The organism is Acetobacter lovaniensis (assembly GCF_014207635.1).
GTDB classification, from domain to species: domain Bacteria; phylum Pseudomonadota; class Alphaproteobacteria; order Acetobacterales; family Acetobacteraceae; genus Acetobacter; species Acetobacter lovaniensis.
The window spans coordinates 1-57,671 of sequence record NZ_JACHIE010000002.1; the positions used below are offsets into that span (position 1 = coordinate 1).

Consider the following 57,671-nt stretch of genomic DNA (forward strand, 5'->3'; position numbering starts at 1 on the left):
GTACGTAGTCGTGGCGCTCCCATGACGTATCTGTCCCATAAGGCTTCCTTCCACTCACGTGAAAATAATACCCCATCAAATCCCGGGACTAAACAGCTAGGAACTTTTTATTCAAAAATCTGTTAGAAAAAATTTTATTGATATAAAAACAAAATTAATATGTATATGTTATTTTAGTATTGGGAAAATAATTTTAAAAATATCCATAAAATATAACAGTATTTCCTTATTCCAAAAAACCGGAAACAAAACAGTACACCTGACAAGCCTGACTACCGACCGGAACCTGCTCCCACGTCATCAACAATCAGGCATTTGACCCCAAGCCCCCTGAAGCAGGCAGACCGCCATATCGCCGGAATACGGTCATGGCCCATCAGGGTATCAGGCGTCCCTGCCTAAAATCGGAGTGAGGGGAGTATCTGGCCATGGCTGTCCGGTACTCTTCACAAGCCTGATGCACACGGCCTCATAGATGAGCATGACAAACTGCGCCGTGCAGATTGGCCACCTATGCCGCTACGGGACAGACCACTGGGGGTATAGGCCACTCAGGCCCGTGGCGGTATCTTGTGGAACAGTTTTTTAACTTCGCGCCATGCCTGCAACCCCAGCCCGTGGGGTGACAGGTTGGTGTATTTAACATCAATCAGCGTCACGTTTCCTGCGGCGGCAAGTGTATGCATGCCCTCAGTATAGGGGGCGTAACCTGCGGGCCTGCGAATGGCCGGACCGGCATGGGTTCTCACCTTTTGCGTGGTCAGTTCATCAAAAACAAGAGGGCGAATGGCCCCGCCATAGGTATGGGTACAGTCCTGTACGGGCAGGATAACCTTGCCATCCAATACGCAAGGAGTGCCACCGGGGCGGGTACTGGCGTTGTCCAGCCTTACTGGGTTGGAGGGGTGGCGCTGCCATGGACCAAGCAGGTCTGGAGCATAGGCAAGGTGGAGTTCGCCCACCGGGGCTGCCGGGCGGCGGGCGGGTGTGTAAAACAGCCACCACAGCCCGTCATGGAAAAAGGGAGTTGCATCCACGGCAATATCCTCACCAAGAGGAATAACAGCCGCCTCCTCCCACTGGTCGGGAAAGCTGATGGCCCGATACAGCGTGAGCCTGCCCGAGTGGTGGGCCTCTGGCAGCATCCATGTCTGCCCGTCAGCTTCAAAAACATAGGGATAGGAGAGGTGCCACGGTGTCTGGAGCGCCTTGCGCTGCTCCTTGAGGTTAAAGGCCGCATCATAGATAAAGACATCTATGGAGCCTACGCGCACGCGGTGGTCGTAATCTTCTACAAACACATACAGCCTGCCATCACGCCACAGGCCAAACGGATCTGCGCGAAAGCAGAAGCTGCGCATGGGAGGGGTCCAGACAACGGGCAGACCCTCAAGTGTGCCACGTTCAAGAATGGCAGAGAGGGGGCTGTCTACAATACCAACGCGCCAGATGTCTTTTCGCAGTCCCATGGTGACGTATTCCTTTCTTGTCGGGTCGGTTTCTGGAGCCATCCCGAAAAGGACAGCATGCTCTGCCTAGCTCGGCGGAAGCTGGCCTGCGGGCCGGGACCGGGCGACCTTGTCGTTGAGCTGGCGCAGGACGGGAAGCGCACAGGCCACAAACATCATCAGTGAAGCCAGAAGGGTTTCCAGTGATGCGCCCTTGATGCCGCCAAACGCCATGAACACAAAAAGAAGCGGAAAATAAAGGCACATCACAATCATACGCCACCGCAGGAGAATGGAAACCCTGTCGATCATGACAAGGAACGGTTCCAGCGGGATCAGGCAGATGTCCAGCAGGGAGCCACCAACAAGCAGCAGGAGTATGGTTTGCTGGCCGGGCCAGACATCATGCAGCATATAAGAAAACAGACGGTTGCCGACCGTTGCCGTCAGCACAAGCGAAAGTGCTGAAAATGCAATGATGAGACCAAATATCTTGAGGATAACAGTGCGTATGCCCTGCCAGTCCTGCGCATCCCGCAGGCGGATGAATTCCGGGTAGAGTGTTGGAATCATCAACTGCGCGGGTTTGGCCAGTCCGTTGCTGATCTGCCGCGCCACCTTGTACACTGCGGCCTCGCTCGCCCCCAGCCTGCCGCCAATCAGCAGCGTGGCGCCTTGTGAGAAAAAGGATTCCAGAACCTGATTCACACTTGTCCTGACCGTGTAAGACCATATGCCCGCAATGCCAGTTCTGCCCAGAATGATATGGGAGAAGGACGGAAAGCCACCGGTCTGTTTCTTGACCAGATACACCCCGGCACAGCTACAGGACACAAACATGGTCAACTGGGTCAGGGACCAGACAAGCAGGAAGTAGCCAATGCCAAAATGGAAGACAAAGCCGATACCCGTGCCACCTGTGCGCACACATGTTGTTAAAAATTCATAGACAGGAACAAGCTTAAAGCGGTTGCACAAACGCAGCATACCGGTTGACCAGCCTGTATTCATGAAAAAAATGGTCAGCATGCACAAGGCGGCGTCAATCTGGACCTGCGGGCTCCACCCCATAAAGGAACCACCCAGCAGGGCTACACCGCCCAGCCCCACAACCATACCGACCAGCCCGCTGATAAAATCCGCACGGATGCAGAAGACGAGCACATCATAAAATCGGTCAAACCGCTTCTGTTCAAAATCGCTGGTGCCGTAATGCAGAAGAGACTGCCACGATTGCAGGTGCGTGATATCACACACCATGGCGGCAAAAGTGATAACAAGCAGCATGACGCCAAAATCCTGCAAGCCCAGTGTCTGGGCTGCCCAAGCGACATAGACAAAACTGCATACGGCATTGATCACACGGCTGCCGATCAGGATTCCTGTGTTCCCCAGAATACGAACAAAAACAGAATGGTGGCTGTGGTCCATGCGATCTCACATATCAAAGGCTCGAATTGCGGCTTTTACACCAATTGGCGGCATGGGGAAAACAAGGCTCAGACCTGAGTACCCCCTGCCCGCACAGAAAGCATTACGTTATAAAAATACCTGAAAAACATATGTTTTTATTTATAGTTTATTTGAAAAAAATTTAAACGAACAACAAACTTACCACACAAAGGTAACTTCCTTTTTATATATTAAGAATATACCTTTATCCATCCAAGAAGATGCGTATTTTGCAGGAAATGTTAAAAATAAATTTAATTTAATCGGGCAATGTTGCGCTTGGCCTGTGTAGAATATAGATGAAATTGAGTTCTCTTGTTTCTATACAAAACCTTCATAAATCCTATTTTTTGGAGACAAGGCGGGAATTTTAGGAACTCTCCCTCAATAAAGATATCGGTAATGGAACGTTTTGCAAGCCGGAAGCTTTTTAAAATAGGTGTTGTTCTTAGGGACTTCAGGCTTGGCGGAAGCGAGCGTGTCGCCATTGGTCTTGCCAACTACTGGTCAGGCCTTGGCTTTCCGGTAACCGTGTTTGCCGGGCGCAGTGAAGGCGAAATGCGCGATCTGCTTTGCCCGGAAATTATCGTGCATTCAGCATCAATCCCGACAACTGTTCCTGATAAACATCTGGGCGAAAAAACAGCCCGTGCTGCAAAGCGGCATTTCCGGACCAACCCCGTGCAGGCGTGTTATGTGCCGGGCAATGGCCATTGGCCCATTACCCGGCGGCTGGCACAACTGCCTGAGCGGATCAGGCCGACGCTTGTCTCTCAGGTCAGTTCCCCCATTTTCCGGCAGATGCGTACCCCGCTATCGCAGTGGCTGTATAATTTGCGCATGCGGTTTTTGCTGCGTGCCAGCGATCATGTCGTAGCTGTCAGCCATGAACTGGCCAGAGACACCCGCACCGTCCTGAAAGGCAGGGAGGTCAAGGTCATTCCTCTGCCCGTTGTGTGGGAGGAGCATGATCTTGTGCCTGTACCAGACAATGCGGCACTGAACATTCTGGCCGCAGGCAGGCTGGTGCCGGTCAAGGGATTTGATGTGCTGATCAAGGCCATTGCCCTTGTAAAAAAACAGTGCCCCACGGTACGCCTGACCATCTGTGGCGAAGGCCCCGAACGCCCAAGGCTGGAAAATCTGATCAGCACTCTGGATTTGCACGACAACGTGGTGCTGGCGGGTTATGTCTCATCCATCCGACCGTGGCTGGATATGTGCCGCATGTTTGTCCTGTCCTCCTACGCCGAAAGCTATGGAGCGGTTCTGGTGGAAGCTCTGGCTGCGGGACGGCAGATTGTCAGCACCCGCTGCACCCCTGCGTTACAGGACCTGATGCAGGTGCCATGGATCGGGGAGGCCGTATCCGTGGGGCAGCCCTATGCCTTGGCAAACGCCATTATACGCCTGCAGGCCCAGCCCCCCCCGCCATGTGAAAAACTGGCCGAAACCGTACGCACCTTCCATCTGGCCCATGGAGGGCAGCATTACCTTTCCCTGCTGTTATCCGGGTCTGAAGAACAGAACGGATAGGCCCTGCTGATGCAGCGCCACGCGTATGCGTATTCTCCCGGCGTGCCGGTTCTGACTATGTGACCTTCTGGTGAACTTCTGCTCCGTGCAGAAAGGGGATTGGTCTAAACTGCTCACCAATGATAATAAAATGCAGCTATAATTATTGCATGCTCCCTTAACCCTGTGCCGGGTGCTTGCTGTTCGGGCGTATAAGGGCGGCATGACATGCGCGTAGGCTTTCTCATTCAGCACATCAATGGTCTGGGCGGTACGGAACGGACCGCCTGTGCTGTTATGAATGGTCTGGCCGAGCATGCAAGCGTATGCCTGATCGAACTCTGGTCACAAGGTCCTGCCGCGTATGGGCTGGACCCCAGAGTACAAACCGTCTCTCTTTTTACCAGACATGTGCCCATGCTCAGCCACTGGGCAAGTCTGGTCTGGCAGTGTTACAGACAGATCGGTGCGTTGGGGCTGGATGTTCTGGTCGTGGTGGAAAGCACGCATGCCCTGTACGGTGTTGCCGCCTGCCGTCTGGCCGGTATTCGCTGCGTTGTCTGGGAGCATTTTAACTGCAACGTGGACATGGGCAAGCGCAAGCGCCGCTGGGGGCGCTGGATAGCATCGCGCTGGGCGGATGATATTGTAACCCTGACCAGCAGGGACATAGCCCTATGGCATCAAAAACTGGCTCCAAAAGCCAGACTGGTCTGTATTCCCAATATGGTGCCTGCCCTGCCGCCTGTGCATTATGACCCGGATTCACGCCTTGTTGTCGCCATTGGTCGGCTGACGCACCAGAAGGGGTTTGACAGACTTCTGGCTGTCTGGGAAAAAATCATACAGGACAGGCGCGCCACAGGCTGGACCTTGCAGATCATAGGCTCTGGCCCGGAACAGGACCAGTTACGGCGCAGGGCTGAATCCCTTACGCGGGTGGACTTCATGCCTGCGCAGAATGATGTCAGCGCTGTTTATGCACGCACTGGTATTCTGGTTTCCACGTCACGGTATGAAGGCCTGCCCATGGTCATGCTGGAAGCACAGGCGGCGGGCATACCGATTGTCGCCTTTGACTGCGAAACAGGACCTTCTGAAATTATTGTATCAGGAGAGACGGGTTTGCTTGTCACACAGGATGATACGCAGGGGTTTGCCAGCGCTGTTCTTGATCTGATGGATGACCGGGCCATGCGTGTCAGTTTTTCCGAGGCAGCCAGAGTGCGCTCCAGCCAGTTCTCACCTGAGAAAATTATAGAAAAATGGAGAAATCTTCTAAAAGTTTGAAAATATATCATGGATAAAGACATGGAGTGTGCGGAACTGTCAAGCATTGGTGTGATCATTCACGATTTCAAGTTCGGTGGTTCGGAAAGAATAGCCATCAGACTTGCAAATTACTGGGCCAGAAACGGGTTTTCGGTAACGGTGTTCTGCGCCTCCGTTCAGGGGGAAATGCACCATCTCCTTTCCGCTGACGTCAGGGTGGTCTGCACTTCCACTGCTCTGGCACGTCATTATGGCAGCATGTACCAGCTTGCACGCAAGGCACGGCAGTATTTTGCCGAACATCCCGTGGATTTTTGCTATATTCCGGGTAATTATCACTGGCCTGTCACGCATGAACTGGCCCGTCTGCCATTACCTTTACGGCCTGTTCTTGTCTCCCAGATCAGTTCCCTTATTTACAAACCTGGTCGTTCGCAGTTCAAGCAGATGCTGTTTAACATGCGTATGCGCTATCTGCTGAACAGGAGCGACCTTGTGGTAGCCATGGACAGCCTGAGCGCACGCCAGAGCAATGCCATTCTGCGCAGGACAGACACTCTGGTCATACCCCTGCCCGCATTGGGTGAAACAAGTGCTCCTCCCACGCCCCCGCCTGCAACACTGTCTGTTGTCGCCGCAGGCCGCCTGACTGAACAGAAGGGCTTTGATGATCTTGTCAGGGCTTTTGCACAGGTGCGGCACACGCTGCCACAGGCCAGACTGACCATTTGCGGGGAGGGCGAGGAAAGACCGGTTCTGGAACAGCTTATCCGCCGGTATGGACTGGAGGACTGTGTCAGGCTGGTCGGGTATGTGCAGAACATACGCCCGTATCTGGATAAAAACGCCATTTTTGTCCTTTCTTCCCGCCGGGAAGGATATGGTGCGGTGCTGCTGGAAGCGCTGGAAGCCGGGCGTTATGTGGTGACAACGGATTGCACACCAGCCGTACATGATATTTTTGACGATGGCGTTTGTGGCAGGGTTGTGCCGCCCAACAACCCGAAGGCTCTGGCCAAAGGTCTGGTTGAGGCTTTGCGTAGCCGACAGGATATTACCCGCCTGACCGGGGAGCGTGTGGCCCGTTTTCGGATCAACGTTGGTGCGCAGAAATATATTGCAGCCGTAGAAAACAAAATGCGCGCAGATCGGGTATAAACAGCACAGCCATGAAGCCGGTTAGCCAGTCTTGGCCATGAGGTCCGCTCCACGTCTTTAGCGGCTGGAGGCGACACTGCTGTTGCCGCGAGCCAGTATGGCGCTCCCCGTCAGGTCAAACCCTGCTTTAAACCGCTCCTGGTTTAAGAAAGACAGAAAGCCCTGTGCGGTAAAAAATTGACCTCAGTAAACAACCGAAGTGTTTTCCGCCAGAATCTCGTGAACATGCGACCCTGATCCTTCCGCGAGAAAAAAAGACCCCGCTCGCCCGTCAGCCAGTGGTGATGATGGCGCCCTCAAGGCTGGGTAGCGCCCTGCCCGCCTTCAATAACAGGCATTTTATTCTCTGGGTTCAGAAGCAAATTTTATAAAATCTGCAAGATATTTAATATCGTCATCAGTTTCCCGATGACCAAGAAATATCTGTTTCGCAATCCCTTTTTTGCCCAGCTTCACGGGATGAAGTTCAAAACGGGCGGCATACTCCTCCACAAGCCAGCGTGGAAGTGCCGCAACACCTCTTTCATGCGCCACCATCACCAGCATGATGTCCGTTGTCTCGATCTGCTTCTGTTGCCGGGGAGCAATCCCTGCTGGTTGCAGAAACTGCGTGTAAATATCAAGCCGTTCGGACGGAACGGGATAGGTAATCAATGTTTCGTCTGCAAGCTGCTCCGGCAGGACAAATTTTGCATGCCGTAAAGGATGTTCCGGACCAACAGCCAGCACAAGTTCATAATCAAAGACCGGCGTGAATATCAGGCCGGGTTTGTAAAGCGGATCAGGTGTCACCAGAATATCAATTTCATTACTGAACAGCGCACCAATCCCGCCGAACTGAAACTTCTGCCTCACATCCACATCGACCTTTGGCCATCTCTCCAGATAGGGTGAGACCACCTTCAGAAGCCACTGATAGCAGGGATGACACTCCATACCGATACGGAGTGTGCCCCGCCCACCATTTGCAAACTGCTCAATGCGGCCTTCCGCCAGCTCAAACTGCGGAAGCAGCCGGTTCGCCAGTGACAACAGCCATTCTCCTGCCTGCGTGAGCACAAGAGAACGCCCCTCCCGCCGCCATATCTTGACACCAAGCTGCTGTTCAATCTTGCGGATGGAATGGCTGAGAGCTGGCTGGGTCAGGTGCAGACGCATCCCTGCGGCCGTCAACGAGCCTTCCCGTGCGACTTCCCGAATAATTGTCAGATGACTACGTTCCAGAATATTCATGCCTTGCCCAATAAATGCACAAATTTCATATACTGATAGAAATATATCATTTCAGTTCATTTTTACAAACCTTTATCCTAAGGACTTAACAATTCGTTCGGACAGTTTTCCATGGTTTCAACCGACAATTACGACCTTCGTCATATTGCATTCAAACACGGGCGAGAGTTTGAAAAATGCATCAATGGCCTGCCCTCGCGCAGGTTCGACACCCCGATGCCTGTCATGTCCTTTGAGTTTGTCCCACCCGGAACCCGCATGATGGCGCAGCGGTTATGGCGCTGCATCCGGTATCTGGCACCACTCTCACCCCGCTTTGTCTCGGTGACTTATGGAGCTGGCGGAACCACACGGACCGGCACTGTCTCCACCGTATTGCGTCTGAAGCGGGAGACTGACCTTGTCCCCGCCGCCCACCTGACCTGTACCGGAGCAACCCGCAGGGATGTGGATGACCTCGCCCGTCGCTACTGGGCTGCTGGTGTCAGGCATATCGTGGCCCTGCGTGGTGATCCCCCCACAGGCTCTGCTGATGATCCCCCGCAGTCGGGCGGTTATGCCTATGCCAGCGATCTTGTCGCGGGCCTGCGCCGCATTGCGGATTTTGAAATCTCCGTCGCCGCCTACCCTGAAACACATCCTGCCGCCCTGAGTCCGCAAGCTGATCTGGATAATCTCAAACGCAAGCTCGATGCCGGAGCAACACGCGCCATAACCCAGTATTTCTTTGATGCTGAGACCTACCTGCGTTTTTTTGACCGGTGTCTGGCGGCCGGAATAACAGCACCGATCATTCCCGGCATTATGCCAGTCTCGGACTACGGGCAGATTGCCCGCTTCTCGGCATTATGTGGCGTAACGGTGCCAGACTGGCTGACCCATCTTTTTGAAGGCACCGTAGAGAACCCAGAGCTCCGTCGTATCATCGCCAGCATTGTGGCGGTGGAGCAAATCCGCACTTTACAGGCTTATGGTATCAATGAATTTCATATCTCCACGTTGAATCGTTCTGACCTTACCTACGCGATTGCCCATATTCTTGGGGCTCGCCCCACGGAGCAACACGCAGCGGATAACCGGTTACAATGTTCAGAAACGGCTGAAATCACCGATGGGCAAAACGCCCCGACAGATTGTGACACCACCGGACAGACACAGGAAGATGCCCCTCCCTTCATGCTGCGCACCCAGTTCGGGTGAGCGTCCCGCATGACCAGAGGGGAAGTCCTTCTTCTGGTTTGTGGATTTTCCCTCAGACAATCACAGGGTCAGGGTCGGCTGGAAGCCGGTGTGGCGGAACCGCGGACACCCACAAAAATTCTGGCGTCATGGAAGGCAGGAACAGTGCCATGCCCTCCTGATGATATCTCGCCCAGACGCCTGTCAGACCGCAAGTTCTTTTCGAACGATTTCCGCGCCTGCGGCCAGAGCATTCAACTTGCCACGCGCCACATCGCGCGGCAAAGGAGCCATACCGCAGTTCGTGCAAGGATAAAGCTTGTCGGCATCGACAAACTGAAGCGCTTTCCGCAGGGTATCCGCGACTTTCTCTGGTGTCTCAATGGTTCTGGTCGCCACATCAATGGCCCCCACCATCACTTTTTTTCCACGAATGAGTTCGATCAGATCCATCGGAACGCGAGAGTTCTGACATTCCAGCGAGATCAGATCAATTTTGGATTTCTGTAATCTGGGGAATATCTCTTCGTACTGACGCCACTCTTCCCCAAGAGCATTTTTCCAGTCGATATTGGCTTTGATCCCGTAACCATAGCAGATATGAACTGCGGTTTCGCATTTCAGTCCCTCAATGGCTTTTTCTAGCGTGGCAATGCCCCAGTCATTCACCTCATCAAAAAAAACATTGAAGGCAGGCTCATCGAACTGGATGATGTCCACACCAGCCGCTTCCAGTTCTCTTGCTTCCTGATTGAGGATTCTGGCGAATTCCCATGCCAGTTTCTCGCGGCTTTTATAGTGAGCGTCATAGAGGGTATCGATCATGGTCATGGGGCCGGGGAGCGCCCACTTGATGGGCTTCTTTGTCAGCGTGCGTAAAAATTTCGCGTCTTCGACAAAAACCGGCTTTTCGCGTGCTACCGCCCCTATGACAGACGGAACACTTGCATCGTAGCGGTTACGAATTTTTACCGTCTGACGGTTCTCGAAATCAACACCACTGAGATGTTCAATAAATGTCGTGACAAAATGCTGACGGGTCTGTTCTCCATCACTGACAATATCAATGCCAGCACGATCCTGATCATCCAGCGTCAGACGCAGCGCGTCCTGTTTGCCTTCGAGCAGTTCTTCGCCCTGCAATTTCCAGGGCGACCAGAGTGTCTCGGGCTGTGCGAGCCATGAGGGTTTGGGCAGGCTGCCAGCCGTTGCGGTGGGGAGCAGTGTATTCATGTAAGACGACCTTGTAGTTCTGATGGATCAGGAGACGTAACTGGCAGACCACTGCTCAAGAATATCGTGATATGGTCTGATAAAATTCTCTTCCGTATATTTTCCCTGCGCGGTGGCCAACTGGGTACGTTCCACCCGATCGTAGACAATCCGGGTGTTTGAATAGTCCTGATACTTCAGACTGGGCCGAAAACAGTCAGCCGCCGCAGCATTGGCGTTGTAAATTTCGGGACGGTAGATCTTCTGAAATGACTCCATCACGCTGATGGTGCTGATAAGCTCAAGAGCGGAGTAATCAGACAGCAGATCGCCAAAAAAATAGAATGCCAGCGGTGCAACACTGTTGGCAGGCATGAAATAACGAACCTTCATGCCCATTTTTTCAAAATACTGATCGGTCAGGGAAAAGTCATGCTGCTGGTATTCAACGCCCAGAACAGGATGCTGATTTTCTGTCCGATGATAGGTCCGGTTGGTTGAAACACTGAGGCATATGACAGGCAGTTTTCTGAAACTCTTCCTGTAGGCCGGGGAGTACACCACGCTCTTGAAGAGATTCCCGTGTACATCACCGTAATTATGCGGAACGCAGAATTCGGACTTATCTTTATTATAGTCTGGCAGTAACACGCTGAAGTCATAATCCCGCACGTAAGAGGAAAAACTGTTCCCTGCGAGACCTTCAATACGCTTGCTGTCGTTTTTATCGACGATTGTAGAATACAGAACTTCGATCAGGGGAAAGCTGTCATTCTTGCCCGCAAAGGCGAGATCCATTTCCACTGAAACAATTTCAAGCTCGACAGAATAGCGATCCCCCATGGGATTGTCCCAACGCGCCAGATCATTGAAACGATTGTCAATCATACGCATGACATTCCGCAGGTTTTCCTGACGGCTGTCCCCTCTTGCCAGATTGGCAAAATTGGTCGTAAGGCGCGTCCTGTCAGATGGGTGATAATTTTCATCGAAGCGAAGCCGATGGATATTGAATGTAAAATCCTGAACCATTGTGGACCTGCATTTCTATTCTTATGAAAACCAGAATTTTATTTATGGGATTCAGAAAATCCCCGGCTTTCATTTCTGATTTCCCGGTTGATGATACTCATCATGTCCGCCGTCAAACACTGTGTCTGCTTTATGCCTGAGCCTAATGGTGAATAAAAATGATTTGATTTCATCAAAACATAAATCCCACTCATGGATCGAGATAAGCAGGACCACACCCGAACGGGATAAAGCGAGTGAGGCGGCCCCATTCGTTCGGACAGATTTGCGGGTTGAATAAGCTATTGCCCGGTGTTGCTATGCCGCCAATTTCTCGTTGTTGCTGACCGACACCGTTGCCGGGGTTAACCCCGGCAACGGTGTCGGAGCAAACCCATGATACGCCTCATCGGGCGTGCGTCCAGCGAGAGCCGAATGCGGGCGCCGCGAATTATAATGACCAATCCATTTTGCAAGGCCGGCACGAAGTTCCGAGCCGGTCTCGAAAGCGTGGAGATACACGCATTCATATTTCAATGACCGCCAGAGCCGTTCGATGAAGACATTGTCCATCCAGCGGCCGCGCCCGTCCATGCTAATGCGGATCTGCCGCTCCTGCAGCACTTCGGTGAAGCGCGGCGTGGTGAATTGGCTGCCTTGATCCGTGTTGAAAATCTCCGGCGTCCCGTAGCGGGCCAACGCCTCCTTGAGGGCCTCGACGCAAAAGTCCGCATCCATGGTATTGGACAGGCGCCAGGCCAGAACCTTGCGCGTCGTCCAGTCCATGATCGCCGTCAGATACAGAAAACCCCGGCGCATCGGAATGTAGGTGATATCCGAACACCAGACCTGGTTGGGCCGGTCGATCGTCAGGTCCCGCAGGAGATAGGGATATGTGCGATGCTCCGGGTGGGGCACCGTCGTCCTGGGCTTCTGATAAATCGCAACCAGCCCCATCCGGGCCATCAGCCGTCCGATCCGTTTGCGGCCTACCTCATGGCCCAGACGGCGAAGGTGCCGCGCCATCTGCCGGGAGCCATAATACGGCGTTTCCATGAACTGCTCGTCGATCAGCCGCATCAGCATCAGGTTGAACGCGTTTTCGGGTGCAGGCTGATAATATACCCCCGATCGGTTGAGCCTCAGCAAGGTGCATTGCCTGACGATTGGCAGGCGGGGACGTTGCGGGTCGATCATTTGCCGCCTCTGGTCACGCCCAAGCGAACAGAGGCATCCCGCAAAAAATCCCGTTCCACCAGAAGTTGGCCGATCTTCGCGTGAAGCTTCTCGACCTCGGCCGCGCTCGTCGCTGGCTCCGCAACGGCCTTCCCCGAAAAGGTCGCCGCCATGCCCTCGATCGCCTGACGCTTCCACTGGGCAATCATCGTCTGATGCACACCGTGCTTCGACGCCAGTTCCGATAATGTCTGCTCGCTGCGGATCGCCTCAAGAGCAACCCGCGACTTGAACTCACCCGAATATCGTTTCCTCGTAACCTTGCCCATCAGTCCCTGTCCCTATCCAGCCCGGGGATAGCTTATCACCCTGTCCGATTTTCCGGGGCCAGCTCTGAGAGACCGATCCATGGGGTGCTTGTTTGTCAGTGCGCCAGTCAGGCGCAGATACACGGTCTGCGCGCGAAAAACCGGTCTTTGCGTTCTGCCGTCTCATGAGTCTCCAGCTTGCATGCTGGATACGTTCGACGGCATGACACTAGAACTGGAACTGACAGGATTTTATCGCATCGAAATGCAGTCTTCAGGACAGGATCAGACTGCTGCGGTTTTACCGTTCCGGGCCACAATCTGCTCAACACGGGCCAGAATGTCCCGGCCGATCCGGTCAAACTGCTGCGCGCCAAAACGGGCCAGTACTGTCGCGCGCGCATGTTGGCCCATATCCGCCAGATGCTGAGGCTGTTTGAGCAGGTCTTCCAGCGCACTGGCAAGGGCCGCACTATCCTGCGGTGGCACGATGCGGCCGATCTGCGGGGTAATGGAAGACGGGATTTCTCCCGCGTTGGAAGCAACAACCGGCAGGGATGCCAGCATGGCCTCATGCGCGGCCAGGCAGAACCCTTCCCACAGGGAAGGTTGGACATAAAGATGCAGTCGGGACAGAAAAACCGATGGGTCTTTAATATGGCCAAGGATCTGTATGGGCAGCCTGCCTTGAGCAATCAGTGCCTCAAGATGGGGGCGCTCTTCCCCCTCGCCGCCGATCAGCACTTCAAAAGGGGGAAGACCAGAACGGGTTTGCAGCAGGGCAACGGCCGCGCACAGCGTGTCATACCCTTTGACCGGGTGCAGTCGGCCCAGCGTGCCAATGCGGACAGGTGTGCCGGGTTGCCAGGGTGCGGCGGTAGGAACATTGGGGTCCGCCCTGAAGATAGGCCATTCCACAAGCCTGTCCGGGGTAACGCCCAGTGTGCGGCGTGTCTGCTCTGCCACGCAGGAGGAATCGGCGACCCACAGGGCGCTTCTGTTTTTAAAGCGGCGCAGCAGGGCAGCGTTCAGGGGTTTGAGACGTGCAGAATGCTGCCAGCTTACAACGGGAATGTGCTGCCATTGACCAACCAGTTGCCCCAGCAGCGTGGCCCGGCTGAGCGATGTCCAGATAACATCGGGTTTATAGGCGCGCATCTGCCTGTGCAGCCAGAGCAGGGCTGCAAGGTGATCCTTGCGGGAGCCGGGGCGGATATGGAGTGTAAGCCCGGCGTTTTCCAGCGGTTCAATAGCCAGACCGTTGCGCCGAGTCAGGGCAAAAACCTCAACATGATGCCCGGCGTCCCGCATGACCTTTGTAATGGCCGGAACGGGAAGCGCCGCACCACCGCTTTCCACGGAGTTTATAATATACGCGATTTTCATCGGCACGATTTTTGCACGGATCAGACCAATAAGCGAGGGAGAAGCACGCCAGACGCACTCGTGGAAGCGGGAAAAGGCTCAGACCTTTTTTTGCAGAAAACGCATAATGGCGTCCGCAGCCCCCGGAGATGTCGGGCTTTTGTCCTGATGTTCGAATGTTTCAGCAACATAGGCGCGCTGCCTGCCCTCAAACTCATCCTCACGGGTAAAGGCAAGAGAAAGTGCCTTGCCCAGTTCATCGGGGGAGTCGATCACCTGCCCCAGTGTCCAGAACCGGTAGTCCTTGTTGTTCTGCCAGTGCGCGTGATGGGCATTGAGGAAAATGCACGGTCTGGGCCGGATCAGGAACTCGGCAACCTGACTGCTGACATCCCCCAGATAAAGGTCAGCCGCCATGGTGTAGGTCATGTCTATGCTGCGGGAGCTACCGGTATCGATCAGGATATTGGGATATTGGGCAAAGCGCCTGACCAGCGCTTCGGCCTGTTTCTTGTGGCCATTGAACAGGCGGTAATGCGGTGCGCAGATCAGGTTGTAATGATCCTGATTGGCAAAGTAGTTCAGGATTGTCTCGCCAAACTGGTACCACGATGTCAGACCGCGTGAAAAATGCGGATTGTACAATACAATGGGTTTGTCGTTATCAAACAGACGAGCCTGCTGCTTGTGCAGACGCTCCACAATATCGAACTTGGCATAGGTGCCCATGTGGTATTCGCCGGGGGTGATAAGGCCCCGTTCAAGCAGCCTCTGTTCCACTTTTTTGCCTGAAAGAAGCACAAAGTCGAACTGCTTGATATCCTCGGCAAATCCAATGGCCCGGTCCCCCGCGCCATGGCGTGTCCAGATATACAGAGGTTTGGTCACACCCATGCGCTTGAGGTAGAGCGATGTCCGCTCCGGCACCACAATGGCCTGAAACTGATTGAAGTAATGGCGGCTGAAAAACAGGGAGGCCAGCCGCTCAAGCGGGCCGGGGCCATTACGCTCGACCAGCCTGCTCAGCCATGCAGGAATGGGGAGCAGGTCGTAGGTGACTTTTGCCGCCGGGTAGAGTCGGCCTAGCGAGCGGGCATAATCAAGATGGCTCTGGGTAGGGCAAGCCACATGCACGTCCGCATTGGGGTGGCGGGTTGCCATTTCAAAGGCGATGGGGAGCGAGTGGAGCGTCTGGTGCGGCTGGGCAATCAGCAGGAAAACCACTTTCAGCGTTTTAAGAGCGCTTTGTGGCGGTGTCTGTGGTGCCGACACACCATGAGGACCACGCCCCAGACTCTGAAGGTGTTTCTGCTGGTCTGTCATATCGAAAAAAAATGGCTGCACAGGCACATAGGTCAAGCTACGGCTCTTTCCTCTTGGGAAGCGGGCACCATAACCCGGCTACCACAAACACACCTCAATTCCATTCAGCGTTTGGCAAGGACATCTATAGTGCCCGCTGACTTGCACCAGATAGCGCACAGCGTCAAGACGCTAACACCCGCAGTAAGGGTCTGAACTAACACATAAACTCTCACTTAATATGGATGTTTGACACATATCTTGACCACCATACCCGCAGGAGGCGGAAGAACAGTGACGACTGACCCAATGAGGTGGAGGTAACGCAACCAGAACAGACGCTGCCAGAGGCTGGTTATTCAGCACGGGGAACCCGTTCATGTTCGTGCGGATCAACGCTTGCGTATTCGCGCTAGCGCACCTATAACGCATCCCCACGGAGAGGTGCCAGAGCGGTCGAATGGGGCGGTCTCGAAAACCGTTGAGCTAGCAATAGTTCCGAGGGTTCGAATCCCTCCCTCTCCGCCAAAGATTCCAATAATTTGGTCGGATGCTCCTGATCCATCCATGGTCATTAAATCCGCTTTTTTGCTACAATTTGCGACAAACGCTAAAATCCTACGCAGATGGGAGCAGGGTCTGTTCGCCATGGATATCGCAAAAATGGCGAAGAATCCGAAGACGAAAGAGCCGGAATTTACTATCGCGGCCCGGCTCAATATGAAGTCAAAATCCAGCGTAAAGGCGTGGCTATAAACCACACATTCGATACCTTTGCCGACGCTCTCCAGTTCAAACCGACGACTGTCAGTAAAATCGACGGTGACACATTCATCGACAAGACCCGGGAGAAGCAGACGACGCTACGCGCCTTGAAATGCAAGGACGTCCACGAGACTCATATCTACATCCCCCGATCCACAAACAGCTCTGCCCGCGATGTGCCTCGTGCCAGTGCCGCTTCGGCTTGCATCCACGCTACGCGAAGCACCACCTCACCGACTGGATGGCTGGGTTTTTGGCGATCCTGATGCAGATAGTGGCGGATTCACGACATGGTATGTCCAGTCTCATTATCATGCGCCAACAAAGCGTGTCGGCCTGACTGGAGAATTGACCTTCCATACTCTACGCCATGTCGGATGCACCAGCCTTACTCCGTTGCAACGCAATTGCTTCGAACTGGCAAAGACCACCAGACACAATGCATGTTGATGCGGCATAACAACCCCAGCACTGTTGAGCGTGTCGCACAGATCAGTGCGCAGAAAAGGGCATTGGCGGCGGGGTGATGGGAGCAACGCCATCGCGCATCCCGGCGGAACTGGGGCATACCCTCACCCTCTGCCAAGCCCCCTCCAATCTTTCGGAACCGTTAAAAGACGCTCATCAAACCCCTGTTTCGACTCAAAAAGGGTGGTTTTTGAACATCTGGCTGGCATATCCAGAAGCACCGAAAATTGCGGATCGAAAACGGGGTTTATGACGATGCAGCGCTATGGCTACACACGAGTATCTACAAATGAGCAGACAAACGATCCGCAGGTCATCGCATTGAAGCGTGAAGGTCTCTCCGATGATATGATCGTCAGAGACATAATTTCAGGTGGGGTTCCCGCGCTATCTCGTCCAGGAATGTCCTCTTTACTTCAATTACTACAACCCGGAGACAGCCTGATTGCCGCCAAACTGGATCGTCTGGGACGGGACACCCTGGATGTGATTGGTCTGATCCGGACACTCAATAAACGTAGTATCAATCTTAGGATTCTGAATATTGGCGTCGAAACAAATACACCGAATGGCCAGCTATTCCTGACAATTCTGGCTGGTTTTGCCGAGTTTGAGAGGGAGATCATCAGGGAGAGAACGGTCGCTGGTCTGGAGGCCGCGCGGGCAGCAGGGAAACGGCTTGGCAGGCGGCCGAAACTGACAGATCGTCAGAGAAATCATGTTTTGACAATGTCGGCGGCGGGGCAGAACAACGGTCAAATCGCTGATATCTTAGGCGTTTCCGTTTCGACAATCCAGCGCATAACGGCCCAAAACACTCTTCAAAAATCCGCTTTTTGAACACTTAATGTCGCGGAAACAAGATGAGAGCTTGACCGGAATCCGAAAACCACGGATTCTGCTCATTGCAATCAGTGTAGCGCGGCGTGAGAAGGATTTCATATTTCCGGAACACGCTGCACTCTTTTAAGAGAGGCAGCAAATGAACGCATTTGATTTGAAGAAATGTCGCTTTATCGCGTTATCCATGATTACGCACAAAAGCTTACGCTTACCTGTTACGTAAGCATAAAAGTAAGATATATTACAATGAACATTTTTTTTCCATTTACCACCATGGCTCGTAGATTCATAAAGCCGCTAGGAAGCCGTGGGGTAGCTGCGATTGAGTTTGCTATTGTTGGCCCTATCGCCCTATTTTTGCTTCTTAATGTATTTTTGTGCGCTGTCTTGTATTTCTATCAAATGGGGTTGACGTCTGCAGCAAATTACACTGCGCGTCAGGTTATTACTGGGCAAGCAGCCTGCCTGCAAAGTCAAACCTCTTCTGGAGCCTCTCAGCCAGTATGTAATCAATCTTCATCTGGTCAGGGGAGTAGCCCCCTCAGCATCCGACAAGATATTTGTGCGAATGGGCTACCAATATTTATGTCATGCGCGAACCTGATTATAAAAATACAACACTCAGAAACTGCAAATTCTGCAAACTTCATTCAGAGTATAGGTCAACCGCAAGAATTAATGGATATTGGCGGTGCGGGAGATTTTATATTTGTAACACTGTATTATACTATTCAAATTCCGTTATTTTATCCTCTATTTAATCAAACCATGCAGTCTTATTTTATGCAAGGGCTTGGCTTTTCCAGAATGAGTAACGCTACAATGATCATCTCTGCTGTGGCCGCAAAATCGGAGTCATTTTAATGCTTGCTTTAAAAGGCTTCCGTTCAAGGGAAAATAATAAAAAAGGTTCTATATCCATAGAGTTTGCATTGTTGCTGCCTCTCATGATTGCTTTTTTTATGGGAACGGCAAGTTTAATGAATATTATATCTTGCTATCAAAAAGTGCATATAACTGCTCGTAGCATTGCCGATATGGTTGCCCAGAACAGTAATTCAACGATTAGCGCCAGTGATGTTGATAGTATCTTAAATACTGGAGTTTTAACGCTATGGCCATTCGATATGTCTCAGGCGCACATTACAGTGACGTCTTTTGTACAAGAAAATGAAGGTGTGCCAAAAGTTCTGTGGAGCCGCGGCTCTGAACCACGCAGTAAGAATTCAACATACCCAGTATTGGATGGATTTTCTACACAGAGAAATACATCTTTTATTTATTCAGAAGTGGAATTTAACGACCAAAATATCGTGTTTTCTATTCTTAATATGATAAATCCATCGCTATTGTCAGCAGATATAACCATGACTCCGAGAAATGTTGATGTTATTGACTGTTCTGGTTGCTAAAAGTTTAAATAAATGAAAAAAATCATTCAAGATAATCGCGGCGGTGTAGCTATTTTATTTGCATCGATAGGTTTTTTATTATTGGTAGCAACAGGAATAGCTGTAGATTACGGTCGCGCAATGAGCAGCAAGACACGACTTGATGCTGCGGCTGACTCTGTTGCGTTGTTTGCCGTCTCTCGCAGCCAGATGAACGTTGACGGTTCTGGTGCTACAGTTGGTGCTCAAGCAGTACAAATTTTTCTCGATGAAACTAAAACTTTTGTAGAAAGAAATAGTGTTACGATCACAAGTGTAACACCTCAATTTACACAGAAAACGGATAGCGTATGGGAGTTTAGACTTTCATACACAGCATTATCAAAGAATTATTTTACTCAAATATTCGGCCCAAACCTTGTAAGTTTTCCTATTCATGGGCAATCACAAACGCATAACGAGCGTGCGCCAAACACGGATTTTTATTTCTTGCTTGACACCTCAATGTCGATGGCCTTTCCAACCACGCAAGCTGGGTTGCAATATGTTGCGCAACAAAATGGTAATGGTTGCACTTTTGCTTGTCATTATGGCAGTTCGTCATCAATCGATAGTTATGACTTGGCAAAGGCAAATAACTATCCTTTGCGTATTGATGAAGAAATTAAAGCACTTACTCAAGCCGCAGCAGCAGCTGAATCGGCTTCCGCTAAAAATAGAGCGACTTATCGTTTTGCAGTTTATCAGTTCAATGCACAAGAAACGTGGGACGATGCTTCCATGCAGAGCCTACTGCAAGCTTGGACCGTTGGTGTAAATATTGATGCGGTAACCATGCAAAAGCGAAAAGATTGGATTGCACAACAGCAACGTGCTCTTGTTAGTGACCTTGATACAAATTTAGATAATGTCATAGCAAAAGCAAATACTATACAGTTGGCACGTTATGCTTCGGACAATTGTCCTGTAGATAATACATGTAGCAGTCCATTTTCAGATTACCATACGTCTAGCAATAATGCTTTTATTCAAATGAATAAGATTATACCAACGCCTGGGACAGGTTTTCCGGGAAGTCAACCTCAAAATATTTTATTTGTAGTGACTGACGGGATGAGGGATGAGCATCAGTCATACGATGATAGCGGGACGTTGGTAGCTGGTGCACGTGATGCGAATGGATACATGTCAGGCGGTTCTTTCAATCCAGTTTACTGTGACAATATCAAAAACAAGGGAACCAGAATTGCAATTTTGTATACAAAATATTTACCAGAAAGTGTTGGCACAGATTGGTGGTCACTTACATACGCTGTGCCATTTATTCCTAATATCGAACCGGCATTGCAAGCATGTGCTTCTCCGGGTCTGCTCATTGAAGTCTCAACTGGTGATGACATTGGTCAGGCTTTAGCTGCGCTGTTTAACAAAGCTCTTGCAACGGCGGTGATACAAAAATAAATTAATGAAAACAGTTTTTCACTTAACCTGATCATATAACGATCATGGAATGTAGTGAGTTATGCTTTAGTCGGTATCGTACGTTACAAATGAACGCAGACAAACCCTTTGTTGCGGTTTACCATGATGCCGAGTGGGGTGTTCCTGTAAAGGACATCCGGGCGTTGTGAGACGTGTTGGTGCTTGATGGGTTTCCGACTGGGCGCTCTTGATTGACAGTTTTGAAGCGTCGAGAAGGTTTTTTACACACGTTCGCAGGTTTGGTGCCCTAGCTGGTTGCCTGCTTTACGCAACAAAACGTTGAGCGTTTAATGCTTGGCTCTGGTATTATTCACTCTCACACTGAAATTGAGGCTACACTCGGTAACGCTCACGCTCATTTGGCAATGGAGCGGCAGGGAGAGGGCTTTACCGAGTTTGTATGGAGTATGGTGCCTAACCCGCCTATATCTTAACAGGGTAGGTGCTTACACAGTCGCCAGAATCGGTTGCATTATTTAAATTACTTAAAAAGCGGAGGCTTACATTTGTTGGCCCTGTGATTGTTTATGCATGGATGCAGAGCATTGAATTGGTTGATGACCATGCCCCAAGCGGGCACGGGCCTGATTCTTCTGGTTTCTTTTTACTCGCCTGCAGTTGCTCTCCTTTCATTGCCCTGAGCCAGAATCATTCTCCCCTGAACCGTCTTTGGAGCTACTTTTGAAGCACCACCGACGGCCACCTCGGATTCCAGTTTCTGCACCATCTCCCGTTTTGCGTCAGGATTTGCCAGTCGTGCGGCATCGCGCTGACGGTCACGTTCACTTTGCAGCAGCATGTGCGCCGCTTCACGACCCAAGAATTTTGCGTCGTCGCGTTTTTCGTCGCGGTCCTATGCGCCCTGCCGCTCGACGCGTGATGCATAGCGCCATGGCTCTCTTCACCTGATCTGGCCTTGGCAGGCATGGCGTGAGGTCCTGCGGTTTGATGCCGGATTTATCCACTGGCAAAGAGCGTAATCGGGCTACCTTCCAGCCTCCCGCCAAAATTACGCCTGAGCGCAAGTTCTTTGTTGACGTGACGGCGAGTCTGCCAGTAAAAGCCCCGCTAATCCACGCAGATGGAAGCATGCCGTGCAAAGTTGCGGCCAAAGAATAAAAAGCGAGCTGATTTTTCGCCTGTGCCCAGGGTGCCGCGAGGGTCAAGAGATCGGAAAGAGAGACAGTTTATGTTCGCAGTTATCCGCACTGGCGGCAAACAGTACCGGGTTGAGCCCAACATGGTGCTGAAGGTTGAAAAGCTGGAAGTCGAAGCCGGCTCCACCATCACCTTTGATGACGTTCTGGCCGTTGGCGGCGAGAGCGGCACGACCATTGGCGCTCCCACAGTTGCTGGCGCAAAGGTAACGGCTACCGTTATCGCTCAGGACCGCCTCAAGAAGGTCATCATCTTCAAGAAGCGCCGTCGGCAGAACAGCCGCCGCAAAAACGGCCACCGTCAGCCGGTTACCGTTCTGCGCATTCAGGAAATTAACGCCGCCTGATTTCCCTTTGGGGAAACAACAGGCCGGTTAGACCACGGAGGACTTAGGTCATGGCACAAAAAAAAGCTGGCGGTTCATCCCGTAACGGGCGCGATAGCGCCGGACGCCGCCTTGGTGTAAAAAAGTTTGGTGGCGAGCAGGTTCTTGCTGGCAACATTATCATTCGCCAGCGTGGCACAAAGGTAAAGGCTGGCGTGAACGTTGGCGTTGGCCGCGACCACACGCTGTTTGCTCTGGTTCCCGGCAGTGTGCGTTTTGAACGCCGTGCAGAAGGCCGCGTCCACGTTTCTGTTGATGCGCTGCCCCTCGCAGCCGAATAAGCAGGCTGGGTTTTTCCAGCCTACGTTTTAGCGTAGCTGGAACGCAAAACAGGGCCGGGCCGGAAGGTTCGGCCCTTTTTCGTGTTCCGGGCCGGAAGGTATGTCATGAAGTTTCTAGATCAGGCTAAAATCTACGTTCGCTCAGGCGACGGTGGAGATGGTGTGACAGCCTTCCGTCGGGAAAAATACATCGAATTCGGTGGCCCCGATGGCGGCAATGGCGGCCGTGGTGGGGATATCATATTCGAAGCCGTGCCCAACCTGAACACGCTGATCGATTTTCGGTACACCCAGCATTTCCGTGCCCGCAAGGGTGGCAATGGTGCTGGCTCGGACCGCACGGGCGCCGCCTCCCCCGCTGTTGTCATCAAAGTGCCCATTGGCACCCAGATCATGGATGATGACCGCGAAACCCTGCTGGCCGATCTGGACGAAGCAGGTAAGCGCGTCACCCTGTGCCGTGGGGGGGATGGCGGGTTTGGCAATGCCAACTACAAAAGCAGCACCAACCGCGCCCCCCGCCGCTCGGACAAGGGCTGGCCGGGCGAAGAGCGCTGGGTATGGCTGCGCCTTAAACTGATTGCCGATGTCGGGCTCGTGGGCCTGCCCAATGCTGGCAAATCCACCTTCCTGTCCGTTGTCTCCGCAGCGCGCCCAAAAATTGCCGACTACCCCTTTACCACCCTGCACCCCCAGTTGGGCGTTGTGCGCCTGTCCATGACCGAAGAGTTTGTGGTGGCGGACATTCCGGGGCTGATCGAAGGGGCCCATGAAGGCACGGGGCTGGGCGACCGCTTTCTGGGCCACGTGGAACGCTGCGCCGTGCTGCTGCACCTGATTGATGGCGCCGCAGGCAACGTGGTGGACACATGGCGCACCATCCGCCACGAACTGGCGGCCTATGGGGGCGGTCTGGCCGAAAAACCGGAAATTATTGCCCTGAACAAGACAGACGCCATGACCCCGCGTGAGGCATCTGCCCGCCGGGCGGCACTGCAAAAAGCCAGCGGTGCCCCTGTGCTGCTGATCTCCGCCGCAACACGGCAGGGTGTGCCGGAACTGTTGCGCCTGTTGCAGGATAAAGTAACGGCTTCCCGCAAGGACGCACAGGACCAGTCCTGACCCACCAACCCGCAATGCCATAGCTGGAGGGGGCCTTGTCCCCCAACGGATGAGCCCATGACCACAGACAGCCCCCGCCCCTCACTCCTGCACGCAAAACGGCTGGTTATCAAAATCGGCAGTGCTCTGGTTGTGGACCCGCAAAAAGCCGCTCCACGGCAGGAGTGGCTGGCCAGCGTTGCCGCAGATATAGCGGTTTTACGCAAACAGGGGGTGGCGGTGAGCGTTGTGTCCTCCGGGGCCATAGCACTGGCACGGCATACGCTGGGGCTTGCAGGGGGGCCGCTGCGGCTGGCGGAAAAACAGGCCGCAGCAGCCGTGGGCCAGATCAGCCTTGCCCAGGCATGGAGCCACGCCCTTTCCGCCCACGGGCTGACAGCCGCCCAACTGCTGCTAACCCCCGAAGATACAGAAGACCGCAAGCGCTACCTGAACGCCCGCGCCACCTTGAATACCCTGCTGGAACTGGGGTGTGTGCCGGTGATTAACGAGAACGACACCATTGCCACAGCCGAGATCCGCTTTGGGGATAACGACCGGCTGGCTGCCCGCGTAGCGCAGATGACCGATGCGGACCAGCTTGTGCTGCTCTCCGATATTGACGGGCTGTACACAGCCGACCCACGCACCAACCCCAATGCGCAGCACCTGCCGGTTATTGAAGCCCTGACGCCCGAGATCGAGGCTATGGGAGGGGAACCGCCACCGGGCTATTCCTCAGGCGGCATGCGCACCAAACTGCTGGCGGCCAATATTGCCACACGCTCGGGCTGCGCCATGGCCATTGCCATTGGCAAAACCATGCACCCGCTTCAGGCTCTTATGGATGGTGCGCGCTGCTCATGGTTCCTGCCCCAGAGCAACGGGCATACGGGCCGCAAGCAGTGGATTGCTGGCAGCCTGAACCCCACGGGGGAAATCAAGGTGGATGCGGGGGCCGCCGAAGCCCTGCGCAAAGGCGGGTCCCTGCTCCCTGCGGGCGTTCTGCACGTACAGGGCAACTTTACGCAGGGTGATCTGGTGGAGGTGGTGGATGCCAGCGGGCGCATACTGGCCCATGGCCTTGCCGCCTATGATGCAGACGATGCACGCCGCATAGCTGGGCACCATTCAAGCGAGACCGCCAGCATTCTGGGCTGGCAGGGGCGTGATGAGATCATCCACCGTGATGACCTTGTGATGGTCTGACACAGCAGGCCCAAAGTCACCACGAGGCTACCCCCCCGCAGCACCCCAATGTTGTTATGGTTTGTTGCGGGAGGGAAAATGCAGCACAGGCTCGGCCCGGCCTGTGTGGTCATCGTAACGCGTACTGGATGTGACAGAATGGGTCCGCCCCCCTTCCCGCGAGAAGTCGGGCCGATAGGCTTCCTGATTAGCGTCCGGCGCTCTCTGGCGGCGCTGGGTTTCCACACTTTTTCCTGGCTGCCCGTCTTCCTCCTCATGCCAGGGCATGCGCCTGACCGGAGAAGACTTGTAGGGGTCGGAGTCCATGGAAGGGGCCGGAGGGGCTTCCTGCCGGGCCTCGTAAGCATCCGACACCCTTGGAGCCCGCAGTTCCGCAAAAACGGGTACGCTGCGTGGGGTGGCTGATTTTTCCACCACAGGGGAGCGTACTTCCTCCACTACGGGCCTGTCCTCGCTCTCCGCGCGGCGGGTAAAGGGGAGTGGAGGTTCCGCTCCATACCCTACATACCCGTCCGGCGCCCCGTTGCCCTGCATGGCGCGCGCGCGCAGTTCCGCCTGAAGCTCCTCCAGTTGGAGGGAAAGTTCAGCCAGCCTGCCTTTGACGCCAAAAACGGCAAAAGGCATCATCATGAACGCAAGCCCGAACACAATGCCCACCGCCAGAACCAGCAACTGGCCCCATAGCGGCACCCATTCGGGAAAAGACAATGTCATCATCAAAAGCCGTCCCGACCCTGTGTTGCGCCTGCGTGGATGATCTTACATGCCCAGCGCACGACGGTAGATGTCCAGCAGGGTTTCCTGCTCTTCCACTTCCGAAGGCTCCTGTTTCCGCTGGCGGATAATCTGGCGAATGACCTTAACATCAAACCCGGCGGATTTAGCCTCGGTAAAAATGTCCTTTATGTCGCCTGCCAGCGCCTTACGCTCTTCTTCGAGCCGTTCAACCCGCTCGATAATGCTTCTCAGACGGTCTGCGGCAATGCCGCCTACTGCTGCGTCTTCTTGTTCGCCATCCATGTTCGGCTCCCTTTGTTGCGCATCGTATCTCAGACGCAGAAATACGGAAGACCAAAAACCCGTATCCTGCTGCTTGCCAAAGGCGCGGGCTTATCGTGCCGTGTCCACGGGGTCAATGATCACACACCATTCTAACCCTTGCAAACGCGTCCCGAGCCTTCCATAAGCGGAGCAGCCTTTGTGCGCTGTGGCGTTACAGCGCCTGCAAACGCCTTTATTGACGGCGGCCCTGCCCACCACCCTTGCGGGAATGTTTTTTCCATGGCTCTGGTCAATCACACGGGACCTTTTGACTTTGTTATTTTTGGCGCAACGGGCGACCTGTCGCGCCGCAAGCTGCTTCCTGCCTTTTTGCGCCGCTTCCATGCGCAGGAATTCAGCGACGATGCGCAGATCATCTGCATCGCCCGCACGGAGCTGAACACGGAGCAGTTCCGTGAGCAGACCGAAGCCGCCCTGCGCGAATTCGCCCCCGAAAGCGCACAGGACGAACAGACCCTGCGCCATTTTCTGAGCCTGCTGACCTATATTACGCTCGATGCGCTCAAACCCGGCGGGGACTGGCAGACGCTTGACACCCTGCTGAGCGACAACGATCGACCCCGCGTTTTTTATCTGGCCACCGCTCCAGCACTTTATTCCCCGCTCTGCGAGGCACTGGCCCGGCATAACCTGATTAACCAGCACTCCCGCGTGGTGCTGGAAAAACCCATTGGCGTTAATCTGGGCACCGCACGCGCCATCAATCAGGGTGTGGGGCAGTTCTTCCCCGAAGAGTCCATTTACCGGATTGACCATTATCTGGGTAAGGAAGGAGTGCAGAACATTCTGGCCCTGCGCTTTGCCAACCCCGCACTGGAAAAACTGTGGTCATCCGAGGCCATAGCCCATGTGCAGATCACCGCGGCAGAAACCGTGGGGGTGGGCAGCCGTGGCTCCTATTACGATGAATCGGGCGCTCTGCGCGACATGGTGCAAAACCACCTGTTGCAGGTCCTGTGCATGGTGGCCATGGACGCCCCGGCCTCCCTCGGCTCCGATGATCTGCGCAACGAAAAGCTGAAAGTGCTCAACGCCCTGCGTCCCATGACGCCGGACATGGTGCGCCGCAACGTTATTCGCGGGCAGTACGTGGCAGGCGAGATCAAACGTCAGGACGTACCCGGCTATAACGAGGATCTGGGCACCGGCCGCGCCAGCAACACGGAAACCTTTGTCGCCATCCGCACCAAAATCCGTACCGCGCGCTGGGGGCATACCCCTTTCTACCTGCGTACCGGCAAGCGGCTGGCGACCAAGACCACTGAAATTGTCATCCAGTTCCGCCCGCAGGTGTGGCCGATCTTTACCAACATGCCCTCTCCGGGGCGGCTGGTGATCCGCATAGCCCCGCGTGAGGAACTCTCATTTGTCATGGCGGTGCGCGACCCCGGCGCAGGCGGGTTCCGCGTGCGCAATGCCACACTTGGCATGTCTTACGAAAATGCCTTTTCGGTCACGTATCAGGACTCGTACGAGCGCCTTCTGCTTGATGCCGTACGCGGAGACCCCGCCCTGTTCATCCGCCGGGACGAGGTTGAAGCGTCATGGCAGTGGATTGAACCCATTCTCAACTCATGGCGGCATGCCATGACCCCGCTGGAACCCTACCCGGCGGGAAGCTGGGGCCCTGCCTCCACCCGCTCCCTGCTGGCCCGCGATGGCGCCCTGTGGCACGAAGATATGCTGACATGACAGACACCAACACACCCGCCCCCAAACCCAAACGTGGCCCCTTTGCCCAGCGGACGTTGCGCCAGCATGTCCTGCGCAGGCTGGCACTGGTGCTGCCGCTTACGCTGCTCATGATCGTTCTGGCCAAAAGCGGCATACTGGAGCGTCTGGTGGACCGGTACACGTTTTCGGCCCAGAGCTGGTATGATGATACGGCTCTGGTCCAGCACCTGCGGCTCAAGGTCACCCAGAACGGCATGACGCATGACAGGCCAGACTGCCTGCTGTTTGTTGTCAACGGGAATGACCAGCCCACCGCATCACGCATTGACGTGATGGAAAAAAGCACCGGCACATGCCCAGCCCCCAAGGGTGAACTGCCCAAGCTGTTCACACTCAAGGTGGACCGCATGAACCGGATTGTCCTCTCCGACCAAGGCTCCCCCGGCCAGTTCCACCCTATTCCCTGAGCGGAGCGCTCCCTGCGCCCCAGCACCGGGCCTTACGCGCTGGCTGCAAAAGCCTTGCGTAAGGCGCGCCCCCCAAGGCGGAGTGCTGCCTTGCCGTGGGGCATAAGCGCGTAAAAATTAAGAAACGCATGCAGGGTTCCCGGGTAGCAGCGGTACAGCACCGGCACCCCGGCCCGTTTGAGGGCTGAGGCATAGGCCTGCCCTTCGTCCCGCATGGGGTCACATGCCGCCGTAACAATAACGGCCGGGGCCAGCCCGCCCAGATCAGCCGTGTGGCCGGGCACAAAGTGCGGGTGTGTCCAGTCCTCCTCCCGCTGGATGTATTGAGCAGCATACCACTCCATGGAGCGACGGGAGAGAAAATACCCGTCTTCGTATGTAGACTGCGACGGCAGGTTATTACGCCCGTAAAGCGAGGGATAATACAGCAGTTGCAAGGCCGGGTTGGGGCACAGGCCTGCCCGGCCGTTCTGCGCCAGTACGGCGGCAAGGTTCCCTCCCGCGCTATCCCCCGCAACTGCCACCTGCCCGCCCCAGTGCCGGGCGGAGGCCCCCGCCAGCCAGACCAGTGCCGCACGGGAGTCTTCCACCGCTGCGGGAAAAGGGTTTTCGGGCGCCAATGCGTAATCGGGCAGCAGCACCGCCGCACCCGATGCCCGCGCAAGACGGCAGCATATGCCGTGGTGGGAGTTAAGGCCGCAATGCACAAACCCACCCCCATGCAGATACAGCACCGCCCCGCGTACCCGCCCATGCGGGATGTAAAGCCGTGCCGCCAATGGCCCCGTTGCCCCCGGCACCTGCACACGCACCACCCTGCGCAGCGGCAGGGCGGACAGACGCTGGGGAAAAGAGGGCGTGTCCATTGCCTTGCGCAGTATTTTTAGAAAATGCTGCTGCTCTGGCAGTGTCGCCACAGGCTGTGCCTGTGCTTGTGCCCCACCCTGCCCCTGAGCACTGCTGTTCTGCCCTGCTCCCTTCTTGGGTAAGCGTTTTTTACGGCGCTCCTGCCAGCGGATCAGCCCGAGCAGCACGCGCGAGGGCAGGTTGGGCCGGAGCGGGGTTGAAGCGGACGTGGGGACCATAAAATCAGACATATGTGCATGATGTGCGCTCTTGCCCGTTCCTGCCAAGAGCGCTTTTCCACCACAAAGCCCTTGACCTGCGCCAGCCGCCAACGCAGGGTGCGCGGGCCAGACGGTCGGACGGTCGCTGTTATGCGTTTTTGCGCATGATGGAGGAAAGTCCGGGCTCCACGGGAAGAACGGTGCCGGTTAACGACCGGCGAGGGTGACCTTAGGGAAAGTGCCACAGAAAACAGACCGCCTTCCGGGTTCCATGCCATGGGAAACCATGGGACGGGCTGGAGGTAAGGGTGAAACGGTGCGGTAAGAGCGCACCGCTCCGCTGGCAACAGGGGAGGCACGGCAAACCCCACCGGGAGCAAGACCGAATAGGAACGGCAGAAACCTTAGGGTTTCGGGGGTTCTCCCGCCCCGTCGTTCGGGTTGGTCGCGTGAGGCATGTTGCAAGACATGTCCCAGAGGAATGATCGTCCAGGCCCTTTTGGGCTAGACAGAACCCGGCTTACAGACCGTCTGGCATTTTTCTCCCCTCTTTTCCCGCGCACAAAGCTGGGTACGCGTGGGCTTTTGCATGCCCTTTTTACTACAAAAGAACATAACATGAACGAATAATGTCTTCTCCACGCCCGATTCTACGCAATCAATACATTCGCGCGACTCTCCAACAAAGTATGAATACTTTATAAACGGCGGTTTTCTGCTGTTTTTTCTTCGCTTTTAATTTGCGTCCCATGCTATCCCATGCTATCCCACGGCAGACCATAAAAGTGGTTGCGGTCCCATGTTCCCCGCCCTCCAAGGAACAGAAACCATTGGCTCAAAAGGACTTCTGAACTTCGTGAGTGTGTTCCTCGGCACGCATGAAAATCGATTCGACGCAAAAGGACGCGTCTCGATTCCTGCTGGGTTCCGCTCCGTTCTCAAGTCACAGCAGAAGGAAGGCGATGCGCTGGTGATTCTCCGCCCGTCCCATACGCTGCCCTGCATTGAGGCATGGCCAGCCGTGGCCTTTGCCCGCCTGACCGAGCCACTGGACCGGCTGGACATGTTCTCCGACGAGCATGACGACCTTGCCGCCGCCATTTACGCCGATGCCTACCCCATGGACCCTGACCGTGAAGGCCGCCTGATGCTGCCCGACTTTCTGCGCGAACATGCCGGGTTGCAGGACGTCTCCACCGCCGCATTCATGGGGGTTGGCCGCATCTTTCAGATCTGGGAACCCGAGGCTGCGCGCCTGCGCCGGACCGAAGCACGCCAGAAGTCCCGCCGTGTCACCATTCCCGCGGCATCGCAGACCAGCCAGAGGGAAGACTAGGCCATGAACGCGCTCCCACTTCCCTCCGCCATCAAGCCCCCCAGCAGCGGGCATGTGCCCGTCATGCTTGATGAGGTGCTGCACTATCTGGCTCCCACCCGTGGTGAGGCCATTCTGGACTGCACCTTTGGCGGGGGCAGCTATAGCTGCGCCATTTTGAACACGGCGGAATGCACCGTCTGGGCCATAGACCGCGACCCGGACGCCATAGCCCGTGGGCAGGTCCTGTGCGCCGAAATGGAAAAAGTGGAAGGCCGCTCACGCCTGCATATGCTGGCAGGCAGTTTTGGCCACATGGCCGAACTGGCGGAGCAGGCCCATGCCCCCCGTTTTGATGGCATTGTCATGGACCTTGGCGTGTCCTCCTTCCAGATTGATGAGGCCGAACGTGGCTTCTCCTTCCGGTTTGACGGGCCGCTGGACATGCGCATGGCCAGACAGGGCCGCAGTGCAGCCGACATCATCAACACCGCCCCCGAGGCGGAACTGGCCGATATTTTCCATTTTTATGGGGAAGAACGCCACGCCCGCCGTGTGGCCCGCGCCGTTGTGGCCGCACGGGCGGAAGCCCTGCTCCACACCACGCTGCAACTGGCCGAAGTCATCCGGAGTGTGGTGCCGCAGGACCGCTCGGGCATTGACTCCGCAACCCGCAGCTTTCAGGGCCTGCGGATTGCCGTGAATGATGAACTGGGCGAAATCGAACGTGGGCTGGAACAGGCCCTCACCCTGTTAAATGACGGTGGACGGCTTGTTGTTGTCTCCTTCCATTCGCTGGAAGACCGGCTGGTCAAGCGCGCCATGCAGCGCGCTCTGGGCAAGGATGTCAGCTTTTCCCGCCATGACCCGCGCGCATCGCTCGCTCCGGCGGCCCCGGCGGCCTTTATGGGCCTGACTAGCAAGGCCATTCGTCCAAGCGATGCCGAATGCCGGGCCAACCCCCGTGCCCGCAGCGCCCGCCTGCGCGCCATGATGAAACGTCCTTCTCCATCCGCTTCTTTGACTAAAGGATTGAGTGCATGATCCCCCGCCCATTTACATGCTGCTGCGCTGTTCTGGCGATTGCATCGGGGTTTTTCCTTTACGCAAAGAAGCACCAGACAACCCTGCTGGACCAGCAGATTTCCGCCATTGTCAGCGAAACCGAACACGTGCGCGGGCAGACCGCCATGCTGCGGACGGAATGGGCGCTGGAAAACCAGCCAGAACGGCTCGCAGCCCTTGCCGTCAAACATGCGGCTTATCTTCAGTCCATGAACCCGACCCAGTTCGTGCGGATGGCAGACCTTGCGCAGCACCTGCCCGATGTGGTCCACGAACCCGTGCCCGTGGCGCAGGCCAGCACACCTGCCCAGACTGTACAGGCTGCTCAGGCTGCGCAGGGCAGCAAACCCGCAGCCCAGCCCTCCGCCGTTGCCAGCAGTAGTGCTCCGGCGCACCAGCCCCCATCACAGCCTGAGCGTGAACACACTCTGGCTGTAGCCGAGGCTGTTCCCACGCCTCCACACCCGCTGCCTGTGCGCGCCATACACCCGCGCCCGGTAACTGTTGCCATGGAAAGCCCGGCACAGGCCCCGCATGTTCTGGTTGCACCCGCACCGCTGCCGCCCCCGGTTGCACTGCATGATGCCCCCATTACCCGCGTAGCAGTAGCGCCCCGCCGCCAGCCCGTGCAGGTGGCCGATGCCCCCCGCCCCGGCCTGCACCAGAACCCGGCAACAGCCAGCGCGGATGATGCGGACACCTCTGCCTCCCGGCGTGCAACGCTGGCTACTGCCAGCCGGGCGGAAGCCATGGCCCCACGCCGTCTGGCCCAGAACAGTGATGATGTAGCACCTGTGCGCCACCCCCTGCCGGTAGCCGCCGCAAGCTGGCACCCTGTACGCGCACATAGAACACCCATGACAGAGGGTTATATGGAAGCCCGGGCAACTTCCGGTTATACGAACGGGTCCCTGCTGAGTCGCGGTGGCGACGCCCTGCCTGCCCCTGTTCCTGTAACCAACTGATTGTTTTGGCTGAAAGTCCTTCTGATACGATATGGTCGGCTCCCCACGCCATGATTCCGAAACAACACGCACAATCGGTGTAACGGGGGATGACCTGCGCGCCCGCGCGCACAGGGAAACAATGCATGTGCGGCTGCTGTGTGTGTCAGCCGGGTTTTGCGCGCTGTTTGCCTGCGTTGCCATCAAGCTGACAATAGCCACAGTACTGCACCCCATGGTGCCCGAGCAGCGCCAGATTGCACCACAGGTGCCCAAAATACCCAAAATCGACCCCAAGGGCAGTCTGGTGGGGGATTATGCTCTGCCGCAGGTCCACCGGGCCTCCATTGTGGACCGCAACGGGCAGACACTCGCCCTTTCCCTGCCGGTGGCGCAGGTTTACGCCAACCCGCAGGAACTGATCGACCCGGTTGACGTCGCCCACAGGCTCAAATCCGTCCTGCATGACCTGAACGAACCGGAAACCGCCGAGCGTTTGGCCCGGCACAAGCAGTTTGTGTACATCGCGCGCAACATTACGCCCCAGCAGGAACTGGCCATTAACAATCTGGGTATTCCCGGCATTTATTTTGAGCCGGGAGAACAGCGGCACTACCCGCTTGGCCACATGGCCGCCCAGATTATGGGGGCTGTGGATATTGATGATAACGGCATTGCCGGTGTAGAGCGCTTTTTTAACAAACGCCTGCTGGTGGACCGCAAGCCCCTCCGGCTCTCGCTGGATATTCGCGTGCAGTCCGCCGTGCGTGAAGAGGTCGCCGCCGCCAAGGATACATTTCAGGCCATTGGCGCATGCGGCATTGTCATGGATGTGCGCACGGGCGAAATTATCGCCATGGTCAGCCTGCCCGATTATGATGCCAACGAGTTTTCCCACGCCACAAACGACGAGCGGTTCAACCGCACCGTAACCGGGCTGTATGAGCCGGGCTCCACCTTCAAGCTGCAAACCACCGCCATGGGGCTGGAGACTGGCACCATTCATATATGGGACAGTTTTTCCTCCATTCCGCTCAGGATCGGGCGCTTTACCATCCGGGACATGAAGAACGACCATTTTGCCCCGTGGTTGTCCCTGCCCGAGGTCATGGCCTATTCCTCCAACCCTGCGGCAGCACATATCGCGCTGGATGTGGGCGGCAAGCGGCAGGCGGAATGGCTGCGTAACATGGGCTTTTTTGCCCCTGTGCCAGTGGAACTACCCGAAGCCGCCCGCCCGCTGATACCCCGCCAATGGGGCCTTGCCACAACCATGACCGTAGGGTTTGGCCACGGTGTGGCAGAACCTCCGCTGGCCATTGTGCGTGGCACGGCAGCCACGGTTAACGGTGGTATTCTGGTCACCCCCACCCTGCTGGCACAGGAAGACCCCACCCCTCCCGCGCCAGACGCCCTTGCCACCCCTGCGGAAGAACTCCAGCAGGGTGTGCAAAGTGCTGCCCTGCAGCAGACAGTACCCTCCCTGCCAATAGGTACCGGCGCCCCCATGCCCGAAGCCCCGGTTATTCCGCAGGGCGTGCGGGTTCTTTCCGAAAGCAATTCGGCCCTGCTGCGCAGGCTGCTCCGGCTGGACGTGACGCAGGGCACGGGGCGGACGGCTGAATCCCCGGGGTATTTTGTAGGCGGAAAAACCGGTACGGCAGAAAAAATCGGCCCGCATGGCGGCTACCTCAAACACGTCAATATTTCCGCCTTTACCAGTATTTTCCCCATGAACGCGCCACGCTACGCCGTGTACGTCATGCTGGACAGCCCACAGCCCACCCCCCAGACCCACGGCTGGACAACAGCAGGCTGGAACGCGGCCCCCACGGTCTCGCGCGTGATCTCACGCATTGGCCCCATGTTGCAGATTTTCCCCGATGTGGAGCACGCGGCCCAGATTGATGCCCAGCTGGCCATATCCATGCACCCGGCGGTGCCAAAGGGCGTTCGCCCTCTCGGTCCGGGGAACGACCCCGGAGACCCGCGCAAACTTGAGGCCGAACACCGCGCCACCCAGCAGGCAGAAAAACTGGCACGCAGCACGGCTGCGCATACTCTGGCAATCCGCAAAAAAACAGCAGGGGAGAACATGGACGAATGAGCACACGCCTCTCCACCCTGCTGCGCGCCCTTAACCTGAGCACCACCGCCACCGACCCGCATGTAAGCGCCATTACGGCCGATAGCAGGCAGGCAGGTCCGGGCGTTGTGTTTGCCGCACTCCCCGGTACGCGGGTGGATGGCCGCACCTATATTGCCGCAGCAGTGCAGCAGGGAGCAGCGGCTATTCTGGCCCCAACCGGCACATCCTGGCCAGAGGGTGTGCCAGAGCGGCCATTTGTCACCTGCCCCGACCCGCGCCACGTGCTGGCCCTTTGGGCCGCCGTGCTGGCGGGCCCACAACCAGCACATCTGGTTGCCGTAACAGGCACAAACGGCAAAACCAGCACAACCGACTTCCTGCGCCAGATCTGGGCATTGCAGGGCCACAAGGCGGCAGGTATTGGCACATTGGGGCTAACCGGGGCCGAGGGTACGGGAGTTACCTTCCCCCCCCTGACAACACCGGACCCGGTCGCACTGGCCAACGGGCTGGCCGCGCTGGAACGCGCGGGGGTGCATTACGCGGCACTGGAAGCATCGTCCCACGGGCTGGAACAGGGGCGGCTGGATGGGCTGCACCTCCAGGCCGCCGGGTTTACCAACCTCACCCGTGACCACATGGACTACCACGGCACCATGGCCGCTTATCGCACGGCCAAGCTGCGCCTGTTTGATACCCTGCTCCCCCAAGGGAGCATTGCCGCCGCCAATGCGGACATGGATGCCACAACACTTGATGCGCTGCATAACATTGCCAAGACCCGTAACCTGCACCTGCGCCTGACCGGCACCAACGGCACGACCCTGCGCCTGCTGGACTGCCAGGCCGTACCCGCCGGGCAGGAGCTACGCATAAGCTGCAACGGGCTGGTTAAAACCGTCATGCTCCCTCTGCCCGGGCGTTTTCAGGTCGATAACGCCCTGCTGGCTCTGGCTCTGGCCGTGCAGGACGAGGCCGCCTTACCCGCAGCACTGGACCTGCTGCCCGCTCTGGTCGGGGTACGCGGACGCATGGAACGCGCCGCCGTATTACCCAATGGTGCCAGTGCGTATGTGGATTATGCCCACACGCCAGATGCACTGGCCCGCCTGCTCTCCTCCTTACGGCCACATGCGCAGGGGCGACTGGTGGTGGTTTTTGGCGCAGGCGGGGACCGCGACAGGGGCAAACGCCCCCTTATGGCGCAGGCTGCTGCACATGGCGCTGATATTGCCATAATCACAGATGATAACCCCCGCTCGGAAGACCCCGCGCAGATCCGTGCGGAGGTCCGCGCGGGCGCGCCCGATGCGCTGGAAATCGGGGATCGCAGGCAGGCCATAACAGAGGCCCTGTCCATGCTTGAAGCAAAGGATGTGCTGGTGGTGGCAGGTAAAGGCCATGAACAGGGGCAGATTATAGGCACAACCGTGCTACCGTTTGATGATGCCGCGGTTATTCGCGCCGTCGTGGGGCAGTCATGACCGCCTTGTGGACCCGCACGGAACTGGAACAGGCAACGGGTGGGCATTTTCTGCCCGCAGCAGGCCCTTCTGCCCCCCTAGGCACACAGCCTGAAGCCCCTGCCAGAAGCCTGACTGATCAGGCCATAACCGGCATTTCCATCGACACACGCACCCTTGCCCCCGGTGATCTGTTTATTGCCCTTAAGGGCGATGCCAGCGATGGCCACGCCCATGTGCAGGCAGCACTGGACAAGGGAGCGGCATGCGCCATGGTGCATGCCGCAGACGGGCTGGCCGACCCGCGTGTGCTGGTGGTGGCCGATACAATGGCGGGCCTGCAACAGCTTGCCCTAGCTGCGCGGGCGCGTTTTACCGGCAAGGTGGTAGCCGTAACCGGCAGCGTGGGCAAAACCACCACCAAGGACATGCTGCGCCTGTGCCTGAGCGCCAATGGCCCGACCCATGCGGCCGTGGCCTCCTATAACAACCACTGGGGCGTGCCCCTGACCCTTGCCCGCCTGCCACGAGATGCAGCCTTCTGCATTAGTGAAATCGGGATGAACCACCCCGGCGAGATCCTGCCCCTTGCCCGCATGGTTTGCCCCGATGTGGCGGTGATTACCACCATAGGCTCCGCCCATCTGGGTCATATGGGGAGCCTGGACGCCATTGCTGCGGAAAAAGCCTCCATTATCACCACCCTGCCAGCCCATGGCGTGGCAGTGGTGCCCGATGATGCGCACGGTGCCTCTTTTTTTATTCAGGCCGCACAACAGGCCCACGCAATTCTGTGGCGCACGGGCTCCAGCCCAGACAGCACCGCGCATATGGGCTCTGTGCGCTCCGGGGCCGATGGCACGCAGTTTACGGCCAATATTGCAGGTGTAGAGGTGGCCGTGCATGTGCCAGCACCCGGCCTGCATCTGGCCCGCAACGCGCTGGCCGCACTGGCCGCCTGTGCAGCCCTTGGGGCCAACCTGCCCAAAGCGGCCACGGCGCTGCAAGGCTTTGCCCCCGGCAAGGGCCGGGGAGCGCTCAGCCACATTGCGGGGGGCGCCATAACCCTGCTGGACGAGAGCTATAACGCCTCTTCCGCCTCCATCCGCGCGGCATTGGACGTACTGCACCACCTGCCTGCCACCCGCCGCATTGCCATTCTGGGCGATATGCGCGAACTGGGAACATTCTCTACAACTGAACACGCAGCCCTTGCTCCAGTAGCGGCTGCTTCGGCCGATCTTGTTTTCTGCTGCGGACCCTACATGAAAACCCTTTTCGACGCCCTGCCCACCGCCAGACAGGGCGCATGGGCGGACAACGCCGCCGCCCTTGCTCCTCTGGCCTGTGCGGCCCTGCGCGGGGGAGATGCCGTGCTGGTCAAAGGCAGTCTGGGGAGTCGCATGCGCGATGTCATTGCAGCCCTTGAAACCCTTAACACCGTGGAGCCCATCTGAATGCTGTATCTACTGGTCTCTCACGCGGTGCATGACGGGCACATTACACTGCTCAACCTGCTGCGTTACATTTCCTTCCGGGCAGGTTGCGCCTTTATGACCGCACTGGGGATCAGCCTGCTTCTGGGCAGGCCGCTCATTACCATGCTGCGCCGCATCCAGCGTTACGGGCAGCCCATCCGCGCGGTTGGGCCTGAACGGCATCTGGTTGAAAAAGCCGGGACCCCCACAATGGGCGGCATGCTGATCCTGATCGCACTCACGGTAGCCACGCTGCTCTGGGGCAATCTGGAAAACGGGTTTGTATGGGCCGTGCTGCTGACAACACTGGGCTTTGGCCTGATTGGCTTTGCCGATGATTACCGCAAGCTGGCACGGCGCAACACGGATGGGCTTTCCAAACGGGCGCGCCTTGGCTCGGAATTTGCCATATCGCTCATATGCGGGGGATGGTTGCAGTATCTGATGCCGCCTGATCTGGCTAACCATCTGGCCTTCCCCTTTGCCAAGGAACTGCTGCTCCCCCTCGGCCTGCTCTACCCCGTGTTCGCCATGATCGTGATTACCGGCTTTGGCAATGCGGTCAATTTTACAGACGGGCTGGACGGGCTGGCCATTGGTCCCGTGGTGGTGGCGGCTCTGGTCTTTGCCATTCTGTCCTACGTGGTGGGCAACCATGTTTTTGCAGACTACCTTCAGGTCCACGCCGTGCCCGGCACGGGGGAACTGGCAGTGTTCTGCGCAGCCCTTGTTGGGGCCGGGCTAGGATTTTTGTGGTTTAACGCGCCACCTGCCGCCGTATTCATGGGGGATACGGGCTCGCTCTCTCTGGGTGGGGCGCTTGGCTCGCTGGCCGTTGCCATCAAGCACGAACTGGTGCTGTGCATTGTCGGCGGGCTGTTTGTGGTGGAAACACTCTCGGTCATTATTCAGGTGTTCTGGTACAAGCGCACGGGCCGCCGCGTGTTTCTTATGGCGCCCATCCACCACCATTTTGAAAAAAAGGGCTGGGCTGAACCCAAGATTGTCATCCGGTTCTGGATTGTTTCCATCGTGCTGGGCATGTGTGGTCTGGCCACGCTGAAACTGCGATGAGCACCTTCCCCCCCACTGTGTTTGCCGTGAAACGTTTTGCCGTGCTGGGCCTTGGCCGCAATGGCCTGCCCGCCGTGCAGACTCTGGCCGCATGTGGCGCGCATGTTCAGGCATGGGATGACGGAGAAGCCGGACGCCACGGCCTGACACAGGCTCTGGCCCACATGCCCCCCGAACAGGCTGCCCGCATCACCTGCGCCCCACTGGAGAATCTGGCGGGGTTTGACGCACTTGTTCTCTCCCCCGGTATTCCGCACCATCTGCCGCGTGTGCACCCGGTCGCCGCGCTGGCTATTGCAGCGGGTGTGCCCATTCTGTCCGATGCGGAACTGCTTTATTGCGCAGTCCGCGCAGCAGGCAGCAAGGCGCGCTTTGCAGGCATTACCGGCACCAACGGCAAATCCACCACTACCACCCTGCTGGCCCATATTCTGGAACAGGCGGGTGTGCCGGTTGCAGCCGGTGGCAACCTTGGCCCCGCAGCGCTGGCCCTGCCCCTGCTACCCGATAACGGCGTGTATGTGCTGGAAATGTCGTCCTACATGCTGGAGCGGCTGGACACCCTGCATTTTGATGCCGCCTGCCTGCTCAACCTGACCCCGGACCATCTGGACCGCCACGCAGGCATGGCCGGGTATGCGCAGGCCAAGCAGCGTGTGTTCGCGGGCCAGACAGCGCACGATATTGCCGTGATTGGCATTGACGATGCTGAATGCACCCGCATTGCCGGGCATCTGGCCCAGTCGGCCACACCCTGCGTAACCGTGTCCGGCACCAACCCTGCCGCCAGCTATTACGGCCGGGATGGCGCGGTCTGGCACAACAGCGCGGCACTGGCCACGCTGCCCCCTGCCCTGCCGGGTGCGCATAATGCCCAGAATGCGGCTGCCGCACTGGCCATGGCCCGTTTTCTGGGTATTGCGGATACCGTGGCAGCACAGGCCATTGCCTCCTTCCCCGGTCTGCCGCACCGGCAGAAGCTGGTTGAGACCTGCAACAACATTGCCTTCATAGATGACAGCAAGGCCACCAATGCCGATGCCTCCTCCCGCGCATTAGGGTGCTATGACCGGCTGGTATGGATTGCAGGAGGGATGGCCAAGGAAGGCGGGATAGAAAGCCTGAGCCCGTATTTTGGCCGTATCGCACATGCCTTCCTTATCGGGCGGGATGCAGCGGAGCTGGCGGCAACCCTTGCGCGCCACAACGTGCCCCATACCGTGGTGGAGACACTGGAAAAAGCAGTCCCTCAGGCCTACAGTCTTGCACAGCAGACCCATACGCCCGTTATCCTGCTCTCACCCGCCTGTGCGAGCTTTGACCAGTATGCCGGGTTTGAGGCACGCGGGCAGCATTTTCAGGCGTTGGCCCATGCTGTGCGCACGCAGCAGATGAGCACGACAGGGCAGTAGGACAAGCATGGCCGGTTATTCCCGCATTGATGATTCGCCCTTGGGCCGCTGGTGGCGGAATGTGGACCGGACAACGCTGGTCTGCACCTTCATTCTTATCGGCTTTGGCTACATTCTCATGCTTGCAGCCAGCCCGGCGGTTGCGGTGCGCATTGGTGCGTCGCGCAACATGTTCATTTTCAAGCAGGTCATGTTCCTGAGCGTGGCGGGGGTTATTGTCACCGGAGTTTCCATCCTCTCGCGCCGGACGGTGCTGCGCCTCTCCCTGATCGGGGGGGTGCTCATGCTGGGTGCGACCATGCTTACGCTGGTCCACGGGATCGAGATCAAGGGCGCGCGGCGCTGGATTGCGCTGCCGTTCATGTCCCTCCAGCCATCCGAGTTTCTCAAGCCCTGCTTTGCCGTGGTCACGGGGTGGCTGCTGACCCAGCGCCGTATTTCGCGCTATTTTCCGGGGATGCTCATCGCATTCGGGCTGTATGGGCTTATTCTGCTGCTGCTTAAATCCCAGCCCGACATTGGCATGCTTACGGTTATTACCGCCGTTTTTCTGGTCCAGTTGTTTGTGGACGGGCTGAACCTGATTTTTGTAGGTTTTGGTTTTGCCTGCATGATTGCCGCAGGCATTGCCGCGTTTTTTATCTTCCCGCATGTACGCTCGCGCGTGGAGCGGTTCATGCACCCCAATGTGGGCGACCATTACCAGATTGATACGGCCCTGCGTGCTTTTGGCAATGGCGGGCTTATGGGCCGCGGGCCGGGTGAAGGCCGGGTCAAGGACCTGCTGCCCGACGCCCATGCAGACTTTGTGTTTGCCGTGGCGGGGGAAGAATACGGGCTTGTGATCTGCCTGCTGATCATTTGCGTTTTTGCCGCCATTGTGGTGCGGACCCTGCTGCGCCTGATCCGCGAGGATGACCCGTTTGTGGTGATCGCCACCACCGGGCTGCTGACGGGTTTTGGCCTTCAGGCGTTTGTTAACATGGCTTCCACCTTGCATCTTATCCCCACCAAGGGCATGACGCTGCCATTCATTTCCTATGGGGGGTCTTCGGCCATGTCTGTTGCTCTGGCTATTGGCATGGTGCTGGCCCTGACCCGGCAGCAACCGGGGGGCCTGCGCTCGGGCAATGGCTTTATCTCCACTCTCAGACAATGGCGGTCAGCATGAAGCCACAGACTATCGTGATTGCGGCCGGGGGCACTGGCGGTCATTTTTTCCCCGCCGAGGCACTGGCCGACGCACTGGTTGCCCGTGGCCACCACATTGTGCTGATGACCGATGCCCGCGCGGGCAAACGCACCAGCGGCGTTTTTGCCAATGCACCGCAGTTTGTTCTGCGTGGCGCGGGTGTGGCCGGGCGTGGCCCCATACGCGCCCTGCGCGCAGGGATTACGCTGCTGGCCAGCGCATGGAAGGCGCGGGGCATCCTGCACACCCTTCAGCCTGATGCGGTCATCGGTTTTGGCGGCTACCCCTCCATTCCGCCCCTGCTGGGCGCGCGGCTGCTGGGCCGCAGGCACCCGGCGCTGATCATTCATGAAGGCAATGCCGTTCTGGGCAAGGCCAATGCCGTGCTCTCCCGCTTTGCTGACGTGATTGCCACCTCCTTCCCCACCGTGGCCAAGCTGCCCATGGGGGCCAGAACCGTGCTGACCGGCATGCCCGTACGCCCCGGCATTGCCGCGCTGGCGGGGGAAGCATGGCCCACCCCGAACGGGACGATCAACCTGCTGGTCTGGGGTGGTTCTCTGGGGGCGCGCATTTTTTCGCAGGTGGTGCCCGCAGCCATTAGCCGCCTGCCAGCCGCCCTGCGCGCACGCATCCACATTACCCAGCAGGCCCGCGCGGATGACGTGGACACCGTGCGCAAAGCCTATGCCGATATTGGCGTACAGGCCCGTGTGGAGCCGTTTTTGAACGATGTGCCCGACATCCTGCGCGCAGCCCATCTGGTTATCGGGCGGGCGGGGGGCTCTTCGGTGGCGGAAATCACCACCGCAGGCCGCCCCGCTCTCATGGTCCCCCTGCCTATTGCGGCCTCCGACGAGCAGACCGAAAACGCCCGCGCCATAACGGACGCAGGCGCAGGCTGGATGATCCGCCAGCCCGACTTTACCGCACAAACACTGGCAACCCGCCTGCAAGACCTTTTCACCGCCCCGGACGACCTGGCCCGCGCAGCCGCTGCCGCCGCCACGCTGGCCCGCCCGGACGCCGCCCTCCGTCTGGCTGATATAGTAGAAGAATGCCTCCAACTTTCTCCTTCACCCGCCCATCCGCCCTCACACGAGACGGAGACACGCACATGAGAGCCCTGCCCCTTTCCATCGGAACCATCCATTTTGTCGGCATTGGCGGCATTGGCATGTCCGGCATTGCAGAGGTTCTGTGCCTGCTGGGCTACTCCGTACAGGGCTCGGACATAGCGGAAAACGCCAATGTCAAACGCCTGCGGGCCGCGGGTATTCCGGTCACGATCGGGCATGACGCCGCCAATCTGGGCAATGCGCAGGTTGTGGTCATTTCCACCGCGGTCAAGCGTGACAACCCCGAAGTTGTCGCGGCCCGCGCCAAGCTGATCCCTGTTGTCCGCCGGGCGGAAATGCTGGCCGAACTCATGCGCCTGCGCTGGTCCGTGGCCATTGGCGGCACACATGGCAAAACCACCACCACCAGCCTTGTGGCTGCCGTGCTGGAAGCCGCCAAGCTGGACCCCACCGTTATCAACGGCGGCATCATCGAGGCTTACGGCACCAATACCCGCATGGGTAAGGGCGACTGGATGGTGGTGGAAGCAGATGAGAGCGATGGCTCGTTCCTGCGCCTGCCTTCCGTGATTTCGGTCGTCACCAACATGGACCCCGAGCATCTGGACCACTGGGGTTCTGCCGAGGCCATGGAGGCAGCGTATGACCAGTTTGTCTCCAACGTGCCGTTCTATGGCTTTGCGGTCCTGTGCATAGACCACCCTGCCGTGCAGCAGATGATCCCGCGCCTGTCTGACCACCGGATTGTCACCTACGGCTTCTCCCCACAGGCGGATGTGCGGGCCGAAAAGGTGATTACCGACAAGCTGGGTGCTACGTTTGAAGTCACGCTGACAGACCGCGTTACCCGCCGCACCCGCAAGGCCGGGCCTTTCCGCCTGCCCATGCTGGGCGCGCATAATGTGCAGAACTCCCTTGCCGCCATTGCCGTCGCAACCGAAATGGACATCAGTGATGATGTGATCCGCTCCGGGCTGGCCAGCTTCCGCGGGGTCAAGCGTCGCTTTACCCGTACGGGGGAAGCCGGTGGCATTACCGTGATTGATGATTACGGGCACCACCCGGTGGAAATTGCCGCTGTGCTCAAGGCCGCCCGTCAGGCCGGAGCCAGCCGGGTTATTGCGGTCATGCAGCCGCACCGCTACTCCCGCCTGAAAACCCTGTTTGCCGATTTCTGCACCTGCATGAACGATGCCGACACGGTAATTGTCTCCGACGTGTACGCCGCAGGCGAAGACCCCCTGCCCGATGCCAGCCGCGACAGGCTGATAGAAGGACTGCGCGAACGCGGGCACCGCTCCGTTGTCCCGCTTTCCAGCCCCGAACATCTGGCGGAAATGATCAACGCCATTGCCAGACCGGGGGACTATGTTGTGTGCCTGGGTGCGGGCACCATCACCAACTGGGCGCAGGCCCTGCCCGCCCAGCTTGCCGCCTTGCAGGCTGAACACAAAGGTGGAAGTGCGGCATGAACAGCACGCCCGCAACCACGCTGGACGATATGGTTCGCCACGCCTTTGCTGGTACGCGCGGACGTGTGACCGCGCAGGCCCCGCTGGGGGCACGTACGTGGTTCCGCGTTGGTGGTCCGGCGGAATGGCTGTTCCAGCCCAGGGATGCGGATGATCTGGCAGGCATGCTCCAGCGCCTTTCCCCCGAACTGCCCGTTATTGCCCTTGGAGCCTGCTCCAACGTGATTATCCGCGATGGCGGGCTGGACGGCATTGTGGTGCGCATGGCCCGTGGCTTTGCCGATATTGCCGTGGAAGCGGACGGGCTTGTGGTGGGCAGCGCCTGTCTGGATGCCACAGTCGCCGAACACGCGGCACAGGCCGGGCTTGCGGGGCTGGAGTTTCTGGCCGGTATTCCCGGCTCCATCGGGGGGGCCGTGCGTATGAATGCCGGGGCCTACGGCGCGGATATTGCCAGCGTGCTGGACTGGGCGGAAATCGTGACCCGTGATGGCAATATGGTCCGCCTTGGCAACGCCGCCCTGCGCTTTGGCTACCGCCGCTCCGGCCTGCCCGAAGGAGCCATGGTGGTGCGCGCGCGCCTGCGCGGCATGCCGGCCAGCCCGGCGGACATAGCCGTACGCATTGGCGATATCCGCACAGCGCGCGAGCAGTCCCAGCCTGTGCGCGCACGCACGGGTGGCTCCACCTTCCGCAACCCTGAACCCGAGGTTTCCGCCCGCAAGGCGTGGGAACTGATTGATCAGGCTGGCTGCCGTGGCCTGCGCCAGGGCGATGCCCAGGTCAGTGAAAAACACTGCAACTTCCTGATCAACCTCGGCAATGCCACCGCCCATGACCTCGAAACACTGGGGGATGCTGTGCGCCAGCGCGTTGCCCAGCATTCGGGCGTGCAACTGCACTGGGAAATCAAACGTCTTGGCCGCACACAGGGAGCCCGCGCATGAGCACCTCCAAACGGATTACCGTACTTATGGGTGGCATTTCGTCCGAGCGGACGGTCAGCCTGTCTTCCGGGCAGGGCGTGGCCGAGGCCCTGCGCAGTCTGGGCCATACGGTCAGCACGCTTGATGCCGGGGCCGATCTGGGCGCACTGGTTGCCGAACTGGGCGCTCAAAAACCCGATGTCGTGTTTAACGCACTCCACGGCCGCTTTGGCGAGGATGGCTGTATTCAGGGTATTCTGGACTGGATGGGCCTTGCCTATACACATTCTGGCGTACGGGCATCCGCCACAGCCATGAACAAGGCGGCCGCCCGCGCCGCTTTTGTTTCCGCTGGCCTGCCCGTGGCCGAAGGCCGGGTCATTGACATTGCCGAACTTGCCGAGGGCGACCCCCTGGCCGCCCCCTACGTGGTTAAACCCGTTAGCGAAGGCTCGTCCGTTGGCGTCTCCATCGTACGGCCCGGCGCCAATGTGCGCGAACGCATTGTGCGGGACTGGACATTTGGCCCGCATGCGCTGGTAGAAGAGTTTATTCCCGGGCGCGAAATTACGGTGGGTGTAATGGGCGAACGCGCCCTGACCATAACAGACATTACCCCCACGGGCAGCGGCCACGACTTTTACGATTACGACGCCAAATACAGTACCGGCGGCTCACGGCATGAACTACCCGCCCGCATTGCCCCCGATGTTGCCCAGCGCGCACTGGACGTGGCGGTAGCCGCCCACAAAACACTGGGATGCGCCGGAGCATCCCGCTCGGATTTCCGGCTGGATGATACAGACCCGGCCAACCCGCGCCTGATCCTGCTGGAAGTCAACACCCAGCCGGGCATGACTGCAACATCGCTCCTGCCCGAACAGGCCGCCTATTGCGGCATTAGCTTCCCCGCATTGTGCCATTGGCTTGTTGAGCAGGCCACCTGCCGCCAATGAAGCGACCCGCCAGCCGCCCTTCCCGCACGGGATTATTCCTCAAGCGCCAAAAACGCCTGCTGCGGTCCGTTATCGGGCTTATGCTGCTGTCGGGGGCGGGGGCTGCGGTTTATCTGGCGGTGCCTCTTCCTGCCCTGCAAAACCAGATTGCCCCCTTGCGGGACAAACTACTGGGCACCTCCGCCCTGCGCGTAACCAGTATCCGGGTTGAAGGCGCCAGCCTGACCAGCGATGCGGCCATCCACGCGGCCCTGAACATTGCCGTGGGTGACCCGGTTCTCAACTTCAACGTCACCCGCGCGCGTGAGAACCTGACCGCCCTGCCGTTTATTGACCATGTAAGCGTTGAGCGCCACCTGTCTGGCGAGATTGACGTGCACATTACCGAGCGCCCGCCGTATGCGGTGTGGCAGCATCAGGGCCATTTTATCCTGATCGACCGGCAGGGGCAGAAAGTGCCGGATCAGGGCGCGAACGACAAGGACGCCACCGCCTTTGCCAAACTGCCACTGGTTGTCGGTGACGGCGCGAACGAGAACGCCGCCGCCCTGATAGACGTACTGGCGCTGGAACCGGACGTAAAATCCCACGTAACGGCCGCTGTACGTGTAAGCGACCGCCGCTGGAACCTGAGCCTGAAAGATGGCGCAACTGTACTCCTGCCCGAAGGGGAGGAAGCCCCGGCCATTCACCGGCTGGCCAGAATTAACGCCACAACACAGCTGCTTGACCGCCCCGTCGAGCTGATTGACATGCGCCTGCCCGACCGGCTGACCATAAGGGAACGCCCCCCCGAACCGCCAGCGCCCCCCCTGCGCAGGCAGGGGATGGCACAAAAAGCAGCCCGCACACCCCCCACCATACCCAGCCCCCCAAACCCGCCACGGAGGAAAGCCGAGATGAATGACACCGCGCACTCCCCTGCTTCCCCCGCACTTAATCTGTCGGACCGGCTGCACAAAAAACGGAGCCATTCCTCAGTCTCCCCCACACTGCGCATGAGCGGGGGGGAGACATCCCTTCCGCTCCCACCCAGTGAGCGCAACAAACGCCCACACACATGGCGCAACGGCTACAGTGCGGTGCTGGATATTGGCTCGACCAAAATTACCTGCCTTATCGGCAAGGGGGAGCCCAACGGCATGCTGCGCGTGGCGGGCTTTGGCTGGCGTCGCTCCGCCGGTGTGCGCAATGGCGCCATTACCGAGTTGCAGGAGGCCGAAGCCGCCATACGCGCAACCGTGGCGCAGGCCGAAAACATGGCCGAGCGCACCATAGACAAGGTGGTGGTCAACCTGTCCTGCGGGCATCCGGCCAGCCGTCTGTTCAATGTACGCTGGCCCATTGGCGGGCGGGTCGTAACCGAGGCGGACATCCGCCGCGTGGTGACCGAAGGGCGCGTACAGGCTACCGTGCAGGGGCGCGATGTCATTCACACCCTGCCCATAGATTTTACGGTGGATGATACCGAGGGCGTGTCTGACCCACGGGGGCATCTGTGCGAAACGCTCAAGGCGCGCCTGCATATTATTGATGCCGCCACCACCGCCCTGCTGAACCTTGAAACCGTACTGAGCCGTGCCGAACTGCGCATGGAAGCACTTGTGTCCTCCCCGCTGGCATCCGGCCTGTCCGTGCTGGACAGGGATGAACGCGACCTTGGCACAACAGTTGTGGACATGGGCGGGGGCACCACATCCTTTGCCGTCTTTGGCGAAGGCCAGATCCTGCACACTGCCCAGATCGGGGTTGGCGGGCTGCATGTGACGCGTGACATAGCCCGCGGTCTTGGCACATCGCTCGACAATGCCGAACGGCTGAAAACCGTGTATGGCAGCGCGGACCTCTCCTCCGACGTGGAGGACGAAATCCTGACCGTGGAACTGCTGGGCAATGATGTGCCCCATTTCGAGCAGATCTCCCGCGCCCAGCTTGGCCGCATCATTCGCCCCCGCATGGAGGAAACACTGGAACTGGTGCGCGAAAAACTGGACGGCGCGGGCCTTGGCATGGCCGCCAGTGGTCGCATCGTGCTGACCGGGGGCGGCTCCCTGCTGGATGGAATCCGCCCGCTGGCCGAACGTATTCTGGGGGTGCCTGTCAGTGTTGGCCGTCATTCCGGCCCCGGTTTTAACCGCTCGGTCCGTCTGGGCAGACCCAAGAATATTGCCGGTCTGCCAGAAGATACGGCAGCCGCGGCAGGCTTTGCCACGGCTGCTGGCCTGCTGTTCTGGGCAGCCAGCGCGGAGCGTCCGTTCAGCGATGTGGAATTCCGCGAAGCCGCGCCAACTGGTTTTTTACAAAAACTGGTTGCTTTTATTCGTGAGAGGGTTTGATTTGCCCTACGAAAAGTTGGTAAACTATTCGCAATCTTATCTGCAACGCCCCTGTTAACCCGCCGCAGTCCGGGAGAGACACATGACACTCAACCTAACCGTTCCACCCCAGACTCATGCCGATTTTTCGCCCAGGATAACCGTTATAGGCGTCGGCGGCGGGGGGACGAACGCGGTTGACAACATGATTGCCTCCAACCTGCAGGGTGTGGAGTTTGTTGTCGCCAACACCGATGCGCAGAGTCTGGCCAAAAGTCTGGCCGACAGCCGCATCCAGCTTGGCCCGCACCTGACCCACGGCCTTGGCGCAGGAGCCAAGCCCGAAGTGGGCCGTGCCGCGGCGGAAGAAGCGGCGGACGAAATTGCCCGCTATCTGGACGGCGCACATATGGTGTTCATCACCACCGGCATGGGTGGTGGCACGGGTACGGGTGCGGCGCCGGTTATTGCCCGCATGGCGCGTGAGCGGAACATTCTGACCATTGGCGTGGTCAGCAAGCCCTTCGCCTACGAAGGCAAGCGCCGCGCACGTGTGGCGGATGAAGGTATTCAGGAACTTCAGCAGTATGTTGATACGCTGATTGTCATTCCCAACCAGAATCTTTTCCGTATCGCCAACGAACGCACCACCCTGCGTGAAGCCTACAAGCTGGCTGACGAAGTTCTGAACATGGGTGTGCGCGGCGTGACCGACCTGATGATGGAACGCGGTTACGTCAACCTCGACTTTGCCGACATCCGCAGTGTTATGGCGGAAATGGGCAAGGCCATGATGGGCACAGGCGAAGCCGAAGGTGAAAACCGTGCGGTGGAAGCCGCCGAAGCCGCCATTTCCAACCCGCTGCTGGAAGACACCTGCATGGCCACCGCCAAGGGCCTGCTGGTCAATGTTACCGGCGGTGAAGACATGACCTTCTTTGAAGCAGAAGAAGCCTTCAACCGCATCTGCCGCGAAGTGCCCGAAGACGCCAACATGATCTTTGGCACGGTCATTGAAGAAAAGATGAGTGGACGGATACGCGTCTCCGTTGTTGCCACCGGCATTGATGTCCCGCCAGACGGGACCGAACGCGCGCATCTGATGGCCGTGGAAACCGCAGCCCAGCCAGAACAGGCCTACACGGCCCCTGCGGCACAACAGCCCAGCGCCCCCCCGCCCGTACAGCCGCAGGCACCCATGGCCGAACAGAGCGCTCCCTTACAGCAGCAGGCCTATGCGCCTCAGCCCGGCCATGCCGCCCCCCCGGCGCACATGGTTCCCGGTCAGGTTGCCGCTGCTGCACAACAGCCCCGCCAGCCTGCACCGGCCCCAACACCCGCGCCTGCGCCAGCGGCATCCAAACATGCCAATCTGTTCAGCGAACCGCCGCGTCCCTCGGCCTACCCTGTGCAGGACCCCAATGCGCGCAGCCTGTTCGGCCGCGTGACCGGCGCATTCCGCCGCGCCGCCACGCCTGAAACACGAGAAGAGCCTGTAGCGCAGTCTCACCCCACCATCAGTCAGGCCGAGCAGGGTGCGCCGCGCCATGGTGAAGGCGATAACGGGCTGGAAATCCCCACTTTTCTGCGCCGCTAACCCATACGCGCCATCCCCTGCCCGGCGCTGGCGCGCCACATGGCGGGGGATGAAACAGATGGCAATAATCATTGACTCGCATCTGCTCCAAACAGGCCCTAGCGTTGGTGTAACGTAACTTTCCACACCAGTATGGGGCGGTCGGGATCATGGATAATCTGTCTGGGGAGCTTACCCCATGTTCCAAATCTGTGGAGTTCCTCCCCACCACCATGCGACAGATGCGCCAAAAAACCGCACCGGCCCAGCATACGCTGCATCAGGCTATTTCTGCCGTGGGGATTGGCCTGCATACGGGGCGCTCCATTAACCTGACTCTTGCCCCCGCCCCCGCAGGGCATGGCATTGTTTTCCAGCGGACCGATCTGCCACAGGCAGCCCCTCTACCTGCACGCTATGACTATGTGGTGGAAACACATCTGAGCACCGTTCTGGGTGAAAAAGCACGCCCCGAAAACCGGGTTGCAACCGTTGAACATCTGATGGCCGCCCTGTGCGGATGCGCCATAGACAACGCGCTTGTTCTGGTTGATGGACCGGAAACCCCGGTGTTCGATGGCTCCGCTGCGGATTTTGTCTTTCTGCTCGACTGCGCCGGACGCAAGACGCAGGACCTGCCACGCAAGGTGGTACAGGTGCTTGAGCCTGTTCGGGTGGAGCACCAGGATGCTTGGGTAGAACTGCTCCCCCACAGCAGCCCAAGCCCGCATCTGTCCATGAGCATAGATTTTCCCGCCCGCGCCATTGGCGCACAAAGCTATGCTCTGGACCTGACCCCGACCTCCTTCCGCAACGAGCTGGCCCGTAACCGCACCTTTGCCATGCGGCAGGAAATTGAAGCCCTGCATCAGGCCGGGCTGGCATTGGGTGGGTCTTTGGATAACGCCATTGTCGTGGATAACGACGTCGTGCTCAACCCGGCGGGCCTGCGCTGCCCGGATGAGTTCATCCGCCACAAGATCATGGATGCGGTGGGGGATCTGTATCTGGCGGGCTGCGTGCTCAACGCCAGCTTCCGGGGCAACCGCTCGGGCCACACGCTCAACAACATGCTGCTCAAAACCCTGTTCGCCCAGAGCACTGCATGGCAGGACACCACTGACCTACAGTCCACCTCCGCTGCGGCCTGACCAGCTTTTTACACGGCACTTTCAATAATCGGCGTTTCTTTGCTTTTCTTGACCCGCTGACATGCTATAAGATTTCGTCTCGATCTGAAGAGCCGGTATGTTTGATATTTTTATAAAAACACAGTCAGTCCGTCGTCATCTGCCGTTCGTGCTCTCAGCTCTGATGCTGACCGGGCTTACGGGATGCAGTCTTTTGACCGGCAGCAAAAAAGGGCCGATCACGCCCAAAATTGCACCACCGGAGACGCTCTATAACAACGGTATTGATGCGCTGCGCACGCGCCGCTACGCTCTGGCTGCCGCTGAGTTTGAAACACTCCAGCAGAACTACCCCTATTCGGGTTACATCCCCAATTCGCAGCTGATGGAAGGGTATTCCTACTACCTTAAAGGGAAATACCCTGAAGCCGTGCAGCAGTTGAACCGCTTTATCAGCCTGCACCCCACCAGCACCGATTCCGCCTATGCCTATTACCTGCGCTCACTCTGCTTTTATGAGCAGATTGCAGACGTACAGCGTGACCAGCAGGGCACGGCGGAAGCCATGGACGCGCTGGAAGAAGTGGTTACCCGCTTCCCCCAGAGCAAATACGCCCGCGACGCCCAGCTTAAAATCGACCTGTGCCGTGACCATCTGGCCGGTAAGGAAATGCTGGTTGGCCGTTATTACCAGCGCGAACGCAATTATGAAGGTGCGATCAACCGCTATCAGCGCGTTGTGCAGGATTTCCAGACCACCAACCATGTGCCCGAAGCACTCGAACGCATGGTGGAAGTGTATCTGGACCTTGGGCTAACCGATCAGGCACGCAAATCCGCCATTGTTCTGGGTTACAACTACCCCGGCAGCCAGTGGTACCACTACGCTTACAGCAAACTGAAGAGCTACCACCTGATCGACGGCAAACTGCCGCCTCCGGGCAAGGCAGTTACAACCCCAGCCAAGCCGGACCTGCTCAAAGCACAGGCATCGGATACGCGGGATGAGCGTATAGCCGCCCCGGCAGCCATGCAGCAGCCTGCCGCAACCACTCCGGCTACGGGTTCCTCCACCCCTGCGGCCAACGCGCAACCGGCCCCAGCTCCTGCGGCGACCACTAAAAAGTAATACGGCTTTTTCACTTTCGCTCTTGAATTAAGAACACAACAGGAACATACAGGACTCGCCTTTCCTGTTCACAGCAAGGGTATGCCTGTTCAGGCTCAGGTGGGGGCAGGCGCATTTGTTTAGTCTGCTCCGCAGACTCCAGTCATTTCAGGTGTGAACCTAAAAGCCGGATGTCGCCATGCTGACACATCTTTCCATCAGAGACGTTGTGCTGATCGAGGCTCTGGACCTTGCTCTCCACCCCGGTTTTACCGCCTTAACGGGGGAGACCGGGGCAGGCAAATCCATCCTGCTGGATAGTCTGGGCCTTGCCATGGGCGAGCGCGCCAATGCGGGTCTTGTCCGCGCCGGTGCGGAGGAAGCCCGCGTAACCGCCTGTTTTGAAACCCCGGCAAGCCATACGGTTTACACCCAGTTGGAAGAACAGGGGATTCCGGCCGACAAAGGTGAACCCCTTGTGCTGCGCCGGGTCATCTCGCGGGAGGGGCGCTCACGCGCGTGGATCAACGACCAGCCTGTTGGCCTGACGCTGCTGCGCAGGATTGCTTCCGCTCTTATCGAAATTCAGGGCCAGCATGAGCAGATGGGGCTCGCGGACGCCTCCACCCATCGCGGTCTGCTGGATGCTTACGGCATCAAACCCACCCTTCTTAAAAAAGTCGCACAGGCCTTTACCTACTGGCAGGACCTGCGCCAGAGCCTTGCCAACGCACAACAGGCACTGGAAGACGCCGCCCGCGAGGAAGAATGGCTGCGCCATACGGTGAGCGAACTCTCCACTCTGGCTCCCCAGCCGGGGGAGGAAAGCCAGCTGGCGCAGCAACGCCACGCGCTCCAGCAGGCCGAACGCCGGGGCGAGGCCGTAGCCGCAGCCCTGTCCGAGCTCACTCCGCGTGACCGCCGCTCCACCGGGCCAGCCGCCGCCCTGCGCGCTGCCAACCGCGCCCTTTTGCGTCTGGTCCCTTCCACCACACCGGACAACACACCGCCCGAAACCGATGGGCTGGCAGGCCGTATCGCCGAAGCCCTGAGTGCGCTGGAAAGCGCAGAAAACGCTCTGGCCGAGGCCGAAAGCCTGCTCTCCCGCCTTATGGCGGATACAGAAGCCAACCCGCGGGAACTGGAAGAGACGGAAGAAAGGCTGTTCGCCCTGCGCACCGTTGCACGCAAGCACAATGTGCCGGTGGATGATCTGGCAGCTTTGCTGGCGCAACTGACTACGCGCATCCACGCACTGGACAATGGCGCGACCGAACTGGAGGGCCTGCGCAAAGCCACGGAAGACGCCCGCCTTGCCTATATGGAGGCCGCACGTGCCCTGACCGATGCCCGCGCCCTTGCCGCCAAAAAAATGGAGCAGGCCGTAACGGCCGAACTCAAACCCATTAAACTGGAAAAAGCCCGTTTTCTGGCCGAGTTGCAGCCTCTCCCCCCCGAGCAGTGGAGCCGCTGCGGCATGGAGCAGGTCACGTTCCTTATTGCCGCCAACCCCGGCCAGCCCCCCGGCCCCATTGCCAAGGTGGCATCGGGGGGTGAACTATCCCGCCTGATGCTGGCGCTCAAGCTGGTTCTGGCCGGGCAGTCAGGCATTGGCACGCTCATTTTTGATGAAATTGACGCAGGTGTCGGTGGTGCCACCGCTGCCGCCATTGGCGAGCGCCTGCACCGTCTGGCACTGAATGTGCAGGTACTGGCCGTTACCCACAGCCCGCAGGTTGCCGCCAGTGCCGATGCGCATTTACGAATTGGCAAACAGACCCGTAACGGACAAACCGCAACCCACGCCATAGCTCTGGCAGAAACCGAACGCAGGGAAGAAATCGCACGCATGCTGGCAGGAGACACCATTACCGATGCAGCCCGCGCTGCCGCCGCCAGCCTGCTGGACCCCAAAAAATGACAACAAACACCACCCCAGTCACAGAGATGAACAGTGATCAGGCCCGCACGGAACTGGCTGAACTGGCCAGCCAGATTGCCTACCACAACACCGCCTACCATGGTCACGACGCCCCGGAAATCAGCGATGCGGAGTACGATGCCCTGCGCAAGCGCTATAATGAGCTTGTCGCCCTCTACCCCGATGCCGAACCACAGAACAGTGCAGCCAATGCGGTAGGAGCCAGCGCGGATACGGGGCTTGGCAAGCACATTCACCTTGCCCCCATGCTCTCGCTCGATAACGTGTTTGACCGTGAGGAGTTTGAAGGCTTCATCACCCGTGCGGCCCGGTTTCTGGGCCTGGATCAGGCAGATACGTCCAGCCTGCGTCTGGTGAGTGAACCCAAGATTGATGGTCTTTCCATCAGCCTTACCTACGAATCCGGCAAATTCATCCGGGGCACCACACGGGGCGATGGCACGGAAGGTGAGGACGTAACCGCCAACCTGCGCACCCTGCGCACCCTGCCTCTGGAACTCCCCGCCCCCTACCCCGACCTGATCGAAATTCGCGGGGAAGTTTTCCTCTCCAAAACCGACTTTATCGCACTCAATGCCGCACAGGAGGCAGCAGGCAAGCGCCTATTTGCCAACCCGCGCAATGCGGCGGCGGGGTCCTTGCGGCAACTGGACCCCGGCATTACGGCCCAGCGCCCGCTCTCCCTTTTTGCCTATGCGCAGGGTTTCTGCTCGGACAAGGCAACCCGTAGCCACTGGGCTTATCTGGAGCAGCTCAAGGCATGGGGGTTTACGGTCAACCCGCTCTCCCGCCAGATTGAGGGAGCGGCCGATGCCGAAGCTTTTTTTGAGGAAATCAACCGCGAGCGCGCCAGTCTGGCCTATGATATTGATGGCGTTGTTTACAAGATAGATGACCTGGGCCTGCAGGAACGTCTGGGTTTTGCCGGGCGTGCCCCCCGCTGGGCCATCGCGTGGAAGTTCCCGGCAGAGCAGGCCATTACGCGCCTGAATGCCATAGAAATTCAGGTCGGGCGCACCGGTGCCCTGACCCCCGTTGCACATCTGGAACCGGTTAACGTTGGCGGAGTGCTTGTAACCCGCGCCACCTTGCACAATGAGGACGAAATTACCCGCAAGGATGTGCGCGAGGGTGACCTTGTGTATGTCCAGCGCGCAGGCGATGTTATTCCGCAGGTGCTTGGTACGGTCCCAGCGGGTAAGGCTGCACCCGAGCGGCAGCCTCTTTTTCATTTCCCCGATCATTGCCCCGTATGCGGCGCGCTGGCCGTGCGGCCAGAAGGGGAAGTAGTGCGCCGCTGTACCGGCGGGCTGACCTGCCCTGCACAGGCAGTCGAGCGGCTGATCCATTTTGCCTCCCGCCTTGCCTTTGACATTGAAGGGCTGGGTGAGCGCAGTATTGGCGAGTTTTATGAAGCCGGGCTGATCCACACCCCAACCGACATCTTCCGGCTCAAGACCCACGCCGCTGCTCTGGAGCAGCGCGATGGCTGGGGTGAGCAGTCCGTGCGCAACCTGCTTCAGGCCATAGAGGACCGGCGCACAATTCCGCTCTCGCGCTTTATTTACGCGCTGGGCATCCGCCGTATTGGGGAAAGCAACGCCCGCCTGCTGGCCCGCCATTACGGCAGCTATGCCAACTGGCTGCGGCAGATGGAGGCGGCCACCATTATCGGCTCTGACGCCCGGCTGGAACTGGGGTCCATTACTGGCATTGGTAACGCGATAGCAACGGATGTGGTGGCCTTTGTCGCTGAGCCCCACAACCAGACCACACTGGCCGAACTGAGCGCCGAGCTGACCATTACCGAGGAAAGTGCCGCCAGTGGCGGCCCTCTGGCAGGCAAGACCATTGTGTTTACCGGCACGCTGCTCACCATGACCCGCCCGGAGGCCAAGGCCACGGCCGAACGCATGGGGGCCAAGGTGTCCGACTCCGTCTCAAAAAAGACCGATCTGGTGGTGCTGGGGGAAAAGGCAGGCTCCAAGGCCAAAAAAGCAGCCGAGCTGAACATTGCCACCATGGACGAGGCAGAATGGAACGCCTTTTGCGTAACAAACGGATAGAACCGCCACACCCGCAGTTTTTTACCATTTACGTGTAAAAGAGAGATTGCCCGGCGGCCAAATCTGCGCCATGTTGCGGGGTAACGAAGGGGTGGAGTTCGTCGTCCAAACTAAAAATAAAAATTCCTTGCCCAGTCCGGCTGCTGTTCCGGTATCCCCTGTTCCCATCCCCTCGGTCGGAACTTCAGCTCATCTGGCACAAAAGAATGAAGTGAACGGCAAAATGACCAAGTGGATCTACAGTTTCGGCGCTGGCCAAAGCGAAGGCAACGCCGGGATGCGCAATCTCCTCGGCGGCAAGGGCGCCAATCTGGCGGAAATGGCCAATATCGGCCTGCCAGTGCCCCCAGGATTTACCATTACCACTGAAGTCTGCACCGCCTTTTACGATAACGGACGGAAGTACCCCGCCGAGCTGGAATCCCAGCTTGAAGCGGCGATGGGGCTGGTAGAACAGGCCATGGGCCTGCGCTTTGGCGATGCCGAAAACCCGCTTCTGGTTTCTGTCCGCTCCGGTGCGCGCGTTTCCATGCCCGGCATGATGGACACAGTGCTCAACCTTGGTCTGAACGACGCAACGGTTGAAGGCCTTGTCCGCTCCTCGGGCGATGCCCGTTTTGCATGGGACAGCTACCGCCGCTTCATTCAGATGTACGGCTCCGTTGTGCTCGGTGTGCCGCACCACGAATTTGAAGACCTGCTCGAACAGGCCAAACGCGCCGCTGGCAAGATTGATGACACCGCCCTGACCGCCGAAGAATGGCAGGACGTTGTAAAAAGCTACAAGCAGATCGTCCTGTCCGAAACGGGAACCCCCTTCCCCGAAAACCCCAAGGACCAGCTGTGGGGCGCCATTGGAGCCGTCTTTGGCTCATGGATGAACCCGCGCGCCAACACCTACCGCAAGCTGCACGACATTCCCGCAAGCTGGGGCACGGCTGTTAATGTTCAGTCCATGGTGTTCGGCAACATGGGGGATGACTGCGCAACGGGCGTGTGCTTCACCCGCGACCCGTCCACGGGTGAAAACATCTTCTACGGCGAATACCTGATCAACGCACAGGGTGAGGACGTTGTAGCCGGTATCCGCACCCCGCAGCCCATGGCGGAGTGTCGTTCGGTCGAGGGTCAGACCTCGATGGAAAAAGCCCTGCCCAACGCGTACGGCGAACTGCTCAAAGTGCGTGACCTGCTTGAACGCCACTACCGCGACATGCAGGACATTGAATTTACGGTGCAGGCCAACAAGCTCTACCTGCTCCAGACCCGCTCGGGCAAACGTACTGCCGCCGCAGCCCTGCGCGTAGCCATTGACATGGCCAAGGAAGGCCTGATCACGCAGGAAGAAGCGGTAACCCGCGTGCCTCCCGCATCGCTCGACCAGTTGCTCCACCCTGTGCTGGACCCCAAAGCCGAGCGCCAGTTGCTGACCCGTGGCCTGCCTGCCTCCCCCGGTGCTGCAACCGGCATAATCGCCTTCTCCGCCGAAGACGTGGAAGACCGCGCCGCCAAGGGTGAAGACGTTATTCTGGTGCGTATTGAAACCTCGCCAGAGGACGTACACGGCATGCACGCAGCCCGTGGCGTGCTGACCACCCGCGGTGGCATGACCTCCCACGCAGCCGTTGTGGCCCGTGGCATGGGCCGTGTCTGCGTGGCCGGTGCTGGCAGCATTGCCGTGGACTACAAGGCCCAGACCATGACCGTGGATGGCCACACGCTTAAAGCGGGCGAGTGGATCACGCTCGACGGTGGTACGGGTGCAGTTTACAAGGGCCGCGTTCCCACCATTCCGCCCACCCTTTCGGGCGATTTTGCTACCCTTATGGGCTGGGCAGATGGCGTACGCCGCCTTGGCGTGCGCGCCAACGCCGAAACCCCCGAAGATGCACAAACCGCCCGCCGCTTTGGTGCGGAAGGTATTGGCCTGTGCCGGACCGAGCACATGTTCTTCGGCCCTGACCGTATTGGCCATGTGCGCCAGATGATCATGGCGGATGACGCACAGACACGCGCCCGCGCCATTGAGGCCCTTCTGCCGTTCCAGCGCAGCGACTTTACGGAACTCTTCCGTATTATGGCTGG

The 57,671-nt window shown here is 58.1% G+C and carries 48 protein-coding genes, 1 tRNA gene, 1 other RNA gene and 1 pseudogene (1 of these 51 running past the window's edge); 39 read left to right on the forward strand and 12 right to left on the reverse strand.

From position 1 onward, the window contains the following. Positions 1–551: 551 nt before the first annotated feature. Positions 552–1,469 carry a glucosamine inositolphosphorylceramide transferase family protein gene (locus HNR55_RS03260; RefSeq protein WP_166111341.1) on the reverse strand — a complete coding sequence of 306 codons (918 nt, stop codon included), beginning with the start codon at positions 1,467–1,469 and terminating at the stop codon, positions 552–554. A 66-nt stretch (positions 1,470–1,535) separates the two neighbouring features. Next, complete coding sequence (locus tag HNR55_RS03265; protein WP_166111344.1) at positions 1,536–2,879, reverse strand: lipopolysaccharide biosynthesis protein; 1,344 nt, start codon at positions 2,877–2,879, stop codon at positions 1,536–1,538. Between the two features lie 423 nt (positions 2,880–3,302). Here HNR55_RS03265 and HNR55_RS03270 point away from each other — a divergent pair, with 423 nt between their 5' ends. The 3 genes from HNR55_RS03270 (at position 3,303) to HNR55_RS03280 (ending at position 6,845) form a co-directional block, all read left to right on the forward strand. Beyond that, complete coding sequence (locus HNR55_RS03270; protein WP_166111347.1) at positions 3,303–4,436, forward strand: glycosyltransferase; 1,134 nt, start codon at positions 3,303–3,305, stop codon at positions 4,434–4,436. Between the two features lie 207 nt (positions 4,437–4,643). Continuing rightward, positions 4,644–5,705, forward strand: coding sequence for a glycosyltransferase family 4 protein (locus tag HNR55_RS03275; RefSeq protein ID WP_166111350.1), 1,062 nt, complete (start codon positions 4,644–4,646; stop codon positions 5,703–5,705). 9 nt (positions 5,706–5,714) lie between these two features. Continuing rightward, complete coding sequence (locus HNR55_RS03280) at positions 5,715–6,845, forward strand: glycosyltransferase (RefSeq protein WP_166111353.1); 1,131 nt, start codon at positions 5,715–5,717, stop codon at positions 6,843–6,845. A 339-nt stretch (positions 6,846–7,184) separates the two neighbouring features. Here HNR55_RS03280 and HNR55_RS03285 read toward each other — a convergent pair whose 3' ends face one another. Then, positions 7,185–8,078, reverse strand: coding sequence for a LysR family transcriptional regulator (locus HNR55_RS03285; RefSeq protein ID WP_166111356.1), 894 nt, complete (start codon positions 8,076–8,078; stop codon positions 7,185–7,187). Positions 8,079–8,294: 216 nt separating this feature from the next. Here HNR55_RS03285 and metF point away from each other — a divergent pair, with 216 nt between their 5' ends. Beyond that, entirely contained in the window at positions 8,295–9,278 is a 984-nt protein-coding gene (gene metF, locus HNR55_RS03290; protein WP_242005441.1) for a methylenetetrahydrofolate reductase [NAD(P)H], read from the forward strand. 183 nt (positions 9,279–9,461) lie between these two features. On the opposite strand, the gene HNR55_RS03295 is transcribed toward metF, so the two are convergent. From HNR55_RS03295 to HNR55_RS03315, 5 genes are all read right to left on the reverse strand, one after another. Further along, complete coding sequence (locus tag HNR55_RS03295) at positions 9,462–10,490, reverse strand: methionine synthase (RefSeq protein WP_166111362.1); 1,029 nt, start codon at positions 10,488–10,490, stop codon at positions 9,462–9,464. 27 nt (positions 10,491–10,517) lie between these two features. Next, positions 10,518–11,501: a DUF1852 domain-containing protein gene (locus HNR55_RS03300; protein ID WP_166111364.1), complete on the reverse strand. Its 984-nt coding sequence runs from the start codon at positions 11,499–11,501 to the stop codon at positions 10,518–10,520. A 297-nt stretch (positions 11,502–11,798) separates the two neighbouring features. Then, positions 11,799–12,985 (reverse strand): IS3 family transposase gene (locus HNR55_RS03305; RefSeq protein ID WP_166111367.1). Its coding sequence is split into 2 segments (ribosomal slippage): positions 11,799–12,715 and positions 12,715–12,985, totalling 1,188 coding nucleotides; the frame shifts between segments, so codons are not numbered across the junction. Positions 12,986–13,249: 264 nt separating this feature from the next. Next, entirely contained in the window at positions 13,250–14,350 is a 1,101-nt protein-coding gene (locus tag HNR55_RS03310) for a glycosyltransferase (protein WP_166111371.1), read from the reverse strand. A 78-nt stretch (positions 14,351–14,428) separates the two neighbouring features. After that, positions 14,429–15,559: a CDP-glycerol glycerophosphotransferase family protein gene (locus HNR55_RS03315; RefSeq protein ID WP_166112063.1), complete on the reverse strand. Its 1,131-nt coding sequence runs from the start codon at positions 15,557–15,559 to the stop codon at positions 14,429–14,431. 510 nt (positions 15,560–16,069) lie between these two features. Here HNR55_RS03315 and HNR55_RS03320 point away from each other — a divergent pair. From HNR55_RS03320 to HNR55_RS16870, 7 genes are all read left to right on the forward strand, one after another. Then, positions 16,070–16,159: transfer RNA gene (locus HNR55_RS03320), tRNA-Ser, on the forward strand. 960 nt (positions 16,160–17,119) lie between these two features. Next, on the forward strand, positions 17,120–17,704 hold the full coding sequence (locus tag HNR55_RS03325) for a recombinase family protein (RefSeq protein ID WP_166111374.1): 585 nt from the start codon (positions 17,120–17,122) through the stop codon (positions 17,702–17,704). A gap of 249 nt (positions 17,705–17,953) precedes the next feature. Continuing rightward, positions 17,954–18,571: a TadE/TadG family type IV pilus assembly protein gene (locus HNR55_RS03330; protein WP_166111377.1), complete on the forward strand. Its 618-nt coding sequence runs from the start codon at positions 17,954–17,956 to the stop codon at positions 18,569–18,571. Continuing rightward, positions 18,571–19,119 carry a TadE/TadG family type IV pilus assembly protein gene (locus HNR55_RS03335; RefSeq protein ID WP_166111380.1) on the forward strand — a complete coding sequence of 183 codons (549 nt, stop codon included), beginning with the start codon at positions 18,571–18,573 and terminating at the stop codon, positions 19,117–19,119. The genes HNR55_RS03330 and HNR55_RS03335 overlap by 1 nt, the downstream gene beginning before the upstream one ends. A 12-nt stretch (positions 19,120–19,131) precedes the next feature. Beyond that, the gene (locus HNR55_RS03340; protein ID WP_166111383.1) at positions 19,132–20,559 is read left to right on the forward strand and encodes a TadE/TadG family type IV pilus assembly protein; all 1,428 of its coding nucleotides are present in this window, start codon (positions 19,132–19,134) and stop codon (positions 20,557–20,559) included. Positions 20,560–20,870: 311 nt separating this feature from the next. Continuing rightward, positions 20,871–21,014, forward strand: a complete 144-nt coding sequence (locus HNR55_RS16865) for a DNA-3-methyladenine glycosylase I (RefSeq protein ID WP_253545104.1) — start codon at positions 20,871–20,873, stop codon at positions 21,012–21,014. Between the two features lie 8 nt (positions 21,015–21,022). After that, positions 21,023–21,265, forward strand: a complete 243-nt coding sequence (locus HNR55_RS16870) for a DNA-3-methyladenine glycosylase I (RefSeq protein WP_253545106.1) — start codon at positions 21,023–21,025, stop codon at positions 21,263–21,265. Here the strand turns inward: HNR55_RS16870 and HNR55_RS03350 are convergent. Beyond that, positions 21,185–21,379: a hypothetical protein gene (locus tag HNR55_RS03350; protein WP_166111338.1), complete on the reverse strand. Its 195-nt coding sequence runs from the start codon at positions 21,377–21,379 to the stop codon at positions 21,185–21,187. The two genes, HNR55_RS16870 and HNR55_RS03350, sit on opposite strands and share 81 nt — an antisense overlap. Positions 21,380–21,769: 390 nt before the next feature. On the opposite strand from HNR55_RS03350, the gene rplU reads away from it, so the two are divergent. The 4 genes from rplU to proB all read left to right on the forward strand — a co-directional run bounded on the left by rplU (position 21,770) and on the right by proB (position 24,714). After that, a complete protein-coding gene (gene rplU, locus HNR55_RS03355) occupies positions 21,770–22,084 on the forward strand; it encodes a 50S ribosomal protein L21 (RefSeq protein WP_025826492.1) in 315 nt (104 codons plus the stop codon). Positions 22,085–22,134: 50 nt separating this feature from the next. Further along, positions 22,135–22,404 (forward strand): 50S ribosomal protein L27, encoded by a 270-nt coding sequence (gene rpmA, locus HNR55_RS03360; protein WP_166111386.1) that lies wholly within the window; start codon positions 22,135–22,137, stop codon positions 22,402–22,404. Positions 22,405–22,509: 105 nt separating this feature from the next. After that, positions 22,510–23,526: a GTPase ObgE gene (obgE, locus tag HNR55_RS03365; protein WP_086645573.1), complete on the forward strand. Its 1,017-nt coding sequence runs from the start codon at positions 22,510–22,512 to the stop codon at positions 23,524–23,526. Between the two features lie 57 nt (positions 23,527–23,583). Next, positions 23,584–24,714, forward strand: coding sequence for a glutamate 5-kinase (gene proB, locus HNR55_RS03370; RefSeq protein ID WP_166111389.1), 1,131 nt, complete (start codon positions 23,584–23,586; stop codon positions 24,712–24,714). Positions 24,715–24,768: 54 nt separating this feature from the next. Here the strand turns inward: proB and HNR55_RS03375 are convergent, their stop codons facing one another. After that, positions 24,769–25,431, reverse strand: a complete 663-nt coding sequence (locus tag HNR55_RS03375; protein WP_166111392.1) for a hypothetical protein — start codon at positions 25,429–25,431, stop codon at positions 24,769–24,771. Positions 25,432–25,473: 42 nt separating this feature from the next. Continuing rightward, a complete protein-coding gene (locus HNR55_RS03380) occupies positions 25,474–25,734 on the reverse strand; it encodes a DUF2312 domain-containing protein (protein WP_086645576.1) in 261 nt (86 codons plus the stop codon). A 261-nt stretch (positions 25,735–25,995) separates the two neighbouring features. On the opposite strand from HNR55_RS03380, the gene zwf reads away from it, so the two are divergent. Together zwf and HNR55_RS03390 are read left to right on the forward strand one after the other, a co-directional pair. Next, a complete protein-coding gene (zwf, locus tag HNR55_RS03385; protein WP_166111395.1) occupies positions 25,996–27,468 on the forward strand; it encodes a glucose-6-phosphate dehydrogenase in 1,473 nt (490 codons plus the stop codon). After that, positions 27,465–27,917, forward strand: coding sequence for a hypothetical protein (locus HNR55_RS03390; protein WP_166111398.1), 453 nt, complete (start codon positions 27,465–27,467; stop codon positions 27,915–27,917). Before zwf ends, HNR55_RS03390 begins: the two co-directional genes overlap by 4 nt. A 32-nt stretch (positions 27,918–27,949) precedes the next feature. Here the strand turns inward: HNR55_RS03390 and HNR55_RS03395 are convergent, their stop codons facing one another. Next, positions 27,950–29,014 (reverse strand): alpha/beta hydrolase, encoded by a 1,065-nt coding sequence (locus HNR55_RS03395; protein ID WP_166111401.1) that lies wholly within the window; start codon positions 29,012–29,014, stop codon positions 27,950–27,952. Positions 29,015–29,110: 96 nt separating this feature from the next. Between HNR55_RS03395 and rnpB the strand changes: the two genes are divergently transcribed. From rnpB to ppdK, 22 genes and pseudogenes are all read left to right on the forward strand, one after another. Next, positions 29,111–29,523: RNase P RNA component class A (gene rnpB / locus HNR55_RS03400), an RNA gene on the forward strand. Positions 29,524–29,840: 317 nt separating this feature from the next. Beyond that, on the forward strand, positions 29,841–30,320 hold the full coding sequence (gene mraZ, locus HNR55_RS03405) for a division/cell wall cluster transcriptional repressor MraZ (protein WP_166111404.1): 480 nt from the start codon (positions 29,841–29,843) through the stop codon (positions 30,318–30,320). Between the two features lie 3 nt (positions 30,321–30,323). Beyond that, positions 30,324–31,343 (forward strand): 16S rRNA (cytosine(1402)-N(4))-methyltransferase RsmH, encoded by a 1,020-nt coding sequence (gene rsmH, locus HNR55_RS03410; protein ID WP_166111407.1) that lies wholly within the window; start codon positions 30,324–30,326, stop codon positions 31,341–31,343. Further along, complete coding sequence (ftsL, locus tag HNR55_RS03415; protein WP_166111410.1) at positions 31,340–32,329, forward strand: cell division protein FtsL; 990 nt, start codon at positions 31,340–31,342, stop codon at positions 32,327–32,329. Before rsmH ends, ftsL begins: the two co-directional genes overlap by 4 nt. Positions 32,330–32,360: 31 nt before the next feature. Then, positions 32,361–34,415 (forward strand): peptidoglycan D,D-transpeptidase FtsI family protein, encoded by a 2,055-nt coding sequence (locus HNR55_RS03420; RefSeq protein WP_166111413.1) that lies wholly within the window; start codon positions 32,361–32,363, stop codon positions 34,413–34,415. Further along, complete coding sequence (locus HNR55_RS03425) at positions 34,412–35,881, forward strand: UDP-N-acetylmuramoyl-L-alanyl-D-glutamate--2,6-diaminopimelate ligase (RefSeq protein WP_166111416.1); 1,470 nt, start codon at positions 34,412–34,414, stop codon at positions 35,879–35,881. Before HNR55_RS03420 ends, HNR55_RS03425 begins: the two co-directional genes overlap by 4 nt. Next, entirely contained in the window at positions 35,878–37,317 is a 1,440-nt protein-coding gene (locus HNR55_RS03430; protein ID WP_166111419.1) for a UDP-N-acetylmuramoyl-tripeptide--D-alanyl-D-alanine ligase, read from the forward strand. The genes HNR55_RS03425 and HNR55_RS03430 overlap by 4 nt, the downstream gene beginning before the upstream one ends. After that, on the forward strand, positions 37,318–38,412 hold the full coding sequence (gene mraY / locus HNR55_RS03435) for a phospho-N-acetylmuramoyl-pentapeptide-transferase (protein ID WP_166111422.1): 1,095 nt from the start codon (positions 37,318–37,320) through the stop codon (positions 38,410–38,412). After that, on the forward strand, positions 38,409–39,824 hold the full coding sequence (gene murD, locus HNR55_RS03440; RefSeq protein WP_166111425.1) for a UDP-N-acetylmuramoyl-L-alanine--D-glutamate ligase: 1,416 nt from the start codon (positions 38,409–38,411) through the stop codon (positions 39,822–39,824). Before mraY ends, murD begins: the two co-directional genes overlap by 4 nt. A gap of 7 nt (positions 39,825–39,831) precedes the next feature. Beyond that, positions 39,832–40,995: an FtsW/RodA/SpoVE family cell cycle protein gene (locus tag HNR55_RS03445; protein WP_166111427.1), complete on the forward strand. Its 1,164-nt coding sequence runs from the start codon at positions 39,832–39,834 to the stop codon at positions 40,993–40,995. Beyond that, positions 40,992–42,137, forward strand: a complete 1,146-nt coding sequence (gene murG / locus HNR55_RS03450; RefSeq protein WP_166111430.1) for an undecaprenyldiphospho-muramoylpentapeptide beta-N-acetylglucosaminyltransferase — start codon at positions 40,992–40,994, stop codon at positions 42,135–42,137. Before HNR55_RS03445 ends, murG begins: the two co-directional genes overlap by 4 nt. Beyond that, positions 42,134–43,567 (forward strand): UDP-N-acetylmuramate--L-alanine ligase, encoded by a 1,434-nt coding sequence (gene murC, locus HNR55_RS03455; protein WP_166111433.1) that lies wholly within the window; start codon positions 42,134–42,136, stop codon positions 43,565–43,567. Before murG ends, murC begins: the two co-directional genes overlap by 4 nt. Beyond that, positions 43,564–44,514: a UDP-N-acetylmuramate dehydrogenase gene (gene murB, locus HNR55_RS03460; RefSeq protein WP_166111436.1), complete on the forward strand. Its 951-nt coding sequence runs from the start codon at positions 43,564–43,566 to the stop codon at positions 44,512–44,514. The genes murC and murB overlap by 4 nt, the downstream gene beginning before the upstream one ends. Next, the gene (locus tag HNR55_RS03465) at positions 44,511–45,449 is read left to right on the forward strand and encodes a D-alanine--D-alanine ligase (protein ID WP_166111439.1); all 939 of its coding nucleotides are present in this window, start codon (positions 44,511–44,513) and stop codon (positions 45,447–45,449) included. Before murB ends, HNR55_RS03465 begins: the two co-directional genes overlap by 4 nt. Before the next feature lie 80 nt (positions 45,450–45,529). Further along, positions 45,530–46,147: pseudogene (locus HNR55_RS03470) on the forward strand (cell division protein FtsQ/DivIB); the annotation flags it as partial. A 201-nt stretch (positions 46,148–46,348) separates the two neighbouring features. Further along, positions 46,349–47,785, forward strand: a complete 1,437-nt coding sequence (gene ftsA, locus HNR55_RS03475; RefSeq protein WP_166112066.1) for a cell division protein FtsA — start codon at positions 46,349–46,351, stop codon at positions 47,783–47,785. Between the two features lie 82 nt (positions 47,786–47,867). After that, a complete protein-coding gene (gene ftsZ / locus HNR55_RS03480) occupies positions 47,868–49,361 on the forward strand; it encodes a cell division protein FtsZ (RefSeq protein ID WP_166111442.1) in 1,494 nt (497 codons plus the stop codon). A gap of 149 nt (positions 49,362–49,510) precedes the next feature. Further along, positions 49,511–50,491 carry a UDP-3-O-acyl-N-acetylglucosamine deacetylase gene (gene lpxC / locus HNR55_RS03485; protein ID WP_166111445.1) on the forward strand — a complete coding sequence of 327 codons (981 nt, stop codon included), beginning with the start codon at positions 49,511–49,513 and terminating at the stop codon, positions 50,489–50,491. Positions 50,492–50,588: 97 nt separating this feature from the next. Next, the gene (locus HNR55_RS03490) at positions 50,589–51,599 is read left to right on the forward strand and encodes an outer membrane protein assembly factor BamD (protein ID WP_166111448.1); all 1,011 of its coding nucleotides are present in this window, start codon (positions 50,589–50,591) and stop codon (positions 51,597–51,599) included. 178 nt (positions 51,600–51,777) lie between these two features. Then, on the forward strand, positions 51,778–53,499 hold the full coding sequence (gene recN, locus HNR55_RS03495) for a DNA repair protein RecN (protein ID WP_166111451.1): 1,722 nt from the start codon (positions 51,778–51,780) through the stop codon (positions 53,497–53,499). Between the two features lie 26 nt (positions 53,500–53,525). Further along, the gene (gene ligA / locus HNR55_RS03500; protein ID WP_166112069.1) at positions 53,526–55,586 is read left to right on the forward strand and encodes an NAD-dependent DNA ligase LigA; all 2,061 of its coding nucleotides are present in this window, start codon (positions 53,526–53,528) and stop codon (positions 55,584–55,586) included. A 223-nt stretch (positions 55,587–55,809) separates the two neighbouring features. Then, a protein-coding gene (ppdK, locus tag HNR55_RS03505) for a pyruvate, phosphate dikinase (RefSeq protein WP_166111454.1) crosses the window boundary here: on the forward strand, positions 55,810–57,671 show its 5' portion. Its footprint extends 814 nt past the window's final position; 1,862 of the gene's 2,676 nt are visible here — the first part of the coding sequence; it begins with the start codon at positions 55,810–55,812; its stop codon lies beyond the right edge, outside the window.

Bases quoted from the DNA above. Each gene is read 5' to 3' on its own strand.
- HNR55_RS03430 (WP_166111419.1), top strand. From the start codon at position 35,878: ATGACCGCCTTGTGGACCCGCACGGAACTGGAACAGGCAACGGGTGGG.
- rpmA (WP_166111386.1), top strand. From the start codon at position 22,135: ATGGCACAAAAAAAAGCTGGCGGTTCATCCCGTAACGGGCGCGATAGC.
- HNR55_RS03335 (WP_166111380.1), top strand. From the start codon at position 18,571: ATGCTTGCTTTAAAAGGCTTCCGTTCAAGGGAAAATAATAAAAAAGGT.
- HNR55_RS03425 (WP_166111416.1), top strand. From the start codon at position 34,412: ATGAGCACACGCCTCTCCACCCTGCTGCGCGCCCTTAACCTGAGCACC.
- HNR55_RS03310 (WP_166111371.1), bottom strand. From the start codon at position 14,350: ATGAAAATCGCGTATATTATAAACTCCGTGGAAAGCGGTGGTGCGGCG.
- murC (WP_166111433.1), top strand. From the start codon at position 42,134: ATGAGAGCCCTGCCCCTTTCCATCGGAACCATCCATTTTGTCGGCATT.
- rplU (WP_025826492.1), top strand. From the start codon at position 21,770: ATGTTCGCAGTTATCCGCACTGGCGGCAAACAGTACCGGGTTGAGCCC.
- proB (WP_166111389.1), top strand. From the start codon at position 23,584: ATGACCACAGACAGCCCCCGCCCCTCACTCCTGCACGCAAAACGGCTG.
- mraY (WP_166111422.1), top strand. From the start codon at position 37,318: ATGCTGTATCTACTGGTCTCTCACGCGGTGCATGACGGGCACATTACA.
- HNR55_RS03330 (WP_166111377.1), top strand. From the start codon at position 17,954: ATGAACATTTTTTTTCCATTTACCACCATGGCTCGTAGATTCATAAAG.
- recN (WP_166111451.1), top strand. From the start codon at position 51,778: ATGCTGACACATCTTTCCATCAGAGACGTTGTGCTGATCGAGGCTCTG.
- HNR55_RS03295 (WP_166111362.1), bottom strand. From the start codon at position 10,490: ATGAATACACTGCTCCCCACCGCAACGGCTGGCAGCCTGCCCAAACCC.
- HNR55_RS16865 (WP_253545104.1), top strand. From the start codon at position 20,871: ATGCTTGGCTCTGGTATTATTCACTCTCACACTGAAATTGAGGCTACA.
- zwf (WP_166111395.1), top strand. From the start codon at position 25,996: ATGGCTCTGGTCAATCACACGGGACCTTTTGACTTTGTTATTTTTGGC.
- HNR55_RS03465 (WP_166111439.1), top strand. From the start codon at position 44,511: ATGAGCACCTCCAAACGGATTACCGTACTTATGGGTGGCATTTCGTCC.
- HNR55_RS03275 (WP_166111350.1), top strand. From the start codon at position 4,644: ATGCGCGTAGGCTTTCTCATTCAGCACATCAATGGTCTGGGCGGTACG.
- ftsL (WP_166111410.1), top strand. From the start codon at position 31,340: ATGATCCCCCGCCCATTTACATGCTGCTGCGCTGTTCTGGCGATTGCA.
- HNR55_RS03390 (WP_166111398.1), top strand. From the start codon at position 27,465: ATGACAGACACCAACACACCCGCCCCCAAACCCAAACGTGGCCCCTTT.
- HNR55_RS03395 (WP_166111401.1), bottom strand. From the start codon at position 29,014: ATGTCTGATTTTATGGTCCCCACGTCCGCTTCAACCCCGCTCCGGCCC.
- metF (WP_242005441.1), top strand. From the start codon at position 8,295: ATGCCTGTCATGTCCTTTGAGTTTGTCCCACCCGGAACCCGCATGATG.
- obgE (WP_086645573.1), top strand. From the start codon at position 22,510: ATGAAGTTTCTAGATCAGGCTAAAATCTACGTTCGCTCAGGCGACGGT.
- HNR55_RS03300 (WP_166111364.1), bottom strand. From the start codon at position 11,501: ATGGTTCAGGATTTTACATTCAATATCCATCGGCTTCGCTTCGATGAA.
- HNR55_RS03265 (WP_166111344.1), bottom strand. From the start codon at position 2,879: ATGGACCACAGCCACCATTCTGTTTTTGTTCGTATTCTGGGGAACACA.
- HNR55_RS03260 (WP_166111341.1), bottom strand. From the start codon at position 1,469: ATGGGACTGCGAAAAGACATCTGGCGCGTTGGTATTGTAGACAGCCCC.
- lpxC (WP_166111445.1), top strand. From the start codon at position 49,511: ATGGATAATCTGTCTGGGGAGCTTACCCCATGTTCCAAATCTGTGGAG.
- HNR55_RS03420 (WP_166111413.1), top strand. From the start codon at position 32,361: ATGGTCGGCTCCCCACGCCATGATTCCGAAACAACACGCACAATCGGT.
- murG (WP_166111430.1), top strand. From the start codon at position 40,992: ATGAAGCCACAGACTATCGTGATTGCGGCCGGGGGCACTGGCGGTCAT.
- ftsA (WP_166112066.1), top strand. From the start codon at position 46,349: ATGAATGACACCGCGCACTCCCCTGCTTCCCCCGCACTTAATCTGTCG.
- rsmH (WP_166111407.1), top strand. From the start codon at position 30,324: ATGAACGCGCTCCCACTTCCCTCCGCCATCAAGCCCCCCAGCAGCGGG.
- HNR55_RS03285 (WP_166111356.1), bottom strand. From the start codon at position 8,078: ATGAATATTCTGGAACGTAGTCATCTGACAATTATTCGGGAAGTCGCA.
- HNR55_RS03380 (WP_086645576.1), bottom strand. From the start codon at position 25,734: ATGGATGGCGAACAAGAAGACGCAGCAGTAGGCGGCATTGCCGCAGAC.
- HNR55_RS03280 (WP_166111353.1), top strand. From the start codon at position 5,715: ATGGATAAAGACATGGAGTGTGCGGAACTGTCAAGCATTGGTGTGATC.
- HNR55_RS03270 (WP_166111347.1), top strand. From the start codon at position 3,303: ATGGAACGTTTTGCAAGCCGGAAGCTTTTTAAAATAGGTGTTGTTCTT.
- HNR55_RS03340 (WP_166111383.1), top strand. From the start codon at position 19,132: ATGAAAAAAATCATTCAAGATAATCGCGGCGGTGTAGCTATTTTATTT.
- HNR55_RS03375 (WP_166111392.1), bottom strand. From the start codon at position 25,431: ATGATGACATTGTCTTTTCCCGAATGGGTGCCGCTATGGGGCCAGTTG.
- ftsZ (WP_166111442.1), top strand. From the start codon at position 47,868: ATGACACTCAACCTAACCGTTCCACCCCAGACTCATGCCGATTTTTCG.
- murB (WP_166111436.1), top strand. From the start codon at position 43,564: ATGAACAGCACGCCCGCAACCACGCTGGACGATATGGTTCGCCACGCC.
- HNR55_RS03445 (WP_166111427.1), top strand. From the start codon at position 39,832: ATGGCCGGTTATTCCCGCATTGATGATTCGCCCTTGGGCCGCTGGTGG.
- murD (WP_166111425.1), top strand. From the start codon at position 38,409: ATGAGCACCTTCCCCCCCACTGTGTTTGCCGTGAAACGTTTTGCCGTG.
- HNR55_RS03325 (WP_166111374.1), top strand. From the start codon at position 17,120: ATGCAGCGCTATGGCTACACACGAGTATCTACAAATGAGCAGACAAAC.
- ligA (WP_166112069.1), top strand. From the start codon at position 53,526: ATGAACAGTGATCAGGCCCGCACGGAACTGGCTGAACTGGCCAGCCAG.
- HNR55_RS03350 (WP_166111338.1), bottom strand. From the start codon at position 21,379: ATGCTGCTGCAAAGTGAACGTGACCGTCAGCGCGATGCCGCACGACTG.
- HNR55_RS03490 (WP_166111448.1), top strand. From the start codon at position 50,589: ATGTTTGATATTTTTATAAAAACACAGTCAGTCCGTCGTCATCTGCCG.